Source organism: Nocardiopsis oceani, from assembly GCF_054777395.1.
On record NZ_BAAHAR010000003.1, the window covers coordinates 114,195 to 171,865 of the forward strand.

47 protein-coding genes (2 of these 47 cut by a window edge) are annotated in these 57,671 nt (G+C 70.0%); 26 read left to right on the forward strand and 21 right to left on the reverse strand.

Annotated features, from left to right (window positions below; translation table 11 throughout):
• Together ACYVDG_RS02500 and ACYVDG_RS02505 are read right to left on the reverse strand one after the other, a co-directional pair.
• Nucleotides 1-1,331: the 5' portion of a fumarate reductase/succinate dehydrogenase flavoprotein subunit gene (locus ACYVDG_RS02500; RefSeq protein ID WP_460746499.1), read on the reverse strand. It extends 616 nt beyond the left edge of the window; only the first 1,331 of its 1,947 coding nucleotides appear in the window; its start codon is at nt 1,329-1,331; its stop codon lies beyond the left edge, outside the window.
• Nucleotides 1,332-1,982, reverse strand: coding sequence for a succinate dehydrogenase cytochrome b subunit (locus ACYVDG_RS02505; protein WP_460746652.1), 651 nt, complete (start codon nt 1,980-1,982; stop codon nt 1,332-1,334).
• Nucleotides 1,983-2,113: 131 nt separating this feature from the next.
• Here ACYVDG_RS02505 and ACYVDG_RS02510 point away from each other — a divergent pair, with 131 nt between their 5' ends.
• The 7 genes from ACYVDG_RS02510 (at nt 2,114) to ACYVDG_RS02540 (ending at nt 10,398) form a co-directional block, all read left to right on the forward strand.
• The gene (locus ACYVDG_RS02510) at nt 2,114-3,094 is read left to right on the forward strand and encodes a LysR family transcriptional regulator (RefSeq protein ID WP_460746502.1); all 981 of its coding nucleotides are present in this window, start codon (nt 2,114-2,116) and stop codon (nt 3,092-3,094) included.
• A gap of 201 nt (nt 3,095-3,295) precedes the next feature.
• A complete protein-coding gene (locus ACYVDG_RS02515; RefSeq protein WP_460746503.1) occupies nt 3,296-3,916 on the forward strand; it encodes a hypothetical protein in 621 nt (206 codons plus the stop codon).
• Entirely contained in the window at nt 3,901-5,058 is a 1,158-nt protein-coding gene (locus ACYVDG_RS02520) for a glycosyltransferase family protein (protein WP_460746505.1), read from the forward strand. The genes ACYVDG_RS02515 and ACYVDG_RS02520 overlap by 16 nt, the downstream gene beginning before the upstream one ends.
• Nucleotides 5,059-5,404: 346 nt before the next feature.
• A complete protein-coding gene (locus tag ACYVDG_RS02525; RefSeq protein ID WP_460746507.1) occupies nt 5,405-6,217 on the forward strand; it encodes a hypothetical protein in 813 nt (270 codons plus the stop codon).
• A gap of 26 nt (nt 6,218-6,243) precedes the next feature.
• Nucleotides 6,244-8,196 (forward strand): fumarate reductase/succinate dehydrogenase flavoprotein subunit, encoded by a 1,953-nt coding sequence (locus ACYVDG_RS02530; protein WP_460746510.1) that lies wholly within the window; start codon nt 6,244-6,246, stop codon nt 8,194-8,196.
• Complete coding sequence (locus ACYVDG_RS02535) at nt 8,193-8,984, forward strand: succinate dehydrogenase/fumarate reductase iron-sulfur subunit (protein ID WP_460746511.1); 792 nt, start codon at nt 8,193-8,195, stop codon at nt 8,982-8,984. Before ACYVDG_RS02530 ends, ACYVDG_RS02535 begins: the two co-directional genes overlap by 4 nt.
• A 286-nt stretch (nt 8,985-9,270) precedes the next feature.
• Nucleotides 9,271-10,398 (forward strand): DNA alkylation repair protein, encoded by a 1,128-nt coding sequence (locus ACYVDG_RS02540; protein WP_460746514.1) that lies wholly within the window; start codon nt 9,271-9,273, stop codon nt 10,396-10,398.
• A gap of 86 nt (nt 10,399-10,484) precedes the next feature.
• Here ACYVDG_RS02540 and ACYVDG_RS02545 read toward each other — a convergent pair whose 3' ends face one another.
• From ACYVDG_RS02545 to ACYVDG_RS02560, 4 genes are all read right to left on the reverse strand, one after another.
• On the reverse strand, nt 10,485-11,120 hold the full coding sequence (locus ACYVDG_RS02545) for an MBL fold metallo-hydrolase (RefSeq protein WP_460746516.1): 636 nt from the start codon (nt 11,118-11,120) through the stop codon (nt 10,485-10,487).
• Nucleotides 11,121-11,288: 168 nt separating this feature from the next.
• Nucleotides 11,289-12,284 (reverse strand): adenylate/guanylate cyclase domain-containing protein, encoded by a 996-nt coding sequence (locus tag ACYVDG_RS02550; protein ID WP_460746518.1) that lies wholly within the window; start codon nt 12,282-12,284, stop codon nt 11,289-11,291.
• A gap of 142 nt (nt 12,285-12,426) precedes the next feature.
• The gene (locus ACYVDG_RS02555) at nt 12,427-12,948 is read right to left on the reverse strand and encodes a PH domain-containing protein (RefSeq protein ID WP_460746520.1); all 522 of its coding nucleotides are present in this window, start codon (nt 12,946-12,948) and stop codon (nt 12,427-12,429) included.
• Between the two features lie 108 nt (nt 12,949-13,056).
• A complete protein-coding gene (locus tag ACYVDG_RS02560) occupies nt 13,057-13,899 on the reverse strand; it encodes a biotin--[acetyl-CoA-carboxylase] ligase (RefSeq protein ID WP_460746523.1) in 843 nt (280 codons plus the stop codon).
• Between the two features lie 42 nt (nt 13,900-13,941).
• On the opposite strand from ACYVDG_RS02560, the gene ACYVDG_RS02565 reads away from it, so the two are divergent.
• Nucleotides 13,942-14,643 carry a Uma2 family endonuclease gene (locus ACYVDG_RS02565; RefSeq protein ID WP_460746524.1) on the forward strand — a complete coding sequence of 234 codons (702 nt, stop codon included), beginning with the start codon at nt 13,942-13,944 and terminating at the stop codon, nt 14,641-14,643.
• A gap of 67 nt (nt 14,644-14,710) precedes the next feature.
• On the opposite strand, the gene ACYVDG_RS02570 is transcribed toward ACYVDG_RS02565, so the two are convergent.
• Nucleotides 14,711-17,272, reverse strand: a complete 2,562-nt coding sequence (locus ACYVDG_RS02570; protein WP_460746653.1) for a phosphoenolpyruvate carboxylase — start codon at nt 17,270-17,272, stop codon at nt 14,711-14,713.
• 334 nt (nt 17,273-17,606) lie between these two features.
• On the opposite strand from ACYVDG_RS02570, the gene ACYVDG_RS02575 reads away from it, so the two are divergent.
• From ACYVDG_RS02575 to ACYVDG_RS02595, 5 genes are all read left to right on the forward strand, one after another.
• Entirely contained in the window at nt 17,607-19,217 is a 1,611-nt protein-coding gene (locus ACYVDG_RS02575) for an acyl-CoA carboxylase subunit beta (RefSeq protein ID WP_460746525.1), read from the forward strand.
• Entirely contained in the window at nt 19,214-19,441 is a 228-nt protein-coding gene (locus ACYVDG_RS02580; protein ID WP_460746526.1) for an acyl-CoA carboxylase subunit epsilon, read from the forward strand. The genes ACYVDG_RS02575 and ACYVDG_RS02580 overlap by 4 nt, the downstream gene beginning before the upstream one ends.
• A gap of 86 nt (nt 19,442-19,527) precedes the next feature.
• Nucleotides 19,528-21,300, forward strand: a complete 1,773-nt coding sequence (locus ACYVDG_RS02585; RefSeq protein ID WP_460746527.1) for an acetyl/propionyl/methylcrotonyl-CoA carboxylase subunit alpha — start codon at nt 19,528-19,530, stop codon at nt 21,298-21,300.
• Between the two features lie 738 nt (nt 21,301-22,038).
• Nucleotides 22,039-23,520: a dicarboxylate/amino acid:cation symporter gene (locus tag ACYVDG_RS02590; protein WP_460746531.1), complete on the forward strand. Its 1,482-nt coding sequence runs from the start codon at nt 22,039-22,041 to the stop codon at nt 23,518-23,520.
• Nucleotides 23,521-23,729: 209 nt separating this feature from the next.
• Nucleotides 23,730-25,010 (forward strand): chemotaxis protein CheA, encoded by a 1,281-nt coding sequence (locus ACYVDG_RS02595; RefSeq protein WP_460746654.1) that lies wholly within the window; start codon nt 23,730-23,732, stop codon nt 25,008-25,010.
• Between the two features lie 152 nt (nt 25,011-25,162).
• Here ACYVDG_RS02595 and ACYVDG_RS02600 read toward each other — a convergent pair whose 3' ends face one another.
• Nucleotides 25,163-26,545 (reverse strand): NAD(P)H-quinone dehydrogenase, encoded by a 1,383-nt coding sequence (locus ACYVDG_RS02600; RefSeq protein ID WP_460746535.1) that lies wholly within the window; start codon nt 26,543-26,545, stop codon nt 25,163-25,165.
• Between the two features lie 324 nt (nt 26,546-26,869).
• On the opposite strand from ACYVDG_RS02600, the gene ACYVDG_RS02605 reads away from it, so the two are divergent.
• Nucleotides 26,870-27,694 carry a purine-nucleoside phosphorylase gene (locus ACYVDG_RS02605; RefSeq protein WP_460746537.1) on the forward strand — a complete coding sequence of 275 codons (825 nt, stop codon included), beginning with the start codon at nt 26,870-26,872 and terminating at the stop codon, nt 27,692-27,694.
• Nucleotides 27,695-28,198: 504 nt separating this feature from the next.
• On the opposite strand, the gene ACYVDG_RS02610 is transcribed toward ACYVDG_RS02605, so the two are convergent.
• The 5 genes from ACYVDG_RS02610 to ACYVDG_RS02630 all read right to left on the reverse strand — a co-directional run bounded on the left by ACYVDG_RS02610 (nt 28,199) and on the right by ACYVDG_RS02630 (nt 33,814).
• The gene (locus ACYVDG_RS02610) at nt 28,199-28,843 is read right to left on the reverse strand and encodes a PH domain-containing protein (RefSeq protein WP_460746539.1); all 645 of its coding nucleotides are present in this window, start codon (nt 28,841-28,843) and stop codon (nt 28,199-28,201) included.
• Nucleotides 28,828-29,925: an adenosine deaminase gene (locus tag ACYVDG_RS02615; RefSeq protein WP_460746541.1), complete on the reverse strand. Its 1,098-nt coding sequence runs from the start codon at nt 29,923-29,925 to the stop codon at nt 28,828-28,830. The genes ACYVDG_RS02610 and ACYVDG_RS02615 overlap by 16 nt, the downstream gene beginning before the upstream one ends.
• A 189-nt stretch (nt 29,926-30,114) precedes the next feature.
• The gene (locus tag ACYVDG_RS02620; protein ID WP_460746545.1) at nt 30,115-31,350 is read right to left on the reverse strand and encodes a M20 family metallopeptidase; all 1,236 of its coding nucleotides are present in this window, start codon (nt 31,348-31,350) and stop codon (nt 30,115-30,117) included.
• A 26-nt stretch (nt 31,351-31,376) separates the two neighbouring features.
• A complete protein-coding gene (locus tag ACYVDG_RS02625) occupies nt 31,377-32,549 on the reverse strand; it encodes a glutamate--cysteine ligase (protein WP_460746548.1) in 1,173 nt (390 codons plus the stop codon).
• Between the two features lie 161 nt (nt 32,550-32,710).
• Complete coding sequence (locus ACYVDG_RS02630) at nt 32,711-33,814, reverse strand: YihY/virulence factor BrkB family protein (RefSeq protein ID WP_460746550.1); 1,104 nt, start codon at nt 33,812-33,814, stop codon at nt 32,711-32,713.
• Between the two features lie 214 nt (nt 33,815-34,028).
• Here ACYVDG_RS02630 and ACYVDG_RS02635 point away from each other — a divergent pair, with 214 nt between their 5' ends.
• Both ACYVDG_RS02635 and ACYVDG_RS02640 read left to right on the forward strand, forming a co-directional pair.
• The gene (locus ACYVDG_RS02635; RefSeq protein WP_460746552.1) at nt 34,029-35,150 is read left to right on the forward strand and encodes a galactokinase family protein; all 1,122 of its coding nucleotides are present in this window, start codon (nt 34,029-34,031) and stop codon (nt 35,148-35,150) included.
• A gap of 170 nt (nt 35,151-35,320) precedes the next feature.
• A complete protein-coding gene (locus ACYVDG_RS02640) occupies nt 35,321-36,577 on the forward strand; it encodes an LCP family protein (protein WP_460746555.1) in 1,257 nt (418 codons plus the stop codon).
• Between the two features lie 511 nt (nt 36,578-37,088).
• Here the strand turns inward: ACYVDG_RS02640 and ACYVDG_RS02645 are convergent.
• Together ACYVDG_RS02645 and ACYVDG_RS02650 are read right to left on the reverse strand one after the other, a co-directional pair.
• On the reverse strand, nt 37,089-38,306 hold the full coding sequence (locus ACYVDG_RS02645) for an NADP-dependent isocitrate dehydrogenase (RefSeq protein WP_460746558.1): 1,218 nt from the start codon (nt 38,304-38,306) through the stop codon (nt 37,089-37,091).
• A 182-nt stretch (nt 38,307-38,488) separates the two neighbouring features.
• Nucleotides 38,489-38,923, reverse strand: coding sequence for a DUF3017 domain-containing protein (locus tag ACYVDG_RS02650; protein WP_460746561.1), 435 nt, complete (start codon nt 38,921-38,923; stop codon nt 38,489-38,491).
• Nucleotides 38,924-39,449: 526 nt separating this feature from the next.
• Between ACYVDG_RS02650 and ACYVDG_RS02655 the strand changes: the two genes are divergently transcribed.
• A complete protein-coding gene (locus tag ACYVDG_RS02655; protein WP_460746564.1) occupies nt 39,450-40,055 on the forward strand; it encodes an FHA domain-containing protein in 606 nt (201 codons plus the stop codon).
• A gap of 105 nt (nt 40,056-40,160) precedes the next feature.
• Here ACYVDG_RS02655 and ACYVDG_RS02660 read toward each other — a convergent pair whose 3' ends face one another.
• From ACYVDG_RS02660 to purN, 3 genes are read right to left on the reverse strand one after another with little or no spacing between them, the layout of a single operon-like run.
• Entirely contained in the window at nt 40,161-41,021 is an 861-nt protein-coding gene (locus ACYVDG_RS02660) for a bifunctional methylenetetrahydrofolate dehydrogenase/methenyltetrahydrofolate cyclohydrolase (RefSeq protein ID WP_460746567.1), read from the reverse strand.
• 20 nt (nt 41,022-41,041) lie between these two features.
• Complete coding sequence (gene purH / locus ACYVDG_RS02665; protein ID WP_460746571.1) at nt 41,042-42,610, reverse strand: bifunctional phosphoribosylaminoimidazolecarboxamide formyltransferase/IMP cyclohydrolase; 1,569 nt, start codon at nt 42,608-42,610, stop codon at nt 41,042-41,044.
• Nucleotides 42,607-43,218, reverse strand: a complete 612-nt coding sequence (gene purN, locus ACYVDG_RS02670) for a phosphoribosylglycinamide formyltransferase (protein WP_460746655.1) — start codon at nt 43,216-43,218, stop codon at nt 42,607-42,609. The genes purH and purN overlap by 4 nt, the downstream gene beginning before the upstream one ends.
• 340 nt (nt 43,219-43,558) lie before the next feature.
• On the opposite strand from purN, the gene ACYVDG_RS02675 reads away from it, so the two are divergent.
• The 8 genes from ACYVDG_RS02675 (at nt 43,559) to ACYVDG_RS02710 (ending at nt 54,658) form a co-directional block, all read left to right on the forward strand.
• A complete protein-coding gene (locus ACYVDG_RS02675) occupies nt 43,559-43,951 on the forward strand; it encodes a DUF4190 domain-containing protein (RefSeq protein ID WP_460746572.1) in 393 nt (130 codons plus the stop codon).
• 1,609 nt (nt 43,952-45,560) lie between these two features.
• The gene (locus tag ACYVDG_RS02680) at nt 45,561-47,303 is read left to right on the forward strand and encodes a Wzz/FepE/Etk N-terminal domain-containing protein (RefSeq protein WP_460746573.1); all 1,743 of its coding nucleotides are present in this window, start codon (nt 45,561-45,563) and stop codon (nt 47,301-47,303) included.
• Nucleotides 47,300-48,709, forward strand: coding sequence for a ligase (locus ACYVDG_RS02685; protein WP_460746574.1), 1,410 nt, complete (start codon nt 47,300-47,302; stop codon nt 48,707-48,709). The genes ACYVDG_RS02680 and ACYVDG_RS02685 overlap by 4 nt, the downstream gene beginning before the upstream one ends.
• Nucleotides 48,706-49,929, forward strand: coding sequence for a phosphotransferase (locus tag ACYVDG_RS02690; RefSeq protein WP_460746578.1), 1,224 nt, complete (start codon nt 48,706-48,708; stop codon nt 49,927-49,929). The genes ACYVDG_RS02685 and ACYVDG_RS02690 overlap by 4 nt, the downstream gene beginning before the upstream one ends.
• Nucleotides 49,930-50,103: 174 nt before the next feature.
• Nucleotides 50,104-50,979 (forward strand): sulfotransferase domain-containing protein, encoded by an 876-nt coding sequence (locus ACYVDG_RS02695; protein WP_460746580.1) that lies wholly within the window; start codon nt 50,104-50,106, stop codon nt 50,977-50,979.
• Entirely contained in the window at nt 50,949-52,481 is a 1,533-nt protein-coding gene (locus ACYVDG_RS02700) for a lipopolysaccharide biosynthesis protein (protein WP_460746582.1), read from the forward strand. Before ACYVDG_RS02695 ends, ACYVDG_RS02700 begins: the two co-directional genes overlap by 31 nt.
• Nucleotides 52,482-52,541: 60 nt before the next feature.
• On the forward strand, nt 52,542-53,000 hold the full coding sequence (locus ACYVDG_RS02705) for a UDP-N-acetylglucosamine--LPS N-acetylglucosamine transferase (RefSeq protein WP_460746586.1): 459 nt from the start codon (nt 52,542-52,544) through the stop codon (nt 52,998-53,000).
• Nucleotides 52,997-54,658 (forward strand): glycosyltransferase, encoded by a 1,662-nt coding sequence (locus tag ACYVDG_RS02710; protein ID WP_460746588.1) that lies wholly within the window; start codon nt 52,997-52,999, stop codon nt 54,656-54,658. The genes ACYVDG_RS02705 and ACYVDG_RS02710 overlap by 4 nt, the downstream gene beginning before the upstream one ends.
• Nucleotides 54,659-54,917: 259 nt before the next feature.
• Here ACYVDG_RS02710 and ACYVDG_RS02715 read toward each other — a convergent pair whose 3' ends face one another.
• Nucleotides 54,918-55,562: a TetR/AcrR family transcriptional regulator gene (locus ACYVDG_RS02715; protein WP_460746590.1), complete on the reverse strand. Its 645-nt coding sequence runs from the start codon at nt 55,560-55,562 to the stop codon at nt 54,918-54,920.
• A 128-nt stretch (nt 55,563-55,690) separates the two neighbouring features.
• Here ACYVDG_RS02715 and ACYVDG_RS02720 point away from each other — a divergent pair, with 128 nt between their 5' ends.
• A complete protein-coding gene (locus ACYVDG_RS02720; protein WP_460746593.1) occupies nt 55,691-56,275 on the forward strand; it encodes a GNAT family N-acetyltransferase in 585 nt (194 codons plus the stop codon).
• Nucleotides 56,276-56,298: 23 nt separating this feature from the next.
• On the opposite strand, the gene ACYVDG_RS02725 is transcribed toward ACYVDG_RS02720, so the two are convergent.
• Nucleotides 56,299-57,426: a glycoside hydrolase family 26 protein gene (locus ACYVDG_RS02725; protein WP_460746596.1), complete on the reverse strand. Its 1,128-nt coding sequence runs from the start codon at nt 57,424-57,426 to the stop codon at nt 56,299-56,301.
• Nucleotides 57,427-57,531: 105 nt separating this feature from the next.
• On the reverse strand, nt 57,532-57,671 hold the 3' end of the coding sequence (locus tag ACYVDG_RS02730) for a sulfotransferase (RefSeq protein ID WP_460746656.1). It continues 754 nt past the right edge of the window; 140 of the gene's 894 nt are visible here — the last part of the coding sequence; its start codon lies beyond the right edge, outside the window — the gene reads right to left on this strand; it ends in the stop codon at nt 57,532-57,534.

The window sequence follows — 57,671 nt, forward strand, 5'->3', positions numbered from 1 at the left end:
GCACCGTGGTCGGAGAAGTTGGCCTCACCGGTCACGAACAGGCCCGGGATGCTGCTCTGCAGGTCGTAGTCGACCCACAGGCCACCCATGGTGTAGTGCACCGCGGGGTAGATGCGCATCGGGAGCTCGTACGGGTTCTCGCCGGTGATGCGCTGGTACATGTCGAACAGGTTGCCGTACTTGGCCTCGACGGCATCCCGGCCCAGTCGCTCGATCGCGTCGGCGAAGTCGAGGTACACACCCAGCCCGCCGGGACCGACGCCGCGGCCCTCGTCGCAGACGTTCTTGGCCGCGCGGGAGGCGATGTCCCGCGGCACCAGGTTGCCGAAAGCCGGGTAGATGCGCTCCAGGTAGTAGTCGCGCTCTTCCTCGGGGATCTGGCGCGGGTCGCGGGAGTCGCCGCCCTCCTTGGGCACCCAGATCCGGCCGTCGTTGCGGAGCGACTCACTCATCAGGGTCAGCTTGGACTGGTAGTCGCCGCTGACCGGGATGCAGGTCGGGTGGATCTGCGTGTAGCAGGGGTTCGCGAAGTGCGCGCCCTTGCGGTGGGCGCGCCACGCGGCGGTGACGTTGGAGCCCATCGCGTTGGTCGACAGGAAGAAGACATTGCCGTAGCCGCCGGTAGCCAGGACCACGGCGTCGGCGAAGTGCGTCTCGATCTCGCCGGTGACCATGTCGCGGGCGATGATGCCGCGCGCCTTGCCGTCCGCGACGATGACCTCGAGCATCTCGTGGCGGGTGTTCATCTGAACGCTGCCCGCCGCGATCTGCCGCTCCTGGGCCTGGTAGGCGCCGATCAGGAGCTGCTGGCCGGTCTGGCCGCGCGCGTAGAAGGTACGGGAGACCTGCACGCCGCCGAAGGAGCGGTTGTCGAGCAGGCCACCGTACTCGCGCGCGAACGGTACGCCCTGGGCCACACACTGGTCGATGATCTCGACACTGGTCTGGGCCAGACGGTAGACGTTCGACTCGCGGGAGCGGAAGTCACCGCCCTTGACCGTGTCGTAGAACAGCCGGTGGATGCTGTCGCCGTCGTTGCGGTAGTTCTTCGCGGCGTTGATGCCGCCCTGCGCGGCGATGGAGTGCGCGCGCCGGGGGCTGTCCTGGTAGCAGAACGAGAGGACTTTGTAGCCGGCCTCGCCCATGGTCGCGGCCGCGGCCGCACCGGCCAGGCCCGTACCCACGATGATCACGGAGAGCTTGCGCCGGTTAGCGGGGTTCACCAGCTTGGCCGAGAAGCGGCGCTTGTCCCAGCGCTCGTTGATCGGCCCCTCGGGGGCCTTCTCGTCCCGGATCGGGGCGCCCTCGATGTAAAGGTCGTTCTCAGACAATTAATTCACCAGTCCAAAGGTGACCGCCAGGGGCGGGAGCAGGAAACCGACGGTCACGACCAGCGCGAGTCCCACGGCGACGGCGTTGATCTTGCCCTGGCGGCTGGCCGCGTTGAGGCCCAGGGTGGCCGCGCCGCTCCAGATGCCGTGCCGCAGGTGGAAGCCCACGGCGACGACGGCCAGGACGTAGAACAGGGTCACGAACCAGAACTCCGGCTGGAACCCGTTCACGAGCCGCTCGTAGGGGCTGTCGGACGCACCGCCGGGGGCGATGACGTTCACCGTCAGGTGCAGGATGTGGAAGATCACGAAGAGCGCGATCAGCACACCGCCCCATCGCATGGTGTACGAGGAGTAGGTGCGCTGCACCCGCTTCGTCGACACGTAACGCTGCCCACGGGCCTTGCGCGCGCGGATCGTGAGAACCGCGGCGGAGTAGATGTGGATCAGGATCGCCGCGAGGAGGGCGAACCGGAAGATCCACAGGAAGCCGCTCTCCGGCAGGATCGGGTAGCCCAGCTCACGAAGACTTTGAGCGTACTCGTCGAAGGCCTCCTGGCCCACGAAGACTTTCAGGTTGCCGTACATGTGCACGATCAAATACAGCACGAGGATCGCACCGGAGGCCGCCATTGCTGACTTGAGCGCCACCGTGGACCCATAGGCCGTAGACCGCTTCTTGGTCAAGGTACTGTTCGCCACAGCTTGCCACTTTAAAATCGAGTTAAGTCCGACGTCCAAGTCATGAGGACCCTGGTGTCCATAGCCTTAGGCTATGGAGCATGCAGTTCCAACAGCTCGCTTACTTCGTCGCTGTGGCCCGCACGCGCCATTTCACCCGCGCAGCCGAGCTTTCGCGCGTCGCCCAGCCGAGCTTGAGCAAACAGATCCGCAGCCTTGAGCAGGAGTTGGGTGCGCCGTTATTCAGTCGTGCTCGGGGAAACATCACACTCACGCCGGCCGGTGAGGCCTTGCTCCCGTTGGCCCAGCGTATGCTCACCGATTTGGAGACCGCCCGCCGCGAGGTCGCGGAGCTGGCCGGTGTCCGCCGAGGCCGGGTGCGCCTGGGCGCCACGCCATCGCTGTGCGCGGGACTGCTGGCCGATGTACTGTCCGACTTCCATACCCGCTACCCGGGAATCGAACTCCATGTCGAGGAGAGCGGCTCCCGCGACCTGATCCGGGACCTCGGCCGCGGCGAACTGGACCTGGCCCTGATCATCCTCCCGCTGCAGAGCAGCGATCCCGACTTCTCGACCACGCCGATCCTGCGGGAGAACCTGGTGGTGGCGAGCCCGACCTCGCACCCCTCCCCCAACGGGCGCGCGTCGATCCGGATCACCGAACTCCAGAAGCGGCCGCTGGTGATGTTCCGGCGGGGTTACGACGTCCGCGAAGCCACCCTGCGCGCGTGCCGCGCCGCCGGGTTCGAACCGGACCTGGCGGTGGAGGGCGGCGAGATGGACGCCGTGCTCCGGTTCGTGGAGGCCGGCCTCGGGCTGGCCGTGGTACCGAGCATGGTGCTGCGCAACCGCCCCGGCCTGCGCGGGACCCCGCTGGCCCGGCCCCGCCTTCTGCGCACCGTGGCGCTGGCCCGCCGCAAGGACGTGCAGCCGTCCCACTCGGCGGAGGCCTTCCGCCGCCACCTCAACGAGTACCTGCTGGCCCTGTCCCCCGAGGACCTCGGCCCGGACCTGGAGGTGCTGATCTCCGCCGCCGACGCGGGCGAACCCGGCCCCGCGGAGGGCGAGCTTCCGGACTGACGTCCTGGGGCATCGTGGGAGCAGTCCGACTTGGGCCACTCCATCCAGCTCTCGCACGCTCTGTCAACGACCCTCCCCCGAACGCCCGTTCCTTCGCCGGGGCGGTTCCGTGAGCGAGGCTGAGGACCCCGCCGCCGTCCGGCCGGACCCGTCGGAGCCGCGCGGGAGGCAGCCATCCCCGATGCGGAACGCGGTCGCGATATGAGGCTCAGGTCGATTCCCCGCAAGCAGGTCGTGTTGGTGGCCGTCGCACTGGTCACCGTCGCCGTCGCGCTCAGCCCGCCGAGAATGGCGCTGGTGCTGGCCTTCGCCGGTCTCGCCTCCCTCACTTTGTGGGTGGCCTCCTTGGTGGAGCGGCAGGGGGAACGGCGGTCCCGCGAGTTGGACCGGGTGCGCTCCGAACTCGCGCGGATGGACAGTGAGCGCCGGGACGAGCTGAGTATCGCGCGCAAGCGGGACGTTCGGGTGCGCAAGACGATCCGGGAGGCCACGGAACAGGCCGTGCAGCGCGTCTCCGAGGGCTGGGAGCAGCAGGACCGCGCGAAAGGCAGGGAGGGTGTGGTGAGCGCCCAGGGCAATCAGCGCCTCTCCACTGCGCAGGACCTGCTCTGGACCGGTTTCAGCTCTCTGGGCTTGGCACAGCTCAGCGGCTTGGGTTCGGACACCGAGGTCGGACCGCCGGTCCGGGCCGAGGCACACAAGACCCTGTCGAACTGGTACCGCGCAACAGGAGAGCCCGAACACGCACGGAACCACGCCCACCTGGCCGATCTGGCCGCCCCGCGCCCCGCCCGGGTTCGTCGGGGGTGCCCCTCCTGCTGACCTCGCGGGTCCGGCCGTCCAGCCACGACCGCCATTTCGACGTGGTGGTGATGTCCGACTTCCGGCTGCCCGGCGGCACGACCGGCAGCAATCTGCAGGAGATCACCGCACAGCGGCGCGCGGGGCTGCGCACCGGCCTGGTCCACCACCCGGCCCTGCGTGGCGACCACGCCCACGGGATCAACCCCAAGGTCCTGGCCTCCGTCGACAACGACCTCGTGCGCTTCGTGGCGCCCGACGAGCGGGTGACCTGCGACCTGCTGGTCGTCAGGTTCCCCCCGATCGGGGAGCGGCCGCTGGACGTCCTCCCCTCCGTGGAGGCCGCACGGCGGATCGTGGTGCTCAACCAGACCCCGAACCGGCGCTACGGGGTGGCCGACCCCCGGAACGGGGTCTGGGACGTCGGGCGTTGCGCGGACGGGTTCACGAGCCTGCTCGGCGAGCACAGCTGGCACCCGATCAGCCCGCGGGTACGCGAGGCTATGGTCCGGCACCACGCCGAGGAGATGGCGGGGATCCCGCTGGCCGCGGACGACTGGACCAACATCATCGACCTGGACTCCTGGCGCCGTGCGGGGCCCCGCACTCCGGACGGGAGGGTCCTGCTCGGGCGCCACTCCCGTGACCATCGAGACAAGTGGCCGGGGGATCCGGCAACCCTGGCCATGGTCCACCCGTTGCTGCCCGGATGGGAGACCCACGTGCTGGGCGGGGCCTCACACGCGGAGCGGACCATGGGGTCCCTGCCCGACCACTGGACCGCGCGCCCCTTCGACGCGATGGACGTGCGCGACTTCCTGCACGGCCTGGACGTGTACGTGTACTTCACCGGGGAGGGGTACTTGGAGCCCTTCGGCCGAGCACCGCTGGAGGCCATCGCCGTCGGGCTGCCGACCCTGTTGCCGCACTCCTTCGCGCCCGTCTTCGGCGATGCAGCTGTCTACACGACCCCGGAAGGCGTTCCGGGCGAGGTCGAGGCGCTGATGACGGACGGCGAGCGGTACGCGCAGCAGGTGAAGCGCGGACACGAGGTCCTGCACGAGTGGTTCAGCCACGAGACCCACCTGCGCCGCCTGGCCCGCCTGGGTGTCCGGGTACCGGAGGAACACCTGGAGGGCCCACACGCCCTCGCTCTCCGGTGAAGCCGACCTTTGGCCCGCCGATACAGCTTCGGACAACTGGGGCTTCTCTATTAACACAGACACCTCAGGCAACAAAAAGGGCAAAGGTGATTTATCTTCACACGCGACTACAGAAGCCCACATAATCCGGATGAACAGTGGCGCATGTCACACACTTTTCCCAGGGGTTTCCCAGGCTCCGGGACGTGACCGTGATCACAGCGGCTTAGCGTTGCGTAACAGACCGGTTCGCTACTGCTTCGCCCGCAGCCATCCAGAACCCCGGGGAGCGGTCACGGCCACCGGAGGCGTGGAGCCGTTCCCCGCCCCACGGCCAGGTCGCTCGCCACAGGAGGTGGAGACCACGGTGACCACGACTCGAAGCGCGCGCCAAGGCAGCGGCCGGGCGCGCATCCGCCAGCGGACACTCCGCACCGACCGATGGTGGCTGGGCCCGGCCCTGACAACCCTGGGCCTGGCCACCTTTCTTGTCTACGGGGCGGTCCGGGTGTTCCAACAGGACCACTACTGGGTCCAGGAACACCACTACCTGACCCCCTTCTACTCCCCTTGCCTCGCCCAGCAGTGCGTCGAAGACGCCTCGCTCTTCGGCCGGCTGCCTGTGGAGTTCCCACCCTTTCTCCCGTACGCCCTGATCAGCCTGCCGATCCTGCTGCTGTTCCGCGTGACCTGCTACTACTACCGCAAGGCCTACTACCGCTCGATCTGGCAGGCGCCCACCGCGTGCGCGGTACGCGAACCGCACCGCAGCTACACCGGTGAGACCCGGCCGCTCATGCTCCCCCAGAACGGCCACCGCTACTTCTTCTACGCGGTGTGCATCATCGTCGGGATCAACACGTGGGACATGATCGTCCCCTTCTTCCACGGCACGGACGGCGGCTTCGGTATCGGGGTCGGCAACCTGATCATGCTCGTCAACGTGCTTCTGCTGTGGGCCTACACGTTCGGCTGCCACTCGTGCCGGCACATCATGGGCGGTCGGCTGAGCAGCTTCAGCCGCAACCCCGTCCGGTACTGGTTCTGGACCCGGATCTCCTCGCTGAACAGCCGACACATGCTGTACGGCTGGCTCAGCATCGGGTCGCTCATGGCCACCGACGCCTACGTCGCCCTGGTCGCCAGTGGCACCATCACCGACCTGCGCATCCTCAACTGAGCACCGGGGAAGGAAGAAACACGCACATGCCCCCCACAGCAGAGCCCGAGATCACCCGATACAGCTACGACGTCGTGGTGATCGGAGCGGGCGGCGCCGGACTGCGCGCCGCCATCGCCGCCCGAGAGCAGGGCAAGCGCACCGCGATCATCTCCAAGTCCCTCTTCGGCAAAGCGCACACGGTCATGGCCGAGGGCGGTGCCGCGGCCGCCCTGGGAAACACCAACGCCGACGACACCTGGAACGTGCACTTCCGGGACACCATCCGCGGCGGCAAGTTCCTCAACGACCCGCGTATGGCGGAACTCCACGCCCAGGAGGCGCCCGAGCGCATCCTCGAACTCGAGTACTGGGGCGCGCTGTTCGACCGCACCGGTGACGGACGGATCAGCCAGCGCAACTTCGGCGGACACGAGTACCCGAGGCTCGCACACGTGGGCGACCGCACCGGGCTGGAGATGATCCGCACGCTGCAACAGCGGATCGTGGCGCTCCAGCAGGCCGACGCGGCCGAGTACGGCGACCTCGACGCCCGGCTCAGGGTGTTCGCGGAGACCGCCGTGACCAGCCTGATCCGGGACCCGAACGGCGAGGGGAGGATCCTGGGCGCCTTTGGCTACCGGCGGGTGGACGGCGGTTTCGTACTGTTCGAAGCACCGACCGTCATCCTCGCCACCGGCGGTATCGGCAAGGCCTTCCAGACCACCTCCAACTCCTGGGAGTACACCGGAGACGGTCACGCCCTGGCACTCCGTGCCGGAGCCTCGCTCATCAACATGGAGTTCGTCCAGTTCCACCCGACCGGGATGGTCTGGCCGCCTTCGGTGAAGGGCATTCTCGTCACCGAGTCCGTGCGCGGTGACGGCGGTGTGCTGCGCAACTCCGAGGGCGAACGGTTCATGTTCGGCTACGTGCCCGATGTCTTCCGGTCCCAGTACGCGGAGACCGAGGACGAGGCGGACGGCTGGTACAAGGACCCCGGCAACCACCGCAGGCCCCCTGAACTGCTGCCGCGAGACGAGGTGGCCCGAGCGATCAACAACGAGGTCAAAGAGGGCCGGGGGTCCCCGCACGGGGGCGTGTTCCTGGACGTGTCATCGCGGCTGCCCGCGGAGGAGATCGAGCGGCGGCTGCCGTCGATGCACCACCAGTTCAAGGAGCTGGCGGACGTGGACATCACCGCGGAACCCATGGAGGTCGGCCCGACCTGCCACTACGTGATGGGCGGGGTCCGGGTGGACGCCGATACCGCTGCGTCGGACGTTCCGGGGCTGTTCGCCGCCGGGGAGGTCGCGGGTGGGATGCACGGGTCCAACCGTCTGGGCGGCAATTCGCTGTCCGACCTGCTGGTGTTCGGGCGCCGGGCCGGGCTGGGCGCCGCGGACTACGTGGACGGGCTGAGCGGCGAGGCCGCCCCGGAGGGCGTCCTGGACCGTGCCGCGGCGCAGGAGGTCGACGCCTCGCTGGCGCCGCTCAAACAGGGCAACGGGGAGAACCCGTACACCCTCCATACCGAACTCCAGGAGGCCATGAACGACCTGGTGGGCATCATCCGCAAGGGCCCCGAGATGGAGAAGGCCCTGGAGCGGCTGGCCGGGCTGGCAGGGCGGGTGGAGGTGCTCAGCGCGCCCGGGGACCGGGTGTACAACCCCGGATGGCACCTCGCGCTGGCCCTGCCGAACATGCTCCTGGTGTCCGAGGCGGTCACCCGTGCCGCCCTGGAGCGCACCGAGTCGCGCGGCGGCCACACCCGCGACGACTTCCCGGAGATGTCGGCCGAGTGGCGCCGGGTGAACCTGGCCGCGCGGGCCGTCGACGGCCGGGTGGAGCTGACCCGGCGACCGGTCGCGGACATCCCGGCCACGCTGCTCTCCCTGTTCGACCGGGACGAGCTGGCCAAGTACCTGACCGAGGAGGAGCTGCCCGATGCCCGGGGCACCGGAGGGGCGGCGGACACGACCGAGGAGGAAACGTCATGAGCGAGCGGACGTTCCGGGTATGGCGCGGATCGGACGAGGGCGAACTGACCGAGTACCGGGTGGAGGTGAACGAGGGCGAGGTCGTGCTGGACGTACTGCACCGCCTTCAGGCCACCCAGACCCCCGACATGGCGGTCCGGTGGAACTGCAAGGCGGGCAAGTGCGGCTCGTGCTCGGTGGAGATCAACGGTCAACCGCGCCTGTCGTGCATGACTCGGATGAGCGTGTTCGAGGACGACGAGGTCATCACCGTGACGCCGATGCAGACCTTCCCGGTCATCCGGGACCTGGTGTGCGACGTGTCGTACAACTACGAGAAGGCGCGGGAGATCCCTTCGTTCACCCCGGACCCGAACTTGTCACCGGGCGACTTCCGGATGAAGCAGGTGGACGTGGAGCGCTCACAGGAGTTCCGCAAGTGCATCGAGTGCTTCCTGTGCAACAACGTGTGCCACGTGATCCGGGACCACGAGGAGAACAAAGAGCACTTCTCCGGCCCCCGGTACCTCATGCGGGTCACTGAGCTGGAGATGCACCCCGAGGACACCGCCGACCGGCGCAAGATCGCCCAGGACGAGTTCGGGATGGGCTACTGCAACATCACCAAGTGCTGCACGGAGGTGTGCCCCGAGGGGATCAGGATCACCGACAACGCGCTGATCCCCCTCAAGGAGCGGGTGGTGGACCGGAAGTACGACCCGTTGGTGTGGCTGGGGTCCACGATCGGCGTCCGCCCGAAGGACACCCCGATCGCACCGAACACCCGCCGACCGGCGGACGAGGAGTGACCCGCACCCGGCACTGAAGCGGGCCGCTACGGGACGTGATCCGGCGCGTGTACCGAACCGGTCCGCAGCGCGAAGGCGGCGGGGCAGCGCCCCGCCGCCTTTTCTCCACCAAGGCCCGGGAAGGGCCCGTTTCCGGTTTCCCGCAGCGTTTTCGTACCCTTTCGCGCTGTTCTCGACTTCGGCCCGGCACCGGGATAGCTTGACCGTCCCGGCGCCGGAGCCGCCCTTCCCCGAGCCCCGGCCGACGGGGCAACGACCGGATCGGGGCGGGTACGAGGGACGTGTCATGGCTGGGGAGTACAGCCTCAAGAACCACTTCGACGGCGCGGCCGCCCGGGTGCTCGGTGCGTCGATCCAGCGGGTGCATCCGGGTTTCGACGCGGACGGATACGCCTCGGAGGTCGACGGACGGGTCGGCCCGCTGGAACTCAAGGACCGGGTCATGGTGATGGCCGAGGGCCTGCGCGACCGGCTCCCCTCGCACTACCCGGACGCTGTCGGCGTGCTCGTCGAAGCCCTGGCCTCCACCTCGGAGCTGGGCGAGGACGAGGGCATGTTCAACGACGGCTTCCACCTGATGGCGGTGGCCCGCTTCGTGGAGGAGTTCGGGCTGGACCACCCGGAGGCGTCACTGCCCGCGCTGGTGGAGATCACCAAGCGACACACGAGCGAGTTCGCGGTCCGCCCCTACGTCCAGCACCACTACGAACCCACCATGGCGCTGATCCGTGCATGTGCCGTCGACCCCGATCCGAACGTGCGCCGGTTCGCCAGCGAGGGCATCCGCCCCCGGCTGCCCTGGGCGGCCAGACTGCCGGGCTTCGTCACCGACCCGGCCCCGGTGCTCGAGGTACTGGAGCTCCTGCGCAGCGATCCGAGCAAGTACGTCCGCACCTCGGTCGCCAACAACCTCAACGACATCTCCCGCGAGCACCCCGGCCTCGTCCTCGACCTGGTCGAGCGGTGGACCCGAGAGAGTCCGACCCCGGAGACCGCGTGGACGGTCCGGCACGCCCTGCGCACTCTCGTGAAACAGGGCGATCAGCGGGCATTGGCCTTGGTGGGCGCCACCGGCGGGGCGCACGTGCTGGCGGACGGGCTGACGCTGTCCCCGCAGGTGCTCGACCTCGGCGGCTACCTGCTGCTCCGGGTGGACCTGGTCAACACCGACGGGCGGCCACACACCGTGATCGTCGACTACGTAGTGCACCACGTACGCGCGAACGGGAGCCGCGGGCCCAAGGTCTTCAAGTGGACCCGGGTCGAACTGTGCGGCGGTGAGCGCCGGACGCTGACGAAGAAGCACCCGGTGCGCCCGATCAGCACCCGCTCCTACTACCCGGGTGAGCACCTGGTGGAGGTCCAGGTGAACGGACTGGTGAAGGCGGCGGCCGGTTTCGAGCTACGGACCTGACCGCCACGGAGCACCCCGGGGATCGCCCCGTGGACCGGCTTCCCCATCCCTGCCCTTCTCGGGACCACGCGCGGCCCGGCCCCGGCTCAGAAGCCGCGGCTGGCCCACTTGTCGATCTGTGCGGCGGCTTCCGCAACCGTGGTGGAATCGCCGTGGCCGGGGTGCACGACGGTGTCGCCCGGCAGAGTGGCGAGCTGGTCCCGGATGGAAGCGATGATCGTCGGGAAATCCGACGCGTGCTGACCGGTGGCCCCGGGGCCGTCGGGGAAGAGGGTGTCCCCGCTGAAGACCACCCCCAGATCCGGGGCGTGCAGGGAGACCCCTCCCGGGGTGTGACCGGGGGTGTGCAGGACGTTCAGCTCCACGTCCCCGGCACGCAGCACCTCACCGTGCAGCAACGGGGCGTCGGGCTCCCGGTAGGGGTAGACGTGCTGCCACAGCTCCGCGTCGTCGGGGTGCAGAAGGATCGGGCAGTCCGTGAGGTCCGCCAACGCCACCGCCGCGTTGACGTGGTCGCTGTGCCCGTGGGTGCACACGATCGCCATAAGCTCGCGGTCCCCCAGGCCACGGGCGATGCGCTCGTGGTCGTGGGCGGCATCGATGACCACCGCGCTGTCGTCGTTGCCGACGATCCACACGTTGTTCTCGACTTCGGACTCGGCACCCTCAAGGCTGAAGATTCCCGAGGTGCGTAGCCGCTGGACGGGGGAAAGGGAACTCACAGGCTCACCACCTGACGTCTCACGGGGCAGGAGTTCTGAGCTTATCCCGACCGAAGCAGCGCGCACACGCGGATCGGCGCCGTTCGGGGGAGTGTCAGATCTCGGGTTGGGGAGTTTGTCGGATGCGGGTCGGTTCGGGGTCGGCCACCCGGGTTCGGGCGCCGGGTTTCACGGGCTGCCCGCGTCGAAGTCGCGGCGCAGCGCGTAGGGCTGGATGAGGCCGAGGCCGTGTGCGTGCCGGGCGCGGACCTTCACCACCTGGAGTCCTTCCTCTTCGGTCAGGCTCTCGGCGAGCCCGTCGTCGACGAGCACCGTGCCGGGCCGGGCGAACGAGGTGAGGCGGCTGGATCGGTTGACCGTGGTGCCGAAGACGTCTCCGTGCAGGGTGAGCACCGGCCCGTAGGCCACACCCACGCGGACGTCGGGCACCTCCACGTGCGTTCTGACGCCGTCGGCGAGTCGCAGGGCGATGTCGGCGGCCTGCAGGGGCGAGTCCGCGACGTAGAGCACCTCGTCACCGAGAGTCTTCACCACCCGTCCGCCGCCGGAGGCGACGATGTCGGCGGCCGTTGCCTCGAAGCCCTCCACGACATCGGCGAGTTCGACCTCGTCGAGCTCCCGGCTGAGGGTCGTGAAGGAGACCAGGTCGGCGAAGCCCACGATCAGCGGATAGTAGTTCGGCACGATGTCGTTGCCGCTGGACATGACGGCGAGGGTGCGCGAGGTGGAGGCCGCCAACTGGCGGCGCCAGATGTGCAGCAGCAGGCGCTCCACGTCCGGCAGGATTTCCTTGACCTGGTTCATCAGCGGGTTCGCCCCGGCCTCGCCGTTGCCCTCCTGGAAGATGAGGGTGCTGAGGATGCTGGTCTGCCAGTCGGCCAGGCGGGCCATGGTCTGCCCCATGGCGCGGGCGAAGCGGACCACGCCCTCCTCGTCGAGGATGCCCTCCTGCAGCAGGGAGTTGGTGATGCGCAGGGCCTCGACATCACTCTCGGCGAAGATGACCGAGTCGTCACCGAGGGTCGGGAAACCCAGGGCGCGCCAGACGCGACCGGCCAGCTCAGGATCGGCTCCGGCGAGCTCGACCGCCTGTTCCCTGGTGTAGACCGCCTCACCACCGAGCAGGACGGACTCGATCGCTTTCGGGTCAGGACGCGACGGCATACGTTCTCTTTCACGGGACCTTCCCCGCCGGGGCGGGGATCAATCACTTTGTCACCGGCACGCGAGCAGGGTGCCGTTTCCACTTCAGCTTACGCCCGAGCCCTGTGGGGACGGAGGCAGCGCACGGTCGCTGAGCGGCTGGTCAGCCCTGTGGCCCCGGAGGGAACTCCCGCCGCTGGGCCGCGTTGACCTGGCGGTAGATCTCCGACTGGAACCACTGGGGTCTCGGCACCCGCTGGAGGAGCATGCTCTCCTGCTCGGACGCCGACTTAATGGACAACGTTCCGTACCGCATGATCCGTTCCCAGAGCGAGATGTTGAAGGAAACGTCGTTGACCCTGGTCAATGGCATATCGCGCCCCTGCTTGGAAATGATCCCCTCCCGGATCATCAGCCGCCGGTTGGTGAGGATGTAGACCGTGGTCGACCACTTCAGCATGGGGACGAGCCAGAAGGCCAGGGCGGCGACGGCCCCCACGGCCACCACGATGCCCGCGGCGATCATGCTCCACTCCTCGTTCCAGGGCATGAAGAAGAGCGCCGTGCCCACCACCCCGATGATCAGGAGCAGTGCCACGAACTCGCCCGCGAGGAGGGTCCAGTGCTGCCGTGCGACGTAGACGAGTTCCTCGTCGTCGGAGAGATAACGGTCCGCGATAGCCATAACGGTGATGATGGCACAAGCCTCCCCCGCACGGGAGAGGCGGGAATTCCCTTGTGGACGGCCGACTCCGGCACCGAAGGGCCGACGCGTGCTGGCTCGGCCCCGGACTCAGTCCCCGGGGCGGACGTGCACGACGTCGCCGGCGCTGAGCGGCCGGTCCCCCTCCGGGCCGGCCACCACCAGCCGCGCCTCGGCGTCGACGCCGGTCGCGGTGCCCTCAAGTACCCGGTCGTCGGGCAGGTGTACGCGGACGCGGCGCCCGATCGTGACGCACGTGTCCCGGTACTCGGAAGCCAGACCGCTGGCCTCGGCGTCGCCGTCCGCTCGGGTCCAGGCGGTGTAGCGCTCCTCGAACCCGGTGAGGACGGCGCTGAGCAGGGCGTCCCGGTCGACGCCGGGCGCGCCCTCGGCGCGTAGGGAGGTCGCGGACTCCACGGGGAGGTCCGCGCGCTCCTGAGAGACGTTGAGCCCCATCCCCACCACGATGCCTGGCCGCTCGGCGTCGGTGAAGTCGGCCTCGGCGAGGATCCCGGCGAGCTTGCCGTCCCCCCGCTCTGAGGGGACGAGCACGTCGTTGGGCCACTTCAGCGTCGCCTTGAGCCCGGTCACCCCGTGCACGGCGGCTACGGCGGACACCCCCATGAGCGCGGACAGCCACCCGAGACGGGTGATCGGCACCGCGGGCCGCAGCAGCACGGAGAAGGTCAGGGCGACCCGTGCCGGCGTGGTGAACCCGCGCCCCAGCCTTCCCTTGCCCGCGGTCTGGTGCTCGGTGGCCAGCACGGTCCCCTCAGGCGCCCCGTCCTTGGACCGGGCGACCAGGTCGGTGTTGGTGGACCCGGCCTCGGGCACCACTTCCACGCTCCGCCAGAGCCCGCCCGGCCGCACGGCGGCGGCCTCGATCGCGGCCCGGCCCAGAGGAGGGATTTCGGAGAAGGGTTCGCTGGTCATGGGTCCATTACAGCAGCCCGGAAAACCGCTGTGGAAACCCGTGTGGACGCTCAGGGCACCGGTTACGCTAAAACCACCACATCGGTGATCGTGCACCGCTACTTTCAGCTACCGGAGGTGACGCGGCCTATGACTATCGCGGAGGCGGGATCGGAAACCGACATCGGTATGCCGTCCTACTGGGAAGTCGTGTTGCGCGCTTGGGAAGAGCTGGACCTGCCCGAAGGTTGGCGGGCCGAGATCATCGAAGGCGCGATCAGCATCATGACTCCCCCCAAGGACGAGCACGCACGCATCATCGCCTTGATCAACAAGTGGATCATCAAGGAGACGCTGCGTGACGGCAGCGCTGTCAGCGAGGCCGAGGTACACCAGAACATCGACGTCCGGGTGCCGCTGCGCAGCAGCCTGTACATCCCGGATCTGGTGGTCCTGCCCGGTTCCATCATGATGCGGAGTTCCGACCACCCGGCCGATGACGCGCTTCTCCTCGTCGAAGTGACCTCCAAGAGCACAGCGCGCAATGATCGCAAACCGAAGCTTCGGGGTTATGCGCACGCTGGCGTTCCCCTGTACCTGTTGGTGGACCGCTGGGATCCGGACAGCGACAAGGGCGAAGTCACCCTGTTCTCGGCTCCGGAAAGGGGTCGGTACACGCGCACCCACAAAGTGCCGTTCGGTGACGAGGTCCACCTGCCCGAGCCGTTCGATCTGACTCTCGACACGAGTGAGTTCCCGGTGTAGCCGAGGACCACGGCGGGCCCCGCACCATGGCACAGGTGCGGGGCCCGGGTGATGCGGCACGGGCGGGTCAGCCGGTGTTCTGCAGGCCGGCGGCCACCCCGTTGACGGCCAGCAGGAGCAGGCGCTCCAGGTGCTGCTGGTCCTGCTCGGACAGGGCCTCCGACTCCTCGCCGCGCAGGGCCTCCAGCGCGCGGAGCTGGAGGTGGCTCAGCGCGTCCACGTACGGGTTGCGCAGGTCCACGGCGCGCGACAGGATAGCGCGGTTCTCCAGCAGGCGGCTGTGCCCGGTCACCTTCAGAACCAGGTCCCGGGTCAGGTCGTACTCCCGCAGGACCGTCTCGGTGAGCTCAGGGCGGTCACCGAGGGCCAGGTAGCGCTCGGCGATGGTGCGGTCGGTTTTGGCCAGGCTCATCTCCGCGTTGTCCAGCAGCGACGCGAAGAGCGGCCACTCGCGGTAGGCGGCCTGCAGGGTGGGCAGGTCGCCGACCGCGGCCAGGCCGGTGCCGAGCCCGAACCAGCCGGGCAGGTTCACGCGGGTCTGCGTCCAAGCGAACACCCACGGGATCGCCCGGAGGTCGCCGAGGCCCTTGGCGGCACTCCTGCGGGACGGGCGGGAGCCCAGACGGAGCTCTCCGAGTTCCTCCAACGGGCTGACCTGCGAGAACCATCCGGCGAAGCCCTCGGTGTTGATGAGGCCGAGGTAGGCCTCCTGGGCCGCGGCGGCGACGGTGTCGGCGTAGGGCCGGTAGCGCTCGGCCGCGGTGCGTTCGCGCTCTTGGACGGTGTCGGTGGAGGCCATCAGGACGGCATGGCCGACCTGCTCGATGTGGCGCTGCGCGATCGCGGACTGGCCGTAGCGGGCGAAGATGACCTCGCCCTGCTCGGTGACCTTGAAGCGGCCGCCGACCGAGCCCGGGGCCTGGGCCAGCAGGGCCCGGCTGGCCGGGCCGCCGCCCCGCCCCAGGGAACCGCCGCGGCCGTGGAAGAGCGTGAGCCGCACGTCGTTCTCGCCGGCCCACTGGGACAGCCGGGCCTGGGCGTCGTACAGGCGCAGGGTGGCGCTCACCGGCCCCACGTCCTTGGCTGAGTCGCTGTAGCCGAGCATGACCTCCACGCGGCGGTCGTTGTCGGCCAGGCGCTGGCGGACCGGGGGCAGGTCGAGCATCCCGGCCAGCACCCGGGGTGAGGCCTCCAAGTCGGCGCCGGTCTCGAAGAGCGGGATGACGTCCAGGACGGGCACCCGCTTGGGCGGCAGGGCGTACGTGGCCAGCTTGTACACGGCCTCGATGTCGTCGGCCGAACGGGTGAAGCTGACGATGTAGCGGCGGCAGGCCTCCACCCCGAAGCGCTCTTGGATCCAGGAAACGGTGCGCAGGGTGTTGAGGACCTCCTCGGTGCGCTCCGAGCGCGCACCGCCGGCCTCCAGTTCGGCGAGCGCGGCGGCGTGGACCTCGCTGTGCTGGCGGATCTCCAGCTCGGCCAGGTGGAAGCCGAAGGTCTCGGCCTGCCAGACCAGGTGCTGGAGTTCGCCGTAGGCCTGGCGGTTGGCCCCGGCCGCGGCCAGCGACCCCTGGACGAGCCTCAGGTCGGCGAGGAAGTCCTCGGCGGCGGGGTAGGCGAGGTCGGCGTCGCGCTCACGGGTCGCGCGGAGCCGGGCGGCGGCCAGCAGCAGGAGCTGGCGGTGCGGCTCGTTGGGTGACCGCTTGGTGATCTCGCCCATCAGCGCGGGGTGTCCGGCCTTGGCCTCGGAGATGGTGTCCAGCAGCGCGGAGCCGGCCGGGGTGAGGTTGGAGTAGGTGGTGAGGTTGCGTGCGAGCCGTCCGCAGGCGGCCTCCAGGCCGCGGAGCACGTGCTCGGACTGGATGGTCACCGCCTCGCGGGTCACCTCGTGGGTGACGAAGGGGTTGCCGTCGCGGTCGCCGCCGATCCAGCTGCCGTAGCGGACGAAGGGCTTGGCGCTCGGAGCGCGGGTGCCGGTTCCCTCAGGGTCGATGGCGGCGTCGAGCGTCCGGTAGACCTTCGGGATGGTGTCGAAGATCGTCTCGTCGAAGGCGGCGAGTGCGGTGCGGACCTCGTCGAGCGGGTCCAGCTTGGTGTAGCGCAGCTGCGAGGTGCGCCAGAGCAGGTCGATCTCCTCGATGAGGCGCCGGTGCGCCTCGGCCGCCGCACTGCTGCCCTCGTGCGCGGAGTGCCAGGCGTCGAGCTGGGAGCTGATCCGCAGGATCGAGGTGGACACGGCGCGCCGCCGTGCCTCGGTCGGGTGGGCGGTGAGCACCGGGTGGAACTCCATGCCCTCGACCAGTTCGCGGAGGCGCTCCTCCCCGCCGCCGGTCTCGCGGACGGCGCGCACCGCGGCGGCGAGGGACTCGCTGGACGGGTTCGCCGCGTCGTCGCGCTCGCGGAGGGCGCGCATGCGCTGGTGCTCCTCGGCCAGGTTGGCGAGGTGAAAGTAGACCGTGAAGGCGCGGGCCACCTGCTTGGCGCGTTCCAGGGGCCAGGCGCCGACGAGCCCGGTGATCTCGTCGGTGGTGACCGAGCCGCCCCGGGCCCCGATCACCGCGTGGCGGAGTTTCTCGACATCGGCGAGCAGACCCTCGCCGCCGCTTTCGGCGAGGACCGTTCCGAGCATCTCGCCGAGCAGTTTGACGTCATTCCGGAGCTGTTCAGGAACTTCCTGCCGGGCACTGTCTCTTTCTGCGCTTACCGCTGTCATGGGGTCGACCCTACCGAGTTCACCTCCGGCGACGCGTACTCGGGGTTGGATTCGATCGTCTTTGCCGCAGCGTTAACAATTGTTCCGGATCGGGTCGAATTCACAGCGGCTCACGCTTTTCCGGATACTCGGAGTGCCTTTTGCACCCCGGCGCCCCCGAGGCCCGGCCCCCTGGCGGGCGACACGCGCCGACCGGTAACCGAGGGCCAAGTGCCGGGCTCCAAGACCCTCGAAGCTAACCTGACCAGTTATGGCCACAGAAGCCCCTGAACCGCTGTCCTCGTCTGAGATCGACATCCACACGACCGCGGGAAAGCTCGCCGATCTGCAGCGACGCAGGTACGAAGCCGTCCACGCCGGGTCCGCGCGAGCTGTGGAGAAACAGCACGCCAAAGGCAAGATGACCGCCCGCGAGAGGATCGACGCGCTGCTCGATCCGGGCTCGTTCGTCGAGTTCGACTCGCTGGCCCGGCACCGCTCGACCAGCTTCGGGTTGGAAGCCACCCGTCCCTACGGGGACGGCGTCGTGACCGGCCACGGAACCGTCGACGGCCGCCCCATCGCCGTGTTCAGCCAGGACTTCACCGTCTTCGGTGGGTCACTCGGCGAGGTCTACGGTGAGAAGATCTGTAAGGTCCTCGACCACGCCCTCCAGAACGGGTGCCCCGTCGTGGGCATCAACGAGGGCGCCGGCGCACGCATCCAGGAGGGTGTGGTCGCGCTCGGCCTGTACGCGGAGATCTTCAAGCGCAACACCCACGCCTCGGGGGTGATCCCGCAGATCTCCCTGATCATGGGTGCCACCGCCGGCGGGCACGTCTATTCCCCCGCCCTCACCGACTTCATCGTGATGGTCGACGAGACCTCGCAGATGTTCATCACCGGGCCCGACGTCATCAAGACGGTCACCGGTGAGGACGTCTCCATGGAGGAGCTGGGCGGCGCCAACACGCATGCCACCAAGTCGGGGGTGGCCCACTACCAGGGCGCCGACGAGCAGGACGCGATCGAGTACGTCCAGTCCCTGCTGTCGCACCTGCCCGACAACAACCTCGAGGAGGCCCCGCACCTGGCCCCCGAGGAGGAACCGGGTGAGGAGACCACCGACGCCGACCTGGCCCTCGACACCTTCATCCCGGACTCCGCCAACCAGCCCTACGACATGAAGACGGTCATCGGTTCGGTCCTCGACGACGGTGACTTCCTCGAGGTGCACTCCCAGTACGCCACCAACATGGTGGTGGGTTACGGCCGGGTGTCCGGCCAGTCCGTGGGAGTCGTCGCCAACCAGCCGATGAGCCTGGCCGGTTGCCTGGACATCGACGCCTCCGAGAAGGCAGCGCGGTTCGTGCGCACCTGCGACGCCTTCAACATCCCCGTGCTGACCTTCGTGGACGTGCCCGGTTTCCTTCCCGGAACCGACCAGGAGTGGGACGGCATCATCCGCAGGGGCGCCAAGCTCCTGTACGCGTACGCCGAGGCCACGGTGCCCCTGATCACCGTGATCACCCGCAAGGCCTTCGGCGGTGCCTACGACGTGATGGGTTCCAAGCACCTCGGCGCCGACATCAACCTGGCCTGGCCCACCGCGCAGATCGCGGTCATGGGGGCGCAGGGCGCGGTCAACGTCCTGCACCGGCGGACCCTCGCCAAGGCCGACGACGTCGAGGCCGAGCGCGCCCGCCTCGTCCGCGAGTACGAGGACACCCTGCTGAACCCCTACTCGGCGGCCGAGCGCGGCTACGTGGACGGGGTGATCATGCCCTCCGAGACCAGGGTCCAGGTGACCAAGGCGCTGAAGGCACTGCGCAACAAGCGCAAGCAGCTGCCGCCCAAGAAGCACGGGAACATCCCGCTGTGACCGCGCCGACGAACCCACCGCACCTGGTCGTGGTCCGCGGCGAGCCCACTGAGGAGGAGCTCGCGGTGCTCACCGCCGTGCTCAGCGCCCGTGCGGCGGCCGCCCGTGCCGCCGCCGAGGCGCCTGAGCCGCGGCGGAACACCTCCGGCTGGCGGGACCGTTCACGCGGCCTGCGCGCTCCCCTGCGTCCCGGCCCCGGTGCCTGGCGCCTGAGCACGAGGTGACCCCTCCGTGCTCTCCCGTTTTCTAGACTCTTCGTTGAGCGGTCGGCGCGTGATCCGCTCCGCGCCCCAGCTGGAGGTTTTCCACCGTGCGTAAAGTTCTGATCGCCAACCGCGGCGAGATCGCCGTGCGCATCGCCCGCGCCTGTCGCGACGCCGGTATCGCCAGCGTCGCCGTCTACGCCGAATCCGACCTGGACGCCCTGCACGTCAAGATCGCCGACGAGGCCCACGGCCTCGGCGGCGCCACACCGGCCGACTCCTACCTGGACATCGGCAAGCTCCTGGACATCGCCGCCCGCTCCGGTGCCGACGCGGTCCACCCCGGCTACGGGTTCCTGGCCGAGAACGCCGACTTCGCCCAAGCGGTCACCGACGCCGGACTGACCTGGATCGGTCCGCCCCCGGCCGCGATCAACGCGCTGGGCGACAAGGTTCAGGCCCGCCACATCGCCCAGAAGGTCGGCGCCCCGCTTGTGGCCGGCACCCCCGACCCCGTCGGGTCGGCCGAGGAGGTCGTGGCCTTCGCCCAGGAGCACGGGCTGCCGATCGCGATCAAGGCGGCCTTCGGCGGCGGCGGGCGCGGCCTCAAGGTCGCCTACTCCCTCGAGGAGGTCACCGACGCCTACGAGTCCGCGGTGCGCGAGGCCGTGACCGCGTTCGGTCGCGGCGAGTGCTTCGTAGAGCGCTACCTGGACAAGCCCCGGCACGTGGAGACCCAGTGCCTGGCCGACTCCCACGGCAACGTCGTGGTGGTCTCCACCCGCGACTGCTCGCTCCAGCGGCGCCACCAGAAGCTGGTGGAGGAGGCCCCGGCCCCGTTCCTGTCCGCGGACCAGGTGGAGCGCCTGTACTCCTCCTCCAAGGCCATCCTGGCCGAGGCCGGCTACGTGGGCGCGGGCACGTGTGAGTTCCTGGTCGGGGTGGACGGCACCATCTCCTTCTTGGAGGTCAACACCCGCCTGCAGGTCGAGCACCCGGTGACCGAGGAAGTCACGGGGATCGACTTGGTGCGGGAGATGCTGCGCATCGCCGACGGCGAGGAGCTGGGCTACGGCGACCCCGAGATCCGAGGGCACTCCTTCGAGTTCCGGATCAACGCCGAGGACGCGGGCCGGAACTTCATGCCCGCCCCGGGCACCATCACCGACTTCGTCCTTCCCGGCGGGCCGGGGGTGCGGGTGGACACCGGCTGCGAGGCCGGGTTCACCGTGCCGCAGGCCTTCGACTCCATGGTCGCCAAGCTGATCGTGACCGGTCGGACCCGCGCCGAGGCACTGGCTCGCTCCAAGCGGGCCCTGGCCGAGTTCACGGTGGGCGGTATGCCCACGGTGATCCCCTTCCACCAGGCGGTGGTGACCGACCCCGCGTTCGCCCCGGCCGATCCGGTGCAGGCTTTCGGGGTGTACACGCGGTGGATCGAGAGCGAGTTCGACAACCGGATCGAGCCCTGGTCCGGTGAGGCGGGCACCGCCGAGGAGACCGAACGCGAGACCGTGACGGTGGAGGTCGGCGGCAAGCGCGTCGACGTGGTCCTGCCCGCCTCCCTGGGTGTTTCCGCCGCCGGTGCCGGGGCCGGGAGCGGCGGCGCGAAGAAGAAGCGCTCTTCGCGCAAGGGGGGTGCTGGCGCGGCCGCCACCAGCGGGGACTCCCTGGTCTCCCCGATGCAGGGCACCGTGGTCAAGCTCGTGGCCGCCGAGGGGCAGCAGGTCGCCGAGGGCGACGCGGTGGTGGTGATCGAGGCGATGAAGATGGAGCAGCCGCTGAGCGCCCACAAGGGCGGAACCGTGACCGGGCTGAAGGTCGCCGCCGGAGAGACCGTGGCCAACGGCGCGGTGGTCTGCGACATCAAGGACGCATAACGTCGAGCTCACCTAACCTTGGGGCACCGCCGACCGCCGGCGGTGCCCCAAAGTGTTCAGTAACGACCGAGGGCGGCCAGGTTGATGTCGATATCGAAGGGCACCGGTCGAGGTCGTCAGCGGTGTATCCGTCAGGCGGCGGCTGGCTCAACGACCACTGGTCCACGTCACCGGAGACCCGGTTATCGGACACCGTGGGAACAGGCATAGCGCCGTCTCCGTTCACCGGGTCGTTCTCGTCGCCGACAGTAGCTATCCCTGTCACCCCGTAGCGGTGCTTTCCACGGATTGTCCCACCCCGTTCCGCCGGACACCCGCGAGTGTTCCCCGATCAGCGAACCGGGACTCCCCCGCCCTTCCGGGGACCTGCCCGCAAGAGTGATCCTCATCGCGCCCATCACGCGGAAGTCCCAGCGTGTCGGGCGCTCTGACGAGCGGGCCCAAGAAGGGGTGCCGGTTTTGTATGGAAACGGTAAAGAAACTGAGCTATTGTTCTCGACTGTGACGAACATCTGGGGACTGACGCGAAGGTGGCACATCGACCTGTGCCGCTTCAACAGCGACGCGTGTAGCTAGACTGCGCGCCCGTGCCGACGCCGGGCAGCGCGCCGCTCACCCTTCCCTCGTCACCTTCTCTCGGTGATGCCCGCTTCCCCTGTGCCGGGACCCGCGGCCCGCCGCGCCGATCCGCGACGCCGTACGCGTGCGCCCGGCCACCCACCTCTGGAGACTCCTTCCGTGTCCGAGCAGACCACCGCTCGAAAGCGCAGGCTGCGTTTTCCGTTCGCCGCCCAGGTGTTCGTGGCCCTCTTCGTCGGCCTGATCCTGGGTTTCGTCGCCTTCCAGATCAGCCCGCCCGACCCCGAGACCGGTGAGGTCACCAACGGCCTCGCCACCGCCTTGGAGCTCATCGGCTCGACGTTCGTCTCGCTGCTGCAGACGATCGTGCCGCCGCTGATCGTCTTGGCGGTCATCTCCTCCATCGCCAATCTGCGCAACGTCTCCAACGCCGCCCGGCTGGCCGGCCAGACCCTGCTCTGGTTCGCCGTCACCGCGCTGGTGTCGGTGGCCATCGCCATCGCCCTGGGCCTGGCCATGCGCCCGGGCGTCAACAGCGGTGTCGACCCGGCCACCGCCGAGGACGTGGGCCGGGAGACCTCCTGGTTGGCCTTCGTCGAAGGCCTGGTCCCCGCCAACTTCCTGGGGCTGGAGGCCACCACCGCGAACGGCGACGGCGACCTCAGCACCACGCTGTCCTTCAACGTGCTCCAGCTGATCGTCATCGCCGTGGTGCTGGGCATCGCCGCGGTGAAGGTCGGCAAGCCCGCGGAGCCGTTCATCAACTTCGCCGCCTCCGCGCTGGAGGTCGTGCTCAAGGCCCTCTGGTGGGTCATCCGCCTGGCACCGATCGGCACCGTCGGCCTGCTGGGCAACGCCGTCTACGCCTACGGCTGGGACACCATGGGCGCGCTCGGGCAGTTCGTCCTGACGATCTACATCGGCTTGGCGCTGGTGTTGTTCGTCGTCTACCCGGTTGTCGCCCGCCTCAACGGGCTCTCCCCCGCCAAGTACTTCAGCGGTGTGTGGCCCGCCGTCCAGCTCGGCTTCGTCTCCCGCTCCTCGCTGGGCACGCTGCCCGTCACGCAGCGGGTCACCGAGCAGAACCTGGGCGTGCCGCGCCACTACTCGGCCTTCGCCGTTCCGTTCGGCGCGACCACCAAGATGGACGGCTGCGCCGCGATCTACCCCGCGATCTCGGCGATCTTCGTCGCCCAGTTCTTCGGCGTCGACCTGGCGATCACCGACTACCTGCTGATCGTCGCGGTCTCCGTCCTGGGCTCGGCCGCCACCGCGGGCACCACCGGCGCCATCGTCATGCTGACCCTGACCCTGTCCACGCTGGGTCTGCCCCTGGAGGGCGTGGGCCTGCTCCTGGCCGTCGACCCGATCCTGGACATGGGCCGCACCGCCGTGAACGTCGCCGGCCAGGCGCTCGTCCCGGCGATCGTCGCCAAGCGCGAGGGCATCATCGACACGGCCCGGTACAACGCCCCGCGCGGCGGCACCGGCTTCGTTCCGCTCGACGAGCCCGACACCGCCTCCGCAGAGGATGCGGCCACCGAACAGGACGTCGCCACGGGGGACCCCGATCCCCAGGAGGGGTCGGGCCGGGCCGCTGACAGCGATCGGGAGTCCGCTGGTTCGGGGACCAGAAGCTAACCCTCCGATAACGCCACATCACGGGCCCGCCGAAACACCTTCGGCGGGCCCTAGGCGTACCGAACCGACCAGTAGGGTGGCCTACCCAGACCTTGGGAGACAACGGACACACGTGCCCGCCCCTCGGGAACTGTGAACGGCCCCTGTTCGTCCCTGTGGTTAAGGGAGGCGAGAGGAACGACATGTTGCGCCGCTTGGTAACACCCGCAGTGCTGACCGCCGGAATCGCGGCGGCGATGGTGACCGCCGCCGCGGTGCCCGCCGCAGCCGACACAGACACGCAAGCCGAACTACCCGACACCCAGGAGATCGTCGAGGAGTTGGAGAACGACGGAGTCTTCATTGACCCGTCTATCGATGAGGACGTGTTCGGTGCTGCCGAAGAAGGGGCGCTCGAAGCCGCCTCCGACGGTGCGGACACACCCGTCTACTACGTGATCCTGCCGTCCGGGGCCGTGGGCTCCGAGGCCGGCCTGGACATGGTCATGGACCCGGTGATGGACGAGGTCGGTGACGGCGCCTACGGTGTCTTCGCCGGCAGCCAGACCTTCGAGGTCCTCTCCCCGAACCTGGAGAACACCGACGCGATCGCGTCGGCCGCCCAGAGCGCCGGAACCACGAACACGGACGGCAGCGCCAACGCCGTCGACACCCTCGTCGCGGTACCTGATGCGGTCGAGGAGTCCGAGGCCCCCGCAGGTGGCGGCGGCTCCGGTCTGGTGCTGCTCGCGATCCTCGTGGCGATCGTCGGTGCCGGTGGCTGGTACGTCTACAACCAACGCAAGAAGCGCGAGGCCGAGAAGGCCAAGCAGATGAGCGAGATCCGGCAGATGGCAACCGAGGACGTCGTCCGGCTCGGCGAGGACGTCTCCCGCCTGGAGATCGACCTGTCCGCCGTGGACGACGCGACCCGCAACGACTACTCGCGGGCCATGGACTCCTACGACCAGGCCAAGGCCCTGCTGGACACCATCGAGGAGCCCGAGCAGATCAGGATGGTGACCGGCGCGCTGGAGGACGGCCGCTACTACATGACCGCCACCCGGGCCCGGATGAACGGCGACCCGGTGCCCGAGCGGCGCGGCCCCTGCTTCTTCAATCCGCAGCACGGTCCGTCCACCGAGGACGTCTCCTGGGCCCCGCCGGGCGGTTCGCCCCGCTCGGTCACCGCGTGCGCGGTGTGCGCCCAGGCCGTGCGGACCGGCGGCCAGCCGGACGTGCGCATGGTCGAGGTCGACGGCGAGCGGCGCCCGTACTACGACGCCGGTCCCGCGTACTCGCCCTACGCTGGCGGCTACTTCGGCATGAACATGATGATGGGCATGTTCACCGGCATGATGATGGGCTCCATGATGGGGTCCATGATGGGCGCCGGCATGATGGGTGGCGGCGCCGAGGACGCTGGCGACATGGGCGGCGGCGACTTCGACGGCGGGGGTGACTTCGGCGGCGGAGGCGACTTCGGGGACTTCGGCGGCTTCGACTTCTAGTCGGCCCCGGGCCACGCACCGTCGAGCCGGTCCACGCACCGCAGACGCAGGGCCCCGGGAATCCAGCACTGGTTCAGAGCTGGTTCCCGGGGCCCTTTCGTGTGCCCCGTCGTCGGGGCCCTTACGTCTTCCCCGCGTATCTGCGGGTGCGACTACTCGGGTGAGGCCAGCATGAGGGAGCGTGCGGCCTCGGTGACGCTGCCGGACAGTGACGGGTACACCGAGAAGGTGTGCGCGATGTCGTCGACGGTCAGGCGCTGCTGGACCGCGATGGACACGCCCAGGATGAGTTCGCTGGCGCGTGGGCCGAGGATGACGCCGCCGAGGACGATGCCCGTGTGCTGGCGGCAGATGAGCTTGACGAAGCCGTCCCTGACCTCGTTCATCTTGGCGCGCGGGTTGGTGCCCAGCGGCAGGGTGACCGTCCGGCCGTCGATGCGGCCGCTGCGCACGTCGTCCTCGCTGGCACCCACGGCGGCCAGCTCGGGATGGGTGAACACGGTGGAGGCGACGGTGGACAGCTGCAGCGGGGACACGGCCTCACCGAGCGCGTGCCACATGGCGATGCGGCCCTGCATGGCAGCCACGGAGGCCAGCATGTTCACGCCGGTGCAGTCACCCGCGGCGTAGACACCCGGGACGGTGGTGCGCGAGACGCGGTCGACCTCGACGAAACCGCCCTTCGCGAGCCGGACCCCGGCCTCCTCCAGACCCAGGTCCTCGGTGTTGGGGATCATGCCGACCGTCATCAGGCAGTGGCTGCCCTCGACCTGGCGGCCGTCCGACAGCGTGACCCTGACCCCGTCCTCGGTACGCACCACCGACTCGGCCCGGGTCTGGCTGAGGACGGTCATGCCGTGGCGCATGAAGACGTCCTGCAGCACCTCGGCGGCGTCGGAGTCCTGCGTGGGCATGACCAGCTTGCGGGAGGAGACGAGGGTGACGTCCGAACCCAGGGACTGGTAGGCGCTGGCGAACTCGGCGCCGGTGACGCCGGAACCGACCACGATCAGCTTCTCCGGGAGTTCCTCCAGGTCGTAGAGCTGGCGCCAGGTCAGGATGCGCTCGCCGTCGGGCGCGGCCGTGGGGAGTTCACGGGGGTGGGCGCCGGTGGCGATGAGGATGACGTCCGCGCGGATTCGGCGTTCGCCGACGGCGACTATGTGCGGGTCGACCAGACGGGCCTCGCCGGTGACGACCTCCACACCCTCCTTGATCAGGCGGGCGCGGGTGTCGTCGGACTGCGCCTGGGCGAGGCGTTTGATCCGCGAGTTGACCTGGTCGATGTCGACCTCGACGGCCGTCCGGTCCTCGGCGGCCTCAGGGATGTGGATGCCGAGGTCGGCGGACTCGCGTACGTACGTGGTGCGCGTGGACGTGGCGATCAGGCTCTTGGAGGGAACGCAGTCGGTCAGGACGCAGGAGCCGCCGATACCGTCGCGCTCCACCACAGTCACGTCCGCGCCGAGCTGCGCGGCGACCAACGCCGGCTCATAGCCCCCGGGCCCGCCACCGATGATCACGACCTTCGTCACGCTGCTTCACTCCCTCTGCGGGCAGTGCCGCACACCCGTTCCCGGTCCGGGGCGATATTCGGGCATGGCAGGGCACCACCTGGTTTTATCGCTTCCCTCCATTGTCAGCCATGTCAACCACGGAAATCCGCAGGCACCCCGGTACGGGCACACCCGTTGCACGTGCAGGCGCTTGCAGAAGCCGCGCATGACCTCGGATAATGCGATGAAGAACACGGAGGGCACGCCTCTGATGTCACCCAAGGTGACACGTACATTCCGCCCTTTGGACACACCGAGTTGCGTTCCGGAACTATTTGATTACAGAGCGGTAGCATCCGACTTGTGATTGCATCAGAGCAGCCGCCCCAGACGACCGGCGAGGCCAAGAAGCTGGCGGACTCCGCGGCGAAGGAGTTGCTGACCCGAGCCGGGGCCGACAGCTTCGACGCCCTGGTGGTACTGGGCTCCGGTTGGGCGGGCGCGGCGGACACCCTCGGCACACCCGATATCGAGTTCGACACGACCGAGCTGCCCGGTTTCGTCGCGCCCACCGCGGAAGGACACAGCGGCAAGGTCCGCAGCATGTGGGTGGGCGAGAAACGCGTCGCAGTCTTCATGGGGCGCGTGCACGTCTACGAGGGGCACGGCCCGATGGTGGCCACACACGCCGTGCGGACCGGGATCGCCGCGGGCGCACCGATCGCCGCACTGACCGGCTCAGCGGGTTCCCTGCGCACCGACTACCAGACCGGCCAACCGGTCATCCTGCGCGACCACGTCAACCTGACCTCGCAGTCCCCGCTGGCGGGTCCCGATTTCGTGGACCTGAGCGAGGCCTACAGCGCGCGGCTGCGCCAGATCACCCATGACGTCGACGCGTCGCTGGCCGAGGGCGTCTACGTGGCCACCACGGGGCCGCAGCTGCAGACCCCGGCCGAGTTGAAGGTACTGCGGCAGGCGGGTGCGGACGTGGTGGGCCGATCGATCGCGCTGGAGACGATCGCCGCCGTGGAGATGGGCGCCGAGGTGCTGGGGCTGTCCCTCATCAGCAACGACGCCGTGGGGGGTGTGCTCGAACCCTTCGTGGAGGGGCGCGCCCTGGAGATCGTGACGCAACGGGCCAGCAGGCTCGGTGAACTGCTCAACCGGGTGCTCGCGGCGGCCTGAGGGCCGGGGTCCGGGCGGCGAGGGTCCCTGGGGGTTTCCCGGACGAGCCGGCCCCCGAGAACGCGAAAAGCCCGGCCGGGGCCGGGCTTTCGTACGCGTCATGGAAGTTGGGGCACCTTCGACCGGACCGACGTGTCCGGTACCGGCGTGGCGAGCGTACATCCCGAGGCCATGGGATGGACGGTACCGGCCGTGGGCCCGGTCGAAGGCGGTGCTTTCCCCGGTGCCGCTGTCGCGCAGGATCCCCGCAGACCCCGTTGGACTCGCGACCGGCGACACCTTCCGATATTCAGTTGAACCGCGCGCGTCGCCCTTGGAAGAAGATCCGGGTGAGTGGCCATCCGCGCGAAGCCCGCCCACCCGGAACGCTCTCCCTTAGGCATGCCTAACCTAACCAGAACCGTGGACCGTCCGTCAACCCCGAACCCCAGAAAGCGGAAGACCCGGTCACCGCACAGCGCGCGGCGACCGGGTCCGGTCCTGCGGAAGGGAGCTCGGGAGAGCTCAGGCCATCAGCAACACGGCCAGGAAGAACACCAGGGACGATCCCAGGACCACGATGACCTCGACCGGCACCATCGTCTGCGGGCGCTCCTCCGCGCCCAGCGCGGCCGGCCCCGCCTCATCGATCTCCTTGACGGGGCCGTCGAGCGGACGCGTCTTGTACCGCTCCGCGTCCCGGCGCAGGTCGCGAGCGACCACGTCGACCGGGCGCATCTGGGCCTCGTCCTCTTCGTCGTCGATGTAGCCCGACTCACGGCGCATGTTCTCGCGGACCTTCGCCCGCTTGGTCTCGCGCAGCGGCCAGGAACGGACGGCCCCCTGCGGGGTGTGCACCCGCAGGACGTCCACCACGTCCACCCACTGCACGGCCGCCCACGGCACGAAGGTCTCCCGCAGCGGGTTGATCACCCGGATACCGCGCTCGGTGGAGACCACTCTCGGGCGCAACCAGGCCACGTAGACCGCGGCGACGCTCAGCACCAGAACGGCCCCGGCGATCCAGGAGGGGCGGCCCTGACCGCGCAGCAGCAGGTCCAGCAACAGCAGGACCGCGATAACCACCCACACGATCGCCATCACCCTGGCGGACGTGGAGTAGTGCGAGGTGGCCCCGTTGCCGGTTCTGCCCATCAGTGCGTCGCCCACTTGAGCTGAGCGAACCCCGGCTTGATGATCCCGTTGATCAGCGCGAGCCGCTCGTCGAACGGCAGGAATGCCGACTTCATCGCGTTGACCGTGAACCACTGCAGGTCGTCCCAGTCGTAGCCGAAGGCCTCGCTCAGCTTGGCGAACTCCTCCGAGAGGGTGACCCCGCTCTGCAGGCGGTTGTCGGTGTTGACCGTGACCCGGAAGCGCAGGTCGCGCAGGAGCTTGATCGGGTGGTCCGCGATGGAGTCGGCGGCACCGGTCTGCACGTTGGAGCTCGGGCACATCTCCAGCGGAACCCGCTTGTCCCGTACGTACTGGGCGAGACGGCCCAGCTGGGGCACGCCGTTGCCGTTCGTGGTGATGTCGTCGATGATGCGCACGCCGTGGCCGAGGCGGTCGCAGCCGCACCACTGGAGGGCCTCCCAGATGGAGGGCAGGCCGAACGCTTCTCCGGCGTGGATGGTGAAGTGGAAGTTCTCCCGGCGCAGGTACTCGAAGGCGTCCAGGTGACGGGTGGGCGGGTTGCCCGCCTCGGCGCCAGCGATGTCGAAGCCGGACACGCCGGTGTCGCGGTAGCGGACCGCCAGCTCGGCGATCTCCGACGAACGGGCGGCATGCCTCATGGCGGTCACGAGCTGCCCGGTGCGGATGCCCCTACCGGCGTCCGCCGCGCGCTTCTCCCCCAGCTCCAGCCCTTCCTGGACGGCCTCCACGACCTCCTCCAAGCTGAGCCCGCCCTCGAGGTGCTGCTCGGGGGCGTAGCGCAGCTCCGCGTAGACCACGCCGTCGGCGGCGAGGTCCTCCGCGCACTCGGAGGCGACGCGGACCAGGCCGTCCCTGGTCTGCATGACCGCCGTGGTGTGGGCGAAGGTCTCCAGGTAGCGTTCCAGGGAACCGGAGTGCGAGGCCTCACGGAACCACTGCCCGAGTTCGGCCGCGTCGTATGTGGGCAGCTCCGAGTAACCGGACTCGCGGGCCAGCTCGACGATCGTGGCCGGACGCAGCCCGCCGTCGAGGTGGTCGTGCAGGAGCACCTTCGGCGCCCGTCGGATCTGTTCGACTGTGAGTGGCTGGTTCATCCACACAGGATGCCATTGGGCGGGGAGGGCACCGGACACGGCGACGCGAAGTTGCCGAAAATCCGGCAGAAGCCGCCGGTCGAGGCCGGGACGTTACCGGATCGGCGCCGGGCCGACGGCCTCGGGACCGGCCGGGGTGGAGGGGCAGGAACCAGCCTTCTGGCGTGCTGGCGTGTGCCGCGCGGACCTTCAGGCGAGCGCCTCGCTTCCGGTCCGGACCCCCTGACGGGCGCTCTCCCACAGGGCGGTGAGCGCGGTGGTCACCATGAAGCGCGTACCCACGCCGATGGCGCGCTCGTCCACGTCGAAGGTGCCGCGGTGCAGGTCCAGCATGGGTCCGTCCCACTCCGGGGAGTGGGTGCCGAGCCGGGCCAGAGCGCCGGGCGCGTGCTCCAGGTACCAGGCGAAGTCCTCCCCGCCCAGGCTCTGCTGGGTCGGCGCGGCGGCGTCGGCTCCCAGGGCCAGGGTCACAGCCTCGCGCATGACGTCGACGCTGGTGGCCTCGTTGATGGTGGGCGGGACACCGCGCCGGTAGGTGACCTCGGCATCGGCACCGTAGGCGGAGGCCACCGACTCCACGAGACCCTTGATGATGTCCGGTGCCGCGTGCCAGGACTCGTCGTCGAGGCAGCGCACGGTGCCTTCGGCCACGGCGTCGTCGGGGATGACGTTGGGTGCCGAGCCCGCGCTGATCCGACCCCACACCAGGCTGAACCCTGCCCGGGGGTCGATGCGGCGCGACAGCGCCGCGGGGAGTTCGGTGACGACCTTGCCCAGCGCGTAGACGAGGTCGGAGGTCAGGTGGGGGCGGGCGGTGTGCCCGCCCGGGCCGGACAGGCGGACCATGACCTGGTCGCAGGCGGCGGTGATGCCGCCGGTGCGCAGTCCGACCTTGCCGACCATCAGGCGGGGGTCGCAGTGCAGGGCGAAGACCCGGTCCACGTCCTCCACACCGCCCGCGTTGACGACCTCCACCGCCCCGCCGGGAAGCTCCTCGGCGGGCTGGAAGAGGAGCCGGACCCGGCCGGGCAGTGCCCCGGCACGGGCCTGCTGGGCGAGGAAGACACCCGTCGCCAGCAGGACCGCGGTGTGCACGTCGTGACCGCAGGCATGGGCCGCGCCCGGGACCGTGGAGCGGTAGGGGACGTCCTTCTCGTCGGTGAGGGGGAGCGCGTCGATGTCGGCTCGCAGAGCCACGGTGGGTCCGGGGCCGTCGCCGATGTCGCAGATCAGTCCGGTTCCTTGGGGGAGCCGACGGGGTTTCAGCCCGACCTGGCGCAGCCGCTCGTCCAGTCGGCCCGTGGTGCGGTGTTCCGCGAACGCCAGCTCCGGGTGCATGTGCAGGTCCCGGCGGAAGCCCGCGAACTCCCGCTCATGGCGCGCCAGAAAAGCGGTCAACTGTTCCGGCAGGTCACGTCCCTGCATCGAGGGTCCCCTCTTCGTTACACGTCTTACCGCGCACCGGCTCCGTCGCCGACGCCGATCTTCGCGCGGGTGGGGTCCCCGACGAACTCGGCGGAGAGCATGTCCACGACGTCCTCGAGCGAACCGCCTTCGGTGACGACCGCCCGCTGACGCTCGTAGGAGGCACCTTTGTCCAGGATCTCGGAGATCAGGTCCAGGTCCTCCGTGCAGCCCAGGCGGGCGGCGACCGGCGTCAGGTCGCGGACCAGCTCGTAGAGGTCGTCACGGATCGGAACGGTGGTTCCGTGTGCGTCCGTGATGACACGAGCGTCGAGTCCGTAGCGGGTGGCCCGCCACTTGTTGTCCTTCACCACCCAGGACGGCGGGCTGGGCAAGCTGTACCCGCGGTCGAGCTGGTGATCGAACAACTCCACCAGACACTGGGAGAGAGCGGTGGCCATTCCCACCTCGCGCAGGGTGGGAATACCGTCGAACATCCGGATCTCGATGGTGCCGAAATCCGGGTGCGGGCGGATGTCCCACCACACTTCCTTGATAGAGGCGATGGTACCCGCCCTGAGAAGGGTTTCGAGGTATTCCTCGAAAGCGGGCCACCCAGGGAGGTTCGGCGGCGGCCCGGAAGTGGGCAGTGCGCCGAAGACGATGGAGCGCGCGGAAGCCAGACCGGTGTCATGACCGCACCAGAATGGGCTGGAAGCACTCAAAGCGAGAAAATGCGGTATATACCGCGCGAGCGCGTTCACGATCGGTATGGCCTTCTCCTGTCCGCGCACGCCCACGTGGACGTGGACCCCGCAGGTCAGGATCCGGCGGGCGAGCCACTGCATCTGGTCGACCAGCTCCCCGTACCGCTTGCCGGGACTGAGCTTCTGGTCGCGCCAGTGGTCGATCGGATGGGTTCCGGAACAGGCAAGGACGGCACCGCGCGGTTCGAGGACCTCGCGCATACGCGTCACGTTGCGGCCGAGGTCGCGCTTGGCCTCCTCGACCGTCTCGCAGATCCCCGTCACCACTTCTACCTGGGACTGCATCAGTTCATGCCGCAACGGGGGGACCGTCGCCTCACTACTGAGGTCGGGGAGCGCCGCGAGGAGTTGCGGCGCCTCTTGGCGAAGATGGCGACTTCCCCGGTCGACGAGCTGGAGTTCCCACTCGACGCCGAGCGTCGCGCGTTCGGACGTTTTGAATGCGATTCCCATCTGCCCTCCAGGTGTGGGACGGCCGTTGTGGCCGACGCACCGCTCGCCCCGGTGAACCGGTCAACCGGGACAGAAGAGGACTACCCGCCGCACACCGCGCGCATACGGAATAAGACGCCGGGAAAGAAGCGAATTCCGCGGGCGAACCTTTCGCTTCTGGCTCAGGTTTTTCGCCGCTTCAGGGACACGGCCGCACCCGCCGCCGCGATCACCGCCGCCACCAGCGACAATCCCAGGGCCAACAGCCGCTGGGCGAGACGGCGCTGAGCGAGATCGCGTTCGCTGGGCCGCAGGACCGCGATCGGCCGCGTCCAGTCCATCCCGTTCTCCTCCGGCAACGGGAGGGAGCCCGTGTAGGGCGGTGGCAACGGAAGCCAGGTGGCCGTCCACGCCGCGCTGAACATCATCAGGCGCATCACGAGGTTGATCCACACCAGCAGGCCGACGAGCACCGCGAAGGAGGCGTAGACCGGGTTGGTGAGGGTCCCGGCCAGCAGCTGCGCGGCGGCGTTCTTGAGCACCTCGAAGCCCACCGCGCCCAGCAGCGCGCCGCGCCACATCATCCGTGGCGGCCGCGCGGTCCCCGACAGCAGCGAGAAGACCAGCAGGAACAGGAGCATGTTCACGCCGATGGCGATGGCCAGGGCCAGCACGCGCAACGACAGGTTCGCGATCAACGACCCGTCCAAGCCGACCAGGGACAACAGCCAGACCGTGGCCGTCTGCATGACGCTGGTGAAGGCGACGGTGAAGAACAGGGCCACCCCCAGGGCGACCATGACCAGGAGATCGCCCGCCTTGCGCACCAGGAAGTTCGGGCCCTGTTTGAGGTTCGTCAGCCAGATCGAGTGGAGGGCCTCGCGCAGAACCGACACCGAGTTCAGCCCCGCGTACAGCAGGCCGAGCAGACCGATCACGCTCGCGCCCAGGCGGGCGTCCGCGATCTGCTCCATGGGGAGCTGCTGGGACAGCCCCGGCAGCACCTCGTCCAGCGCCTCCTCCATGTAGGACATGAGCTCGACCTGGCGGGCCGCGAGGAACCCGACGACGGCGAAGGCCAGCGCCAACAGCGGGAAGAAGGACAGGAACGCGAAGTAGGTGACGGCCCCGGCCAGCTGGTTGCCGTTGCGGTCCGCGTAGCGCTCGTACGCACGCACCAAGTGGTCGAGGGACGGATACCGGCGCCGCAGCTCCCAGTAACCGTCCATCGCCAGGTTCTGATAGTGCCGAGCCGTGTCCTTCGCCCGCGCCAGCACTCCGGCCATGGTCTCCGATCCTCTCCCCGCCCCTGTGGGCCGCCGCCCTGTGGGCCGCCCTTCGCTGTGGCCCGTGTTCGGGCGCCCCAGGTGGATGCACAACCTAGCCTCGCCGTTCCGGCCAGAGGAAAACCCCACGCCCGACCGGTACCGAAGCGAGGGCAAACTTGAATCCGGGGTGCGCCGAGGCGGTGCTCCCGGTGAGGAGAGCGGGGGTCGGCAGGTGGGAACTGCGGGAGCGCGGCTGCGCGCGGTACTGGGGGTGCGCACCGGGGGGCCGAACGGCGCCTGGCCCGAGGCCTCCCCCGAGAGCGGGGTGCTGGCCGCGGCCTACGCGGAGCGCTTCGGTTCGGAACCCTCGGGAGTATGGCGCGCCCCCGGGCGGTTGGCCCTCATGGGCGAACACACCAAGGCCAGCGGCGGTGCCGCACTGTACGCAGCCCTCCCCTGGGGCGTGACAGCCGCGGTCGGCACCGCAGCGGACGGGCTCGTGCGCACCGCGACGCTCAGCGGGCCGCTGAGCGCCCAGGACCGCTCCGCCCGCGCCGTATCCTCAGCCGTCTCTGACGCGCGCTCCAGCGGCGCTCTGAGCTCCGATGCGGGGGTTCGGGTGGTCTTGGCGGCGGACCTGCCCGAACACGCTTCCCTGGGCCACCCCGCGGCGGTCGGCGCGGCGGTCTCCCTGGCGCTGGCCGATCTCGCCGGCATCGACCGCCCCAAGGGAGCCTCCGCCGACCAGAGCGCCGCCCTTGACGCCCGCACCGGGCACGCCGTACGCGTGAACCTGGCGAGCGGGAAGTCAGCCGTGTTTCCGTTCGACCTCTCCGGGGCCGGGCTGCGACTGGTCGTCATGGAAACCGGGGCACTACCCCGGCGGGACCCCCGACCGGTCCGCGCCGCTGAGCTGGACCGGGCCAAGGACCTGTTGGGCCCGTTGCGCGCCGTCCAGAACCTGCCCGAAGCACTGCGGGGCCTCCAGAACCCCGTGCTGCGCAACCGGGTGGAGTACGCCGTCACCGAGGTACACCGGCTCAATGCCGCCGTCGGACTCTTGCGCGCGGAGCGCGCCGTGGAGGTCGGACCGATCCTGTCCGCCTCGCACCTGTCCCTGCGCCGCTTCGACCTGCCTCTGCCCGCTGTGGAGCTGGCCGTGGAGACCGCCGCTCGCGCGGGCGCCCGAGGGTCCCGGATGTCCGGGTGGGCCGGTACGGCCATCGCTCTCGTACCGGAGGAGCGGGTCGGGGAGGTCACCGGTGCGGTCCGGAGCGCCTTCGAGGAGAAGGGGTGGCCCGTCCCCCGGATGCGCGCGGCCGTACCCTCCGCCGGTGCCGTGCGGCTGGTCTGAGGAGCTGACCTGTACAAGGGCCGTTCACGACCCCCGGTGGCCGCGCCCGCGGCCGGAGATCCGCAATCCTATGGCCGCCCGGGGGAATCCGGGCGAACCCCACTACCCTGTCAGCGATCACAAGGGACATACCGAAGCGAACAGACAGCGCGGAGCAGATAGGCGAATCGATGGCTGACCGACGGCACCCGGGCGAGCACGGCTCGACCGGCGAGCACAACAGAGGGGGCGTGTTCCGGCGCGGCGGTGGCGACTCCGACAAGCCCCCCGAATTCGAGAAGCTCTACCGCTCCCGCGAGTCCGAGCAGCGTGTGGTGGGTGAGACCCGGCGGCTTCCCCCCGCAGACGAGGTCCCCCCGAACCGGCCGAGGAAGCGCCGGACCCACAGCTCCGGGCGCGAGTACGACGGCCGAGGCCTCAAGCGCAGGGCCCGGGAGCGGCGCAAGCGCCGCGTCCGGAACATCCTGATCCTCGTGTTGGTCCTCGTCCTCGTGCTCCCCGGGGGTTTCTACCTCTGGGCGGACTCGCGGCTGGAGCGGGTCGACGCCCTCCAGGACTACGACGATCGCCCCGACCGGCAGCCCGGCACGACGTACATGATCGTCGGCTCCGACAGCCGCGACGGTCTGGACGACGACCAGATCGAGGAGCTCGCCACCGGCCGCGCCGAAGGCAGCCGGACCGACACGGTGATGGTCCTGTACATGCCCCGCGACGGCGACCCCACGATCGTCAGTGTGCCGCGCGACTCCTACGTCCCCATGCCGATCCCCGGCTACGCCGACAACAAGATCAACACGGCCTTCGCCGACGACGTGTGCGGTACCGACGAGGACGGCGAAGAGGTCTGCGGCGGGCCGGGCCCGATGGTGGAGAGCTTCGAGCGCGCCTCCGGTGTGCGGATCGACCACTACGTCGAGATCGGCATGGGCGGCTTCGTGGACCTGGTCGACGCGGTCGGCGGCGTGGAACTGTGCCCCGAGGAGGCGATGGAGGACCCGAAGGCGGGCCTCGACATCGAGGCGGGCTGCCAGGAGATGGACGGCGGCACCGCCCTGGGCTACGTGCGGACCCGCGCCACCCCGCGGGCCGACCTGGACCGCATCCAGCGCCAGCGCGAGTTCTTCTCCGCGCTGATCGAGGAGTCCAGCGCCCCCAGCACGCTCTTCAACCCGTTCCGTTCGGTCCCGCTCGTGATCGCTGGCACCGACACCTTCACGGTCGACGAGGGCGACAAGCTCCGGCACCTGGCGAGCATGTTGCTGGCCATGCGCGGCGGAACCGAGACCACCGCCGTGCCGGTCGGGGACACCCCGACGCTGGAGGGTGTCGGTTCGGTCGTGGTGTGGGACGAGGCCAGGTCCGAGCAGATGTTCGACGCCATGCGCAACGGCGAACCCATCCCGGAGGAGGCCATGGAGGACTGATTCCTCCACCCCCAAGCAATCGCCCATGCTGGGCGCACACGAGCGAAGGGCCCGCCACCGGAGTGACGGGCCCTTCTTCGTGACGTTCCGTACTGTGCGCGCCTACCCCCCAGCGGGCGCACGGCCGGCACGTCGGCTCATGGTGGCCGAGCGGCAAAAAACCCGCTCTGGCCTGCCGGTTCTCACCGGCGTGACTCCACAATAGGCCAAAGTTCGCGAAAGGTGCGAATCGTGTTCACGTGTCATAAGTCGCACCTGACTCCGGACGACCCCCTCCGGCGCTTCCATCCTCCCACCGCGGCCCCTCGAATGTGGCCCGAACACGGGAAACACGCCGGACGACTTCGGTGGGCCCGCCCCCCGATCCCCCGCGAAAACCGCCTTCCGGCGCGTCTCGGCCCGAGCAGGACCCAGAAACGACGGAGCCCGGGCGCTCCCTCACGGGGGCACCCGGGCGTGGTCAAGGTCTCACCGCAACCGCCGGCTCATGGCGGCAGCGGATCGATCCCTTCTAGGCGAGACGCTTGCTCAGGTTCTCGTCCAGAGCCGCGAGGAACTCCTCGGTGGTCAGCCACCCCTGGTCGGAACCGACCAGCAGGGCCAGGTCCTTCGTCATCTGGCCGCCCTCGACGGTCTTGATGACGACGTCCTCGAGCGTGTTCGCGAACTCGACGACCTTCGGGGTGTTGTCCAGCTTGCCCCGGTGCTCCAGACCGCGGGTCCACGCGAAGATGGACGCGATCGGGTTGGTCGAGGTGGGCTTGCCCTGCTGGTGCTGGCGGTAGTGACGGGTCACGGTGCCGTGGGCCGCCTCGGCCTCGACCGTGCGGCCGTCGGCGGTGCGCAGCACGGAGGTCATCAGGCCGAGCGAGCCGTAGCCCTGCGCGACGGTGTCGGACTGGACGTCACCGTCGTAGTTCTTGCAGGCCCAGACGTAGCCGCCCTCCCACTTGAGCGCGGCGGCGACCATGTCGTCGATGAGGCGGTGCTCGTAGGTGAGGCCGGCCGCCTCGAAGCGCTCCTTGAACTCGGCCTCGTAGATCTCCTCGAACACGTCCTTGAACATGCCGTCGTAGGCCTTGAGGATGGTGTTCTTGGTGGACATGTACACCGGGTAGTTGCGGTCCAGGCCGTAGTTCAGGCTGGCACGCGCGAAGTCCTCGATGGACTTCCGGAAGTTGTACATGCCCATCGCGACGCCGCCCTCCTCGGGGAAGTCAGCGACGTCGAACTCGACCGGCTGGCTGCCGTCGGCCGGGGTGTAGGTCATGGTGACCGTACCGGCGCCGGGCACCTTGAAGTCGGTGGCCTTGTACTGGTCGCCGTGGGCGTGGCGGCCGATGATGACCGGCTTCGTCCAGCCCGGCACCAGCCGCGGCACGTTCTCACAGATGATGGGCTCGCGGAACACGACGCCGCCGAGGATGTTGCGGATGGTGCCGTTCGGCGACCGCCACATCTTCTTGAGGCCGAACTCCTCGACACGGGCCTCGTCGGGCGTGATGGTGGCGCACTTGACGCCGACGCCGTGCTCCTTGATGGCGTGGGCGGCGTCGACGGTGACCTGGTCGTCGGTGCGGTCGCGCTCCTCGATACCGAGGTCGTAGTACTTGAGGTCGATGTCGAGGTACGGAAGGATCAGGCGGTCCTTGATGAAGGACCAGATGATCCGCGTCATCTCGTCGCCGTCGAGCTCGACTACGGGGTTTTCGACCTTGATCTTGGCCATGGCTGTGTGGCTGTCCCTTCAGTCTTCGCTACCGCCTCGTGCGGCAGAGACCCGGAACCGGTTTGTGGCCGGGCCCGGCTCCGCGCGCGCGGCAATCCCCTGATCCCGCCCGGTGTCCGTGCTTCCCGGGGAGGCGGTGCTTGTCGGTGTCGCGGTATCTCGACATCAAGCTTATTCGACGCCTAGGGGGAGAGTTGCGGCGCCACCCAGGCCAACACGATCAGCAGGACCGCAAGTCCGGCGAGAGTGAGCAGATCGACCCAGCGCCGACGCACGGCCAGCAGGCCGATCCAGTCCTTGGGCAGGAACAGCCTGAAGGTCGCGGCGAGCAGCAGGGCACCCGCGATGATCGCCGGCCCGCGCTTGAAATAGGCCGCCGCCACGACCACGATCCCCGCCGCCAGGGCCGACAGGACCAGGGCGTAGGGCACCTGGGAAAGCCAGTAGGGCACTTTCTTCCGGTTGCCGCCCGTCTCGCCCTTGCCGGCTCCTGAGGCGCTCCCACCCGAGGGGCCCCCAGTCGCGGTGTTCCCGTCCGAGGCGCTCCTGTCCGGTGCGTTGCCGTCCGCCGCGCCCCCGTCCGAGCCCGCCGCCTCCGTCTGCTCCGCGTCGTCCACCGCGTCCCGACCTGTTCGCTTCCGAATTGCTTGACCGCCGCGCGGTTCGTTCTCCACGGCCTCTTCCCCGCCTCTGGCACAGTCCGGCCACCCGGCGGGAGCTCCCTGTCCGAAACCGAACAGCGCTCCAGTCTGGCTCATGTTCCTGGTGACTTAGGCCGGTCCCACGCGAACGCGGGTTCACCGACGAGGAGAGACCGAACCCATTGTAGTGAACGGCACCGCCGAGCCCAGGGCTCACAGAAACGGACTCGTCCCCCTCGGAGTACGTCTCTGACCGTTTCCTCCTTCCGGTTTGGTCACAGAGCCGTATTTCCGCGCCGTATCCGCCTAACTCCGGAGTAAGCGCGTAGAACATGTATCAGCCGGGTAACCCGAGTGGAGATGAGTGCACCGGTGAGCGAGGACTACCCCCATGAAGCCCACTCGACGTGTAGACCGACCCTCCACTGCCCGACAGCCTCCCCTCCCCCACCGCCGCCCGTACCCCCACCGACCGCGCCCAAGTAGCCCGGGAGGAGCCACCGTGGACGGTCCCTACCTAGGGGTGGAAGATTCCGGTGACCTCCGCCAGCTCACGGGTGAAGTCACCACGGTCGGCCGCGGTGAGGGCGCCGATATCCGCCTGAACGACCGGAGCGTCTCCCAGCTCCACGCCGAGCTCGTCCGCCGCGGACCCTACGTGTACGTCGTCGACCTGGGCCTGTCCCGCAACGGCACCCGCGTCAACGGTCGGCCCATTGCCCGGCGCGTCCTGGAGGAGGGCGACGTCGTGAGCTTCGGCACCGCCCGATGCCGGATCGGCGGCCTGCCCAGCGAACAGCTCAGTCCCGAGATCGAACTGCGCCGGGGGTCCGCGCCCGAGCTCACCCGCCGCGAACTGGACGTGCTGACCGCCCTGTGCCAACCGGCCCTCTCGGAAGAGGCCTTCGTCGCCCCCGCCACCGCGCGCGACATAGCCGAAACGCTCGTGGTCACCGAAGCCGCGGTCAAACAGCACCTGCTGCGGCTCTACCAGAAGTTCCGGATCCCCGAGGGGCAGAACCGGCGCACCCGCCTGGCCAACGAGGTCGTGGCCCTGGGCCTGGTCCGCCCGATGCCGGTGGGCAGTTCCTCCCGCCGCGCCAGCTGACCGCGAAGGCGCACGGATTCGGGAGACGCTGGGGCGGGGCCGCCCCGTCCGGGGCGACCCCTCTGCGCCGGTTCTGGGTCGAGAGAGCCCGGCCGGGGTGCCGCGTCAGACCGCGAGACCGGCCTGGCGCTCGGCCGCCTCGACCACGTTGACCAGCAGCATCGCCCGGGTCATCGGGCCGACGCCGCCGGGATTCGGCGACATGTGTCCGGCGACCTCGTTGACGTCGAGGGCCACGTCACCGGCCAGCCCCTCGTCGGTGCGGGACACACCCACGTCCAGCACGGCCGCGCCCGGCTTGACCATGTCCTTGGTGATGAGCCCCTGCACGCCCGCGCCGGCCACGATGATGTCGGCCTTGCGGGCGTGCGCGGCCAGGTCACGGGTGCCGGTGTGGCACAGGGTGACGGTGGCGTTCTCCGAACGGCGGGTCAGCAGCAGGCCGAGGGGGCGGCCCACGGTGACACCGCGCCCGACCACCACGACCTCCGCTCCCTTGATCGGTACCTCGTAGCGGTTGAGCAGCTCGACGATGCCGCGCGGGGTGCACGGCAGCGGGGCCTTCTCCATGAGGACGAGCTTGCCCAGGTTGACCGGCTGGAGGCCGTCGGCGTCCTTGACCGGGTCGATCAGCCCCAGCACCCGGTTCTCGTCCATGCCCTTGGGCAGCGGCAGCTGCACGATGTAGCCGGTGCAGGCAGGGTCCTCGTTGAGCTCGTGGACCGCCTGCTCCACCTGTTCCTGGGTGGCGTCGGCGGGCAGGTCGCGGCGGATGCTCGCGATGCCCACCTGCGCGCAGTCGCGGTGCTTGCCGCGCACGTAGGTGTGGCTGCCCGGGTCGTCACCGACCAGGACGGTGCCCAGGCCGGGGGTGATGCCCTTGGCGTGCAGCTTGGCCACCCGCTCCGCCGTTTCTTCCTTGATGGCCTTGGCGGTGGCCTTGCCGTCCAGAACGATCGCGCTCATGCGTAGCTCCTCGGGTGCGTCTAGTGGAAGAAGTGGCGGGTGCCGGTGAGGTACATCGTGACCCCTGCCGCCTCGGCGGCGGCGATGACCTCGGAGTCGCGCATCGAGCCGCCGGGCTGGACGACGGCGCGTACACCGGCCTCGGTGAGGATCTCCAGCCCGTCGGCGAAGGGGAAGAAGGCGTCGCTGGCGACCACAGACCCGGTGACCCGGTCGCCCGCGCGGGAGACGGCCAAGCGGGCGGAGTCCACCCGGTTGACCTGACCCATGCCCACGCCCACGGTGGCCCGGTCCGCGGCGAGGAGGATCGCGTTGGACTTGACCGCGCGCACGGCCTTCCAGGCGAAGGCCAGGTCGGCGAGAGTGGCCTCGTCCGCGGCCTCGCCGGTGGCCAGCGTCCAGGAGGCGGGGTCGTCGCCCTCGGCGTCGATGACGTCGGTGTCCTGGACGAGGAGTCCGCCGCTGATCTGGCGGGACTCCACACGCGGCCCCTGGGCCGGGTCTGCGACCACGAGCAGGCGGATGTTCTTCTTCTGGGAGAGCGTCTCGACGGCCTCCGGGGTGAAACCGGGGGCGACCACGACCTCGGTGAAGACCTCGGCGATCTGCGCGGCCAGCTCGGCGCCGACCTCGCGGTTGGTGGCGATCACGCCGCCGAAGGCGGAGACCGGGTCGCTGGCGTGCGCCTTGCGGTGCGCCTCGGCGTTGTCAGCGCCTACGGCGATCCCGCACGGGTTGGCGTGCTTGATGATGGCCACGCACGGGCCGTCGAAGTCGTAGGCGGCGCGCAGGGCGGCGTCGGCGTCGACGTAGTTGTTGTAGGACATGGCCTTGCCGTGCAGCTGCTCCGCCCCGGCCAAGCCGCGTCCGCCCGAACCGGCCTCCGTGTACAGCGCTGCCCTCTGGTGCGGGTTCTCGCCGTAGCGCAGGGCGGTCTCACGGGTGTGCACCGAAGCGCGGAAGGCGGGCCACCCGGAGGCCTCAGCCTCGGCGTCGGGGGCGTAGTCACCCGCGAACCAGTCCGCCACCGCGGCGTCGTAGGCGGCAGTGTGCTGGAAAGCCAGCCCGGCCAGGTGCTTGCGCTGCTCGCGGGTGAAGCCGCCGTCCCGGACTGCCTGCAGGGAAGCGTCGTAGCTGGCGGGGTCCACGACGATCGCGACACTGCCGTGGTTCTTCGCCGAGGCGCGCACCATCGCGGGGCCGCCGATGTCGATCTTCTCGATGCACTCGGCCTCGGACGCGCCCGAGGCGACGGTGTCGGAGAAGGGGTAGAGGTTCACCACGACCAGGTCGAAGGGTGCGATGCCCAACTCGTCGATCTTGGCGACGTGGTCGGGGTTGCCCTGGTCGGCGAGGAGCCCGGCGTGCACGGAGGGGTGGAGGGTCTTGACCCGGCCCTCCATGATCTCGGGGAAGCCGGTGACGTCCTCGACGGGGGTGACGGGGATGCCCGCGGCGGTGAGCCGGCCCGCGGTGGATCCGGTGGAGACGATCTCCACTCCGGCCTCGGCCAGGCCGATGCCCAGCTCCTCCAGACCGGTCTTGTCGTACACGCTGATCAGCGCACGCCTGATGGCCTGCTGGGTCACCGTTTCTCCTTCGTTTCGGTGCGGCCGAACCGCACGTGCCTGCCGTCGATGCTCCAGCCCTCTCGCGAGAGGCGGCCGACCGTGTCGATCAGCATTCGCCGCTCCACGGCCTTGATCCGCTCGTGGAGGCTGGACTCGTCGTCGCCGTCCTCGACGGGCACCGCGACCTGGTCGATGATCGGACCGGAGTCGACGCCCTCGTCGAGGAAGTGGATGGTGGTGCCGGTGACCCGGACACCGTGGGCGAGCGCGTCACGCACGGCGTGCGCGCCGGGGAAAGAGGGCAGCAGCGCCGGGTGGATGTTGACGGCCTGGTGGCGGCCGATCACGGCGGGCCCGAGGATGCGCATGAATCCGGCGGAGACGACCAGGTCGGGGCGGTATTCGGCGATGCTCTCGGACATGGCCGTGTCCCAGGCAGACCTGTCGGAGTAGGAGCGGAAGGGTACGACGAACGTGGGTACGCCGGCCGCCTCGGCCACCTTGACCCCGCGTGTTCCCTCACGGTCCGTTCCGACGGCGACGATCTCGGCCCCGTAGGCGGGGTCCTTTGCGGCTTCCATCAGGGCGGCCATGTTGCTGCCCGCCCCCGATATGAGAACCACCACTCGCGCGGACAAAGCGTGCTTCTCCCTCATGTGTAGAAGAACGGTGCGGAAGACACGGGTGTTATCCCCGTGCCCGGGGGCGCCGGGGGACGGCGCAGCATCCGGGGTTCGCGTACGCCTGGTGCAGGCGCCAGGCACTGGGCCTACTCGGCCCGTCCGCGTACCCACCCTATCGGCTTGGGTACCGTCTACCTCACGCGGACCGGACCTTCGTACCAGCGCTCACCGAGACCATGGAACGATGGCGGGACCGCACCACCGACGACACCCGGTACGCTCCGCGCAGGCGGGAGCGGACCAGGGCGCCCCACGGTGCGGGGCGCCACCGAAGGAGTGAACCTTGACCGACAACAGCCCGGAGCCCCGCGCCGACGGACAGCAGCCCAAGGCCGAACGAGGAGGCCTGTGGGGGCTGTTCCTGGGTCTGGCGGGCCTGTTGTTCCCGCCCTACAGCGGCGTGCTGTCCGTGTTCGGCTTCGTGCAGGGCTTCCGAGCCCGCCGGGCCGCCCGTGTCAACAGCACGACGGCGCCGGGCGCCATCCTGAGCGTGGGCCTGGGTGCGGCCGGCATCGCCGTTTCGACAGCCATGGTCGGGATCCTCTTCGTCTACCAGGAACAGGTCACCGACTACCGGGACTGCTCCGCGCGGGCCAACACGGTGTCCACACAGAGCGAGTGCGACAACGCGTGGGAGTCCCACACCGGCCTGCCGCCGCTGGTCCTGGGCGTCTAGGGCATACCCCTCGGGCGCCGGCCCGCTGCTCGTCGCACTAGAAGCGGTGCTACTGCGCACCTCTCGGTGGAGAGCCCAACCCGGGCGGGCCGGTGTTTGGCAGAGACGGGGCACAGTTGGGAGCGCTGGGTGCCGGGACGCGTTGGAGTACTCCGGGTGCCGGGGTGCGCTGGGCACCGGGGGCACGCTGGGCACCGGGGGCACGCTGGGCACCGTGGCGCGCCAGCCGGTTCTTCCCCTGCTTGAGGTGAGTGCGGGTTTCCCCGTTTCCTGCCGCTTGATGGTGGCCGTCTCCGCTGCGCGCGTCAAGGTCGTCGCCGTCGAAGCGCTGGCGCGCTATCGGTGGCGCTCCACCTTGACCCGCTTCGCTGCGACGGCGGGTGGGCGGCAGTCAGGAAACGGGGGACGTGTGGTCGGGGCCCCAAGGGGCCCTTCGGGCCCCGAGCCTTCGGCCCGAAGGGCCGGGCTTCGCCCGGCCGGGCCGTGACCGGCCGGACCCCTCCCCGTCCGCCCGGCTTCATCAGCCAGCGCGTCCCAATCCAGTGACCAGCCAGCGACGAAGGACCCGAACAGGCCGGGCGCATGGCCGAGCGCGTCCCACCGGACTTTCGGTCGGACTCAGCTCCCCCTTCCCCGATGATCTTGCCCCTGTCTCAACCCTCGACGGCCGAGGGTGGAGCTGGGGGCAAGATCATCGGGGATCAACCGGTTTCGGAAGCAACGGACACCCCCACCGGGCCGGTTCCGGACACCGGGACCGCCCCCCGGGGGGGCGGCCGCTACCGCCGGTGGAGGCACCCGGGACACCGACCCCCCCCCGCCCAGAAGCACCCGGGGCCGGTGAACCCCCTCCCTGGAGGCAATCTCGGCGCCCAAAATGACTCCAACAGGGGGTTCGATGCCCTGGAACCCACACCCGACCGGTCCAACAGCACCACCCGTACCCGTATGGGCCATCCACCACCGAGCCGCCAGACCGGTGGGACGCGCCCAGCCACGTCCCCGGCCTGATCGGGCCCTTCGTCGCCGACCGGCCACTGGATTGCGACGCGCCTGCCGACACAACCAGACCCACGGAAAGGAACCCGGCCGGCCACGGCCGGGGCAGTTCCCGGCCGCAGGCCGGTCCCGTCGCCGCCCCGACCACACGCCCCCCGTTTCCTGACTGCCGCCGACCCGCCGTCGCAGCGAAGCGGGTCAAGGTGGAGCGCCAATGACGCGCGAAGCGCTCGATGGCGACGACCTTGAGGCGCGCAGCGGAGACGGCCACCATCAAGCGGCAGGAAACGGGGAAACCCGCACCCGCAGGGAACCACCCGCACCCAACAACAAACCCCAGCCACCCCGACTCCCCAACCGGCGCACACCCGCCAACCGACACTGGCCCGTGTGCGCACCCATTCGCACCCCCGTGTACACACCTCCCCCGCTCGGATAGCCCGTCCGCACCCCCCCCCGCACGGATACCCGTCCGCACCCCGCGGCGGGTTTGCGGACGGCCCCGCCTGGGAATTCGGCTGTTTCCCAAAGCACCAGGCAGAACCAAAGGGATTACACTTAGTATGCAATCGTTCACTAAAAGTGCTGCCATGTCTGCGTGGAGGACCCGATGGACACCGACGCGGCCGGCCCCGCCGGACCGGAACTGAAGGAGTACACCGCCTTGTTGAGGCGGCGCTGGCGACTGGTGGGTGCCGGGGTGCTCGGCGGACTCGTCCTCGCCGCCGCCGGGGTGGTCGTGGTTCCGTCGGCCTACACCTCCGCCACCGCGGTCCAGGTCCACCCCACGGAGATGGCGGAGTTCACCGGTGAGCAGTCCGGCCGCCTGACCGGCGACGTCAACCTCGACAGCGAGGCCCAGGTCGTGCTGTCGGACCAGGTCACCGCCGTCCTGGCCGCGGAAGTCCCCGGTTCCCCCTCCCCCACCGACCTCCGCGAGCGGATCGACGTGACGGTGCCGTCCAACAGCAACATCCTGGAGATCGAGTACTCGGCCCGCTCGCCCGAGGACGCGCAGAAGGGCGCGGCCGCCCTCGCCGACGCCTACCTGGACCACCGGGGCGAACAGGCCCGCGCGCTGATCAGCGGCCGGGCCGAAGCCCTGCGCGAGGAGCAGGAGGAGCTCTACGAGTCCCTGGCCGCGCTCTCCCCGGAGGGCACCGCGGCCACCGGTGAAGCCCAAGGCGACGACTCCCAGGCCGAAGCCCTGCTCCAGGAGATCGTCGAGCTCGGCAACGGCATCAGTCCGCTGAACGCCCTGCGCGAGACCGTCTCCCCCGGCGAGGTCATCACGCCCGCCGAGCTGCCCGAAGCACCCTCCTCCCCGATGCCCCTGCTCTGGCTGGCCTCGGGGGCCGCCCTCGGCCTGCTCGCCGGGCTCCTCATGGCCGTGGCCCGTGACCGCCTCGACCCCCGCGTGCACGACACCGAGGACACCGCGAGGGTCGGCGCCGTACCCGTCCTGTTGGACCTGTCCACGCCCGGGGAGCGTCCCGACCGCGCCCCGGGCCTGCTCACCGACGACGACCCCGACGGCCAGCGCGCGAACGAGTTCGCCCACCTGGTCCGCGCCCGGCTGGCCGCCACCGCCCTCGAGACGACCGGCCCCGAGTCCGCTTCCCCCATGGCGGTCTCCCCCGAGGAGGACGGCGCACCCGCCCCGGGCCGAGTACTCGTGGTCACCGGCACGACCCCTGGACGCGCGGGCACCGCCGCCGCCGTGAACCTCGCGGCGGCCCTGGCCCGGACCGGCTCCGAGACCCTGCTGGTCTGCGCCGACCCGCGTACCGACACCGCCCTCGATCTGCTCGATCTGCCCGAAGGCCCCGGCCTGGCGGAAGTCCTGGTCGACGGCGAAGACCCGTCCCAGCTGGTGGCCCGGACCTCCGCGATACCGCGTCTCCGGGTGCTGCGGTACGGGAACCCCGGGGCGTTCGCCCCGGTCCAGGGCGGCGCCACCGAACTGGTGGAGCTGCTGCGCGGCCACGCCGAGTTCGTGGTGATCGCCACCGCCGCCATCGGTGAGCGCGCCGACGCGCACGCCCTGGCCGCCACCGCCGACGTTCTCCTCCCCGTGGTCGAGCTGGGCAGGACCCGCAGGGCCGACCTGACCGGCACGGTCACCGCGGGCTCGCGGTTCGGCGTCACCGTTCCGGGCGCGGTCACCGTTCCGCGCCAACCGGATCCCGGACCGGCACCCTCCGCTCCCCGTCCCGTGCCCCCGGCGCCCCGCCGTCCCAGCGAGGCAGGGGCCCACGCCCCGCACGCCACCACCGGCGACAGCACGGCGGCCGACTACGACAGTGCCGCGTCCGCGGATGACGGGGCCGAACCCGCGGGGTCCCGGCGTTGACCGGCCAGGGCGCCGCCCAGGGGTCACGCGCGACCGGTCTGGCCTGGAGCGCCGCACCGCGGAGCGGACCCGCGCCGGTCACCGGGTGGCCCCTGGTGTGGCTGCTGGCCGGGTACCCGGTCTGGTGGGCGCTGGGCATGGGGCAGTTCGCGTACTGGCTGTTCGCCGTACCGATGCTGGCCGAGCTGGTGCGCCGCCATCGAACGGTGGGGCTGCGGGTGCCCCCGGGCTTCTGGCTGTGGGGTCTGTTCCTGGTGTGGGCGGCCCTCGGGCTGGCCCTGGTCCCCTTGGAGATGCCCGGGACCGTGCCGGACAGCGGCGGCTATCCCGGCGCCCTGCTCCGCGTGATCAACTACCTCGTCCTCACCGTGCTGCTGCTCTACGTCGGCAACCTGACCGAGCGCGAGCTGCCCGTTCGACTGGTGGTGTGGTCCCTGGCCGTGCTGTGCCTGGTCACCATCGTCGGCGGCTACCTGGGCATGTTCGCCCCCCGGTTCGAGTTCACCGCTCCGCTGGAGTACCTGATCCCGGGGCCCCTGGCCGACGACCCCTACATGCGGACCCTGGTCCACCCCGCTTCCGCGCAGATCATGGACGTCTTCGGCGGCGTCGAGTCGGCCCGCCCGAAGGCCCCCTGGGAGTACACCAACGTCTGGGGCTACATGCTGTCCCTGCTGCTCATCTGGGTGGTGGTGGGCTGGGTCGTGCAGGGGGCCGGATGGGTGCGCCTGGGTGCGCTGGCCGCGGTCGCGCTGTCGGTGGCCCCGATCGTGTACTCGCTGAACCGCGCGCTCTGGGCGGGCCTGGCGCTGTCGCTCGCCTTCGCCGCGGTCCAGGCGCTGCGCCGGGGCCGGGTGGTCCTGGTGGGCTCCGCTGCGGTGGCCATGGTCGCGGTCCTGATCGCCCTGGCCCTGTCACCGCTGTCCGAAGTCGTGCAGGCCCGTGCGGACAGCCCGCACAGCGACGACGGCCGGGCGGCGACCAACGCCGCGTCCGTGACCGCCGCCGACCTGTCCCCGGTCCTCGGGTGGGGCACCACCCGCGAGGGCCTGGGCAGTTCCGACTCGATCGCGGTCGGACCCACCGCTGAGTGCCCGGGCTGCGGCCAGCACGTGATCGGCAACGCCGGACAGCTGTGGATCACCCTGATCTCCAGCGGATGGGTGGGCACGCTCCTGCTCTTCGCGTTCTTCGCACAAGTGGCCTGGCGCTACCGGGCCGCGTCGACCGCGGTCGGGCAGGGCGCCCTGCTCACCGTGTTGCTTCTGTTCTGGTACATGTTCTTCTACGTCGCGCTCATGTCCCCACTCGCCGTCACCATGATCGCCGTCGCCCTGCTCTGGCGCCGCGAGGAACCGGTGCTCCGTCGTCGAGGGACCGCGCGCACCGGCGGGGGTGCTTGGTGAACAGCGAGACGACCTATCTGACCGACCTCGCGGCCGTGCTGTGGCCCTGCGGCGGCCTGCTCGGCCCCGGTGACGGTGCCTTTCGGCGCATCGTCCACCGGAACCGGGGCAACCAGTACCTCCCGGTACCCAACGCGCACAATCCGCGGGTGATCCTGCCCGCGCACAACCGCTCGGCCGCCACCCGGGGCATCACGTCCTTCGCCCAGGGCCACTCCCTGCGCGAACGGCTCCAGACCCTGATGCTGACCGGGGCGTTCGCCACCGGGATAGCCCCGCTGCTCCTGCGCGACCGCTTGTACGTGGGGGCGGGCCCGGGGATCGAGCACGCGCTCTCCATCGCCCTGGACCGCGAGCTCACCATCGCGATCCACGTGGGCCCGCCGCGCGCCAACCGCAAGCCGGTCCTGCTCCTGCTCACCCCCGGCGGCCGAACCATCGGCTACGCCAAAATCGCCATCAACGACCTCACGTCCCAGCTGGTGCGGGCCGAGACCCGGGCCCTGCGCCACCTGGCCGAGTCGAGACTCAAGGACGTGACCGTTCCGCGCCTGCTCTACGAGGGCGAGTGGAACGGGCACCCGCTCCTGGTCCAGGAGGCCCTGCCGGTGGGAGACCAGACCGACCGGCCCACCCGGCACCAGCTCCTGCGCTGCGTCAGCCAGATCGTGGGCCTGGCTCGGGTACGCGAGCGCAAGCTCTCAGCGAGCCCCTACCGGCAGGCCCTGGACGCTCGGATCGCGAAGCTCGGTACGCGCCCCGAAGCGGCCCCCTTGCGCGGAGCGCTGCACCGCCTCCCGGACGTGTCCCTGCCCTTCGGCGCCTGGCACGGCGACCTGACCAGATGGAACATCGCCAGCACCGCGAGGCGGGCGTTCGTCTGGGACTGGGAGCGCCTCGCCTTGGACGCACCCGCGGGGTTCGACGCCCTGCACTACGACCTCAACGAGTCCGTCCAGGCGGGGGTGCACCCCGGTGTCCACCGCTGGCTGGACAGCGGCTCGCGACTGCTGCGCGACCCGCTGATGGCGGAGCGCGGACTGCGGCCGCACACGGTGTCCACGGTGATGGCGCTGTACCTGATCGACCTCGCCACCCGCTACCTCCACGACCGCCAGGCGGAGACCGGCAGCCGCTTCGCCGCCGTCGACGACTGGCTGCTGCCCGCCTTGGCGGGGCTTCAGGAGAGAGCGTCCCACGAGGCCACGCACACGGCCTGACGGCCACGGGCCCGGCCCTCCAACAGGCCCGACACCCAGCAGCCACCCGCACGAGCCGGACGCCCGCACCATCCGGCACGCACGCGGCCCGACTCCCGCGGCACCACGGCAAGACACCCACTCACAACGGCCCCGACCACGACCGGGGACCACAGCACACCTAAGGAGCTCGCGATGCCCCGGGCCACCTCTGCGCTCACCCGCCTGGCCGCACCCGCCAGGCGCGCCCTGCTTCCACTCGCCGACGGCCTCGGCAGTCTGACCAGCGGCGCCCGCGCCCTGCCCGACTTCCTCATCTGCGGGGCCCAGCGTTCCGGCACCACCTCGCTGTTCAAGGCCCTCTCCTTGCACCCCGCGGTGTCCGGACCGACCCTGCGCAAGGGGGTCCACTACTTCGACACCGGCCACCACAACGGGCTGGACTGGTACCGGGCGCACTTCCCCCTGCGCGCCACCCTGCGCGCGCGGCGGGGGCGCGACCGGATCCGGGTGTGCGAGTCCAGCCCGTACTACCTGCTCCACCCCCTTGCCGCCGAACGGATCGCCAAGGACCTCCCCGAGGCCCGGATCGTGGTGATCCTGCGCGATCCGGTCGAGCGCGCCTACTCCGCGCACGCGCACGAGACCGCGCGCGGCTTCGAGACGGAGCCGTTCGCCAAGGCGCTCGAGCTGGAGGAGGGGCGGCTGGCCGGCTCCGAGCAGCGGCTGCTGGAGGAGCCCGGCTACTACTCGCACTCGCACCAGCACCACGGCTACGTGTCCCGGGGCCGCTACGTCGACCAGTTGGAGCGGATGGAGCGGCACGTCGGGCGTGAGCGGATGCACGTGCTGGACTACGCGGACCTGTTCGACGGGAGTTCCCGGGCCCTGGACGAGATCGCCCAGTTCCTCGACCTCCCCCCGGTCCCCCAACGTGCGCCGGGCCACCACAACGCCCGCAAACGCGCGGTGATGCCGGAGACCCTGCGCGCCGACCTCGCCGCCCGGTTCACCGACAGCGACGCGCGCCTGGCCGCCTGGTGGGGGCGCACACCCTCGTGGTGCGTGTGACGGTCGAGGCCCGTTCGGGCGGCGGCGACCGCGGCCTGCGCCGTGTACTGCGCGGCGGCATGGTCAACATGGCGGGCGCGGTGGTGGGCGCGGCCCTCAACCTCGCCCTGATCATGACCATCACCCGGGCGTTCTCCCAGGAGACGGCCGGGCTGCTGTTCTCGGCCACGTCGGTATTCCTCATCATGGCCGCGGTGGCCAACGCGGGGGCCCCGGACGGGCTGGTGTACTTCATCGCCCGGATGCGGGTCTTCGGGCGTCCCGGCGGTGTCCCCCAGCTCTTGCGCCTGGCGCTGGGACCCGCAGTGCTGATGGCGAGCCTGGTCGCCGTGCTGCTGTTGCTCTTCGCCCGTCCGCTGGCGGACGCGCTGGGCCCGGAGGAGGCCACCACATATCTGCGCATGCTCGCGCTCTTCCTGCCGTTCGCGGTACTCGCCGATTCCGCGCTCGCCGCGACCCGCGCCCACCACGACATGTCGGTCACGGTCCTGGTGGACAAGGTGGGCCGTCCGCTGGCCCAGCTGGGGCTGGTGGCGATGATCGCGGTCTCCGGCTCGGCCGGGATGCTCGCGCTGGCCTGGGCCGGGCCGTACCTGCCCGCGGCGGTACTGGCCTGGTTCTGGCTGGGGAGGATCGTGCGCCGGGCCGTGCCGGAGCGGTCCCTGCCGGGTGAGCCCCCCGTGACCGAGGCGGGTCCGGTCACGCCTCGGGCCTTCTGGACGTTCGCGCTGCCCCGTGCCCTGGGCGGTGTAGCCCAGATGGGGGTCCAGCGGGGCGGCGTGGTGATGGTGGCGCTCCTCAACGGGCTGACCGGAGCCGCCGTGTTCACCGCGGCCACCCGGGTCATGGTCGTGGGCCAGTTCGGCACACAGGCGGTCCTCTACGCGGCCCAGCCCAGGTTCGCTGAGCTGCTGGCCGACCAGGACCACGCACGGGTGCGCTCCCTGTACCAAGCGGGGACGTCCTGGCTGGTCTGCCTCACGTGGCCGCTGTACCTGTCGGCGCTGGTGTTCGCCCCCGAGGTTATGCGGCTGTTCGGCGCGGAGTACTCGGCCGGGGCGGCGGTGCTGATCGTGGTGTGCGCCGGGCAGCTGGCCGCCTCGGCGCTGGGGATGGGCGACCTCATCCTGACCATGACCGGCCGGACGGGGCTGAACCTGCTCAACAACGTGCTGTCGCTGCTCGCCAACATAGCGGTGTGCGTGCTGCTGGTGCCCTCGTACGGGGCGGTCGGCGCGGCGGTGGCCCTGGTGGCGGCGGTACTCGTCCGCAAGCTCCTGCCGATGTGGCAGCTGCGCTCCCTGGTGGTGCTGCACCCGTTCAGCCGCCCCGTGCTGGTGGCGACGGGCAGCTGCCTGGTGTGGTTCGGCGGGCTTCCCCTGCTGTTGGGGGCACTGACCGGTGGCGGCCTGCCGATCGTGGTCCTGGCCGTGCTCACCGGTGCCGCCGGGCACCTGCTCACGGTGTGGCGCGTCCGTGACCACCTGGAACTCCGGAGGTGAACCGCGACCTCGGTACCCGACACCCCGTTCGACCACACTGAGCAATGGATGGATCACTCCATGACAGCACGACCGGTACTCCTGGTGTCCTCCAGCGGAGGCCACCTCACCCAGCTGCGATCGCTGCGCCCGTGGTGGCAGGGCAAGGAACGCGCCTGGGTCACCTTCCGCACCCCGGACGCCGAGTCCTCACTCTCCGACGAGACAGTGCGCTGGGCCCACCACCCGACCACCCGCAACATCGGCAACCTGCTGCGCAACACGGCCCTGGCCCTGCGGGTGCTGCGGGAGCTGCGCCCCTCGGCCGTCGTCAGTACCGGCGCCGGGGTCGCCCTGCCGTTCTTCGTCCTGGCCTCGCTGCTGCGGATCCCGACCGTCTACATCGAGGTCTACGACCGCATCGACACACCCACACTCACCACCCGGCTCTGCAAGCCCTTCACCCGACTGTTCCTCGCCCAGTGGGAGGAACAGCGCTCGTTCATGCCGACCGCGATCACCGTAGGACCGCTGCTTTGACGGAACAGACCACACGCCCCGAGCACCGCCCCGACCGGAGCGACCACCCCGACGTGGTCGTCAGTGTCGGTACCGACCACCACGGGTTCGACCGCCTGGTGCGCTGGGTCGACGACTACTCCCGCCGCCATCCCGACCTGCGGATCCTCGTGCAGCACGGGCACAGTTCAGCCCCGGAGAAGGCCTCGGGAACACCCTTCATGCCCAGTGGCGACCTCTCCGAGGCGATGCACGGAGCCTCGGCCGTGGTCACCCACGGCGGCCCGGGCACCATCACCCAGGCACGGTCGGCCGGGCACCTGCCCATCGTGGTCGCCCGCGACCCCGAGCTGGCGGAACACGTGGACGAACACCAGCTGCTCTTCGTGGGGCGGGTGGAGGAGGCGGGGCGGGTGCGCGCCTGCTCGACCTCCCAGCAGCTGCACGCGCTGCTCGACCGGGCGCTGGCCTCCCCCGACGAGTTCCGGGTGGACCCGGCCACCGACGACGGGCCCAAGCGCGCCGCACTGCGCGCGGGTGAGCTGATCGACCTGCTCACCGACGGCGCCGGGGCCGCCGGCCCGGTCGGGGGCGGTCCGCTGCCGCGCGGTACCGCTGTGGGCGGATCGATAGCGCAAGGCCCGATGGACGGAACAGAGGTGGAGGGAACACCGGTGGCGGATGCGGCAGTGGCCGGCGGCTCTGCAGAGTCGATGGAGGCGGGGTCCGTGGAGGCGGGCACTGAGGCAAAGACCGGGGACCCGACCGACACCTGGCCCGCGGTGACCGTGGTCGTGCCCACTCGGGACCGGCCCGAACTGCTGCGCCGCACCCTGGAGGCGGTCGCCGAGCAGGACTACCCCGGCCGGATCACGACCATCGTCGTGTACGACAACGACCAGCCCGACCCCTCACTCGCCCGGACCGAGGGCGACCGCCCCGTCCGAGTGGTGACCAACTCGCTCACCCCGGGGCTGGCGGGTGCCCGTAACACCGGGGTCCTGAGCGCCGACACCGACCTCGTGGCCTTCTGCGACGACGACGACACCTGGATGCAGGACAAGCTCCGGGCCCAGGTGGAGGTGATGCGTGCGGAGCCCGGCACCGACATGGTGTGCTGCGGTATCCGCGTGGTCTACGACGAGGTCGAGTACGAACGGGTTCTCGAGCGGACCAGCGTCACCTTCGCCGACCTGCTCGGATCGCGCCTGACCGAGCTGCACCCGTCCACGTTCCTGATCCGGCGCGAGGCCATGGTCGGCGGCAGCGGAACGGTGAGCGAGGAGATCCCCGGTAGCTACGCCGAGGACTACGAACTGCTCCTCCGGCTGGCCCGGCGCGGTCCGATCCGCAACATCCCCGAACCGGGGGTGCGCGTGCTGTGGCACAAGAAGTCGTTCTTCTCCGAGCGCTGGCAGACCATCTCCACGGCGCTGCGGTGGCTTCTGGAGCGCTACCCCGAGTTCGGCCTGGTGCCGCACGGGTACGCCCGGATCGCGGGGCAGATCGCCTTCGCCGAGGCCTCCGCCAAACGTCGGCGCACGGCCTTGGGCTGGGCCGGGCACACGCTGCGGCACCGACCGTCGGAGGGCCGGGCCTACCTGGCCTTCCTTGTGGTCTGCGGTCTTCCGCCGGGGTGGGTCCTACGCCTGCTGCACCTGCGCGGCAAGGGCCTGTAGGGGCCGCTTAGGGCTGAGCAGGCAGGGCCGCCAGGACCATGGGCGTGAGTGGAGCCCGCTGCAGCCAGTCCCGCGGCGGGGCCGGTGTCCGCGGAGCGGGCTCCGGCGGGGTGGACGGCTTGCGCACGGCATGACCGGACCTCCTCGTGCGCGGTCCCCGCGGACGGGGCGCGCAGAGCGAGCGCGACGACGCCTCGGACCGCGTGGGCGGGGCCGAAGGACGTGTGGAGGTCCCTATCCTCGATGACCGCCTCACCGCTCATCCGGGGAATCCTTCCCCGTCGTCCTGCGCTCGGCCGGGTTCCGTTGCGCCCTCGGGTGCGATGAGCCGGTCGACCATGCCCGCCAGGCGTTCACCGGCCTCGCGGAGGTCGAATCCGGGGTCGCGCAGCGCTTCGGCGACCAGGGCGTCGATACCCCCGCTGACGCTGATAGCGAGGACCTTCGTGTCGACCCCGGTGCGGCCGGTCTCCGCGACGGCCTGGTCCAGGAGGTCGGCCAGGCTGCTCCAGCGGGTCTGGACCTGCTCGTCCGCGTCCTCATGGCTCTGCGCCGCGCCGAAACCCTCGGAGATCAGCCGGACCTCGTCGCGGTGCCCGTCCAGGTAGTCGACCAGCGCGATCACGTAGGTCCGGGCGGCCTCGCGCACGCTGGCGGCGTCGGTCAGCCGCTCGACCACGTGCCGGGTAAGACGGGCGAAAACGTCTTGGAGGGCCGCTCTGATGAGCTCGTCCCGGCTGGCGAAGTGGTAGATGATCCCGCCCTTGGCGATGCCCATCCGCTCCGCGATGCGCGCCAGCGAGGCCTTGTGGAACCCCAGCTCGGCGACGGTCGCGATGGTCGCCCGGATCATCTGCTCACGGCGGGCGGCCTGTGTGAACGTCGCCCCGTCTTTTGAACGCATGGCCAAAATATAGCACTGTCGGTCAAAAATCGGAAGACGCCGACCGGGGACCGCCGATAGCCTCGCTCACGGGCCCCGCACGGGACGGGGACCGAACTGAGCACACCTGCGAAAATCAGGGGGAACCCATGGCCAGAGAAGCGACGGTTGCGGACATCGAGCGGGCGGCCGACACACTCACCGCGGCCTTCCGGGACTACCCGTTCACCCGGCACACCATCGACGCGGACGATCACCTCACCCGGCTCCGGGAGTTCCAACGGCTCTTCATCGCGGAGGTCGGCCTGCCCCACGGCCGGGTCTGGGTGGGCGAGGACCTCGACGCCGTCGCCGTCTGGTCCACGCCCGACTCCGGCGGGGCCGAGGCGGCGATCGCCGGACTCCTGCCCACGCTGGCGGAGCTCGCCGGGGACCGCGCGGACGCCTCCGCCGCGGCCGAGGCAGCCATGGGGCAGCACCGGCCCACCGAGCCCGTGTGGTTCCTTGGCACCGTGGGTGTGCACCCGGACGCGCAGGGACGAGGGTTGGGCCGCGAGGTCATCAGCGCCGGCCTGCGCGAGGCGGACGCCGCGGGTGTACCTGCGTTTCTGGAGACCTCCGCGTCAGCCAACGTTCGGCTGTACGAGTCTCTGGGATTCCGGGTGACGGCCGAGTACGACCTGCCCGACAACGGCCCGCGCACCTGGTCCATGCACAGGTCGGCTGGCGGCTGACCAGGGCAGGCCGACCCGGGCGTTCAGTCCCGGGTCGCGGTGTACTCGGCGAGGCGGCGGACCCGTTCGGGCAGGTTCACGTAGGGGTCCTGCCCGGCCAGCTCGAAGCCGCGCTGGGCGTGTTCATTGGCCCGGATCCGGAAGTCGCAGCTGTCGGAGACCTTGCTGTCCCAGAGCTTGACCGCGCGCACCCGCTCATAGCGCTTGAGCACGTCGGGGATGTCCGTGTACCACTGCAGGGTCTCGCGGGGGCCGATGTCGGTAGTGCCCATCTCTCCGATCATGACCGGCTTTTCCGGGTCGATGCCGTGCTCGGGGCCCTCCTCCTGGATCCAGTCGTAGGTGGGGGCGAGGGCGTCCTCGAAGGAGTCGATGTGGTCCCAGTGCGGCATGAGGTCGCAGCCGGTCATGTTGTAGGCCTCCCAGCTGATCCAGTCGACGTAGTCGTTGCCGGGCCAGAGGCCGGGGAGCCGCTCGAGGTTGCCCGGCCAGCCGGTCACGTTCCACACCCAGATGGCGTTGTCCGCGCCTTCCTCCCGGTACAGGTCGACGATGTGCTGCCAGGAGCTCACGAACTCCTCGGGCGTGCCCCGGTAGTTGTAGCGGTTGTTGCCGTCGGCCTCGTGGTCGAACGTGACGAAATAGGGCACCTCCATCTCCGCGATGGTCCGCGCCTGGGAACGCAGGGAGCTGTCGAACTCTCCGGCGAGGATGTCCTCGTACGGGATGTCGGGATGCCCCGAGCGGGTGAAGCGGCGGGCCTCGATGTTGGTGTGCACGAAGCGCCCCTCCGCGACCATCCTCTGCTCCCGGTCGCCCGGAACCTCTGCCTGGTCGATGCCCCGCCAGGTGTAGACGATGTCCATGTCGCGGCCGACCGCGGACTCCAGCGCGTCCACGTCGTCGCCCTCGGGGCTGGCGCCCCACCAGACCCCGCAGGAGGGCTCGAGGATGTCGGAGACGGTGCAGTGGAACTCGGGCGCCGAAGGCATCCCGAGGAACGTGGCCGAGTTCAGGACCGGGCGATCAGGCGGAGACTGGCCCTCGACCGGAGCCGAAGCCCCGGTGGGGCTGTCGCCCGCACCGGCCATCCCTAGGGCGAGGAGCAGAGCCCCCGTCGCCGCCATTCCTCGTACCGGCCCGCCGCCCATGGTCAACCGCCCCCTAGCTCCCCCGACTATGACTCAGAGTAGTTATACGACGACCATACGTTATGCATTGGGTATGCAACATCCCCCGGGACAACACACCGGACATCAGTACCCATAGCGCCCCCGCGTGGGGCTGGTGACCATCGTGACCAGGCGACGGCGCCACGGGGCGAGCCCCTCCCGCCACCCGTGGTCGGCTCGCACACCCACCGGACCGGACCGGAACCGCATGGGGTTGCCGGAGA

Bases quoted from the DNA above. Each gene is read 5' to 3' on its own strand.
- ACYVDG_RS02510 (WP_460746502.1), top strand. From the start codon at position 2,114: ATGCAGTTCCAACAGCTCGCTTACTTCGTCGCTGTGGCCCGCACGCGC.
- ACYVDG_RS02515 (WP_460746503.1), top strand. From the start codon at position 3,296: ATGAGGCTCAGGTCGATTCCCCGCAAGCAGGTCGTGTTGGTGGCCGTC.
- ACYVDG_RS02530 (WP_460746510.1), top strand. From the start codon at position 6,244: ATGCCCCCCACAGCAGAGCCCGAGATCACCCGATACAGCTACGACGTC.
- ACYVDG_RS02535 (WP_460746511.1), top strand. From the start codon at position 8,193: ATGAGCGAGCGGACGTTCCGGGTATGGCGCGGATCGGACGAGGGCGAA.
- ACYVDG_RS02540 (WP_460746514.1), top strand. From the start codon at position 9,271: ATGGCTGGGGAGTACAGCCTCAAGAACCACTTCGACGGCGCGGCCGCC.
- ACYVDG_RS02550 (WP_460746518.1), bottom strand. From the start codon at position 12,284: ATGCCGTCGCGTCCTGACCCGAAAGCGATCGAGTCCGTCCTGCTCGGT.
- ACYVDG_RS02555 (WP_460746520.1), bottom strand. From the start codon at position 12,948: ATGGCTATCGCGGACCGTTATCTCTCCGACGACGAGGAACTCGTCTAC.
- ACYVDG_RS02560 (WP_460746523.1), bottom strand. From the start codon at position 13,899: ATGACCAGCGAACCCTTCTCCGAAATCCCTCCTCTGGGCCGGGCCGCG.
- ACYVDG_RS02570 (WP_460746653.1), bottom strand. From the start codon at position 17,272: ATGCTCGGAACGGTCCTCGCCGAAAGCGGCGGCGAGGGTCTGCTCGCC.
- ACYVDG_RS02575 (WP_460746525.1), top strand. From the start codon at position 17,607: ATGGCCACAGAAGCCCCTGAACCGCTGTCCTCGTCTGAGATCGACATC.
- ACYVDG_RS02615 (WP_460746541.1), bottom strand. From the start codon at position 29,925: ATGAACCAGCCACTCACAGTCGAACAGATCCGACGGGCGCCGAAGGTG.
- ACYVDG_RS02620 (WP_460746545.1), bottom strand. From the start codon at position 31,350: ATGCAGGGACGTGACCTGCCGGAACAGTTGACCGCTTTTCTGGCGCGC.
- ACYVDG_RS02625 (WP_460746548.1), bottom strand. From the start codon at position 32,549: ATGGGAATCGCATTCAAAACGTCCGAACGCGCGACGCTCGGCGTCGAG.
- ACYVDG_RS02630 (WP_460746550.1), bottom strand. From the start codon at position 33,814: ATGGCCGGAGTGCTGGCGCGGGCGAAGGACACGGCTCGGCACTATCAG.
- ACYVDG_RS02640 (WP_460746555.1), top strand. From the start codon at position 35,321: ATGGCTGACCGACGGCACCCGGGCGAGCACGGCTCGACCGGCGAGCAC.
- ACYVDG_RS02645 (WP_460746558.1), bottom strand. From the start codon at position 38,306: ATGGCCAAGATCAAGGTCGAAAACCCCGTAGTCGAGCTCGACGGCGAC.
- ACYVDG_RS02660 (WP_460746567.1), bottom strand. From the start codon at position 41,021: ATGAGCGCGATCGTTCTGGACGGCAAGGCCACCGCCAAGGCCATCAAG.
- ACYVDG_RS02680 (WP_460746573.1), top strand. From the start codon at position 45,561: ATGGACACCGACGCGGCCGGCCCCGCCGGACCGGAACTGAAGGAGTAC.
- ACYVDG_RS02695 (WP_460746580.1), top strand. From the start codon at position 50,104: ATGCCCCGGGCCACCTCTGCGCTCACCCGCCTGGCCGCACCCGCCAGG.
- ACYVDG_RS02705 (WP_460746586.1), top strand. From the start codon at position 52,542: ATGACAGCACGACCGGTACTCCTGGTGTCCTCCAGCGGAGGCCACCTC.
- ACYVDG_RS02715 (WP_460746590.1), bottom strand. From the start codon at position 55,562: ATGCGTTCAAAAGACGGGGCGACGTTCACACAGGCCGCCCGCCGTGAG.
- ACYVDG_RS02720 (WP_460746593.1), top strand. From the start codon at position 55,691: ATGGCCAGAGAAGCGACGGTTGCGGACATCGAGCGGGCGGCCGACACA.
- ACYVDG_RS02725 (WP_460746596.1), bottom strand. From the start codon at position 57,426: ATGGGCGGCGGGCCGGTACGAGGAATGGCGGCGACGGGGGCTCTGCTC.